The organism is Proteus faecis (genome assembly GCF_030286765.1).
Classification (GTDB): Bacteria; Pseudomonadota; Gammaproteobacteria; order Enterobacterales; family Enterobacteriaceae; genus Proteus; species Proteus faecis.
Map to the genome: position 1 here is coordinate 807,398 of NZ_JASVWV010000001.1, position 57,671 is coordinate 865,068.

54 protein-coding genes and 7 tRNA genes (1 of these 61 cut by a window edge) are annotated in these 57,671 nt (G+C 38.8%); 50 read left to right on the top strand and 11 right to left on the bottom strand.

The features are described 5' to 3' along the window. Positions 1 to 102 precede the first annotated feature (102 nt). Positions 103 to 1,770 carry a glutamine--tRNA ligase gene (gene glnS, locus QSH13_RS03800; protein ID WP_109398155.1) on the bottom strand — a complete coding sequence of 556 codons (1,668 nt, stop codon included), beginning with the start codon at positions 1,768 to 1,770 and terminating at the stop codon, positions 103 to 105. Between the two features lie 197 nt (positions 1,771 to 1,967). Further along, complete coding sequence (gene nagE, locus QSH13_RS03805) at positions 1,968 to 4,010, bottom strand: N-acetylglucosamine-specific PTS transporter subunit IIBC (RefSeq protein ID WP_109406506.1); 2,043 nt, start codon at positions 4,008 to 4,010, stop codon at positions 1,968 to 1,970. 354 nt (positions 4,011 to 4,364) lie between these two features. Between nagE and nagB the strand changes: the two genes are divergently transcribed. The 13 genes from nagB (at position 4,365) to fghA (ending at position 11,381) form a co-directional block, all read left to right on the top strand. After that, positions 4,365 to 5,171 carry a glucosamine-6-phosphate deaminase gene (gene nagB / locus QSH13_RS03810; RefSeq protein WP_075671607.1) on the top strand — a complete coding sequence of 269 codons (807 nt, stop codon included), beginning with the start codon at positions 4,365 to 4,367 and terminating at the stop codon, positions 5,169 to 5,171. Between the two features lie 125 nt (positions 5,172 to 5,296). Continuing rightward, positions 5,297 to 6,457: an N-acetylglucosamine-6-phosphate deacetylase gene (gene nagA / locus QSH13_RS03815; protein ID WP_109406507.1), complete on the top strand. Its 1,161-nt coding sequence runs from the start codon at positions 5,297 to 5,299 to the stop codon at positions 6,455 to 6,457. A 13-nt stretch (positions 6,458 to 6,470) separates the two neighbouring features. Next, on the top strand, positions 6,471 to 7,703 hold the full coding sequence (gene nagC, locus QSH13_RS03820; protein ID WP_109398158.1) for a DNA-binding transcriptional regulator NagC: 1,233 nt from the start codon (positions 6,471 to 6,473) through the stop codon (positions 7,701 to 7,703). 410 nt (positions 7,704 to 8,113) lie between these two features. After that, a tRNA-Met gene (locus QSH13_RS03825) sits at positions 8,114 to 8,190 on the top strand. Positions 8,191 to 8,197: 7 nt separating this feature from the next. Next, positions 8,198 to 8,282: transfer RNA gene (locus tag QSH13_RS03830), tRNA-Leu, on the top strand. 27 nt (positions 8,283 to 8,309) lie between these two features. Beyond that, positions 8,310 to 8,384 (top strand) — tRNA-Gln (locus QSH13_RS03835). A gap of 42 nt (positions 8,385 to 8,426) precedes the next feature. After that, positions 8,427 to 8,501: transfer RNA gene (locus QSH13_RS03840), tRNA-Gln, on the top strand. 32 nt (positions 8,502 to 8,533) lie between these two features. Beyond that, positions 8,534 to 8,610 (top strand) — tRNA-Met (locus QSH13_RS03845). A gap of 5 nt (positions 8,611 to 8,615) precedes the next feature. Next, a tRNA-Gln gene (locus tag QSH13_RS03850) sits at positions 8,616 to 8,690 on the top strand. Positions 8,691 to 8,740: 50 nt separating this feature from the next. After that, a tRNA-Leu gene (locus QSH13_RS03855) sits at positions 8,741 to 8,825 on the top strand. 264 nt (positions 8,826 to 9,089) lie between these two features. Further along, positions 9,090 to 9,365, top strand: a complete 276-nt coding sequence (locus QSH13_RS03860; protein WP_109398159.1) for a metal/formaldehyde-sensitive transcriptional repressor — start codon at positions 9,090 to 9,092, stop codon at positions 9,363 to 9,365. Between the two features lie 19 nt (positions 9,366 to 9,384). Next, positions 9,385 to 10,497 carry an S-(hydroxymethyl)glutathione dehydrogenase/class III alcohol dehydrogenase gene (locus QSH13_RS03865; protein ID WP_109398160.1) on the top strand — a complete coding sequence of 371 codons (1,113 nt, stop codon included), beginning with the start codon at positions 9,385 to 9,387 and terminating at the stop codon, positions 10,495 to 10,497. A 53-nt stretch (positions 10,498 to 10,550) separates the two neighbouring features. Further along, on the top strand, positions 10,551 to 11,381 hold the full coding sequence (gene fghA, locus QSH13_RS03870) for an S-formylglutathione hydrolase (protein ID WP_109406508.1): 831 nt from the start codon (positions 10,551 to 10,553) through the stop codon (positions 11,379 to 11,381). Positions 11,382 to 11,433: 52 nt separating this feature from the next. On the opposite strand, the gene ubiF is transcribed toward fghA, so the two are convergent. Then, a complete protein-coding gene (gene ubiF, locus QSH13_RS03875; RefSeq protein ID WP_109406509.1) occupies positions 11,434 to 12,621 on the bottom strand; it encodes a 3-demethoxyubiquinol 3-hydroxylase in 1,188 nt (395 codons plus the stop codon). Between the two features lie 205 nt (positions 12,622 to 12,826). On the opposite strand from ubiF, the gene miaB reads away from it, so the two are divergent. From miaB to lnt, 5 genes are all read left to right on the top strand, one after another. Then, positions 12,827 to 14,257, top strand: coding sequence for a tRNA (N6-isopentenyl adenosine(37)-C2)-methylthiotransferase MiaB (miaB, locus tag QSH13_RS03880; protein ID WP_109398163.1), 1,431 nt, complete (start codon positions 12,827 to 12,829; stop codon positions 14,255 to 14,257). Positions 14,258 to 14,285: 28 nt separating this feature from the next. Continuing rightward, a complete protein-coding gene (locus QSH13_RS03885) occupies positions 14,286 to 15,347 on the top strand; it encodes a PhoH family protein (protein ID WP_109398164.1) in 1,062 nt (353 codons plus the stop codon). Continuing rightward, positions 15,340 to 15,807 (top strand): rRNA maturation RNase YbeY, encoded by a 468-nt coding sequence (gene ybeY / locus QSH13_RS03890; RefSeq protein ID WP_109406510.1) that lies wholly within the window; start codon positions 15,340 to 15,342, stop codon positions 15,805 to 15,807. The genes QSH13_RS03885 and ybeY overlap by 8 nt, the downstream gene beginning before the upstream one ends. 71 nt (positions 15,808 to 15,878) lie before the next feature. After that, complete coding sequence (corC, locus tag QSH13_RS03895; RefSeq protein WP_109398166.1) at positions 15,879 to 16,760, top strand: CNNM family magnesium/cobalt transport protein CorC; 882 nt, start codon at positions 15,879 to 15,881, stop codon at positions 16,758 to 16,760. A gap of 7 nt (positions 16,761 to 16,767) precedes the next feature. Further along, entirely contained in the window at positions 16,768 to 18,294 is a 1,527-nt protein-coding gene (gene lnt / locus QSH13_RS03900) for an apolipoprotein N-acyltransferase (protein ID WP_109398167.1), read from the top strand. An 87-nt stretch (positions 18,295 to 18,381) separates the two neighbouring features. Here lnt and QSH13_RS03905 read toward each other — a convergent pair whose 3' ends face one another. The 4 genes from QSH13_RS03905 to QSH13_RS03920 form a co-directional block, all read right to left on the bottom strand. Further along, on the bottom strand, positions 18,382 to 18,885 hold the full coding sequence (locus tag QSH13_RS03905; RefSeq protein WP_109398168.1) for a protein disulfide oxidoreductase: 504 nt from the start codon (positions 18,883 to 18,885) through the stop codon (positions 18,382 to 18,384). Further along, a complete protein-coding gene (locus QSH13_RS03910; RefSeq protein ID WP_109398169.1) occupies positions 18,885 to 19,616 on the bottom strand; it encodes a DsbA family protein in 732 nt (243 codons plus the stop codon). The genes QSH13_RS03905 and QSH13_RS03910 overlap by 1 nt, the downstream gene beginning before the upstream one ends. Next, on the bottom strand, positions 19,616 to 21,655 hold the full coding sequence (locus QSH13_RS03915) for a protein-disulfide reductase DsbD family protein (protein WP_286038842.1): 2,040 nt from the start codon (positions 21,653 to 21,655) through the stop codon (positions 19,616 to 19,618). The genes QSH13_RS03910 and QSH13_RS03915 overlap by 1 nt, the downstream gene beginning before the upstream one ends. An 84-nt stretch (positions 21,656 to 21,739) precedes the next feature. Beyond that, the gene (locus QSH13_RS03920; RefSeq protein WP_196543937.1) at positions 21,740 to 22,129 is read right to left on the bottom strand and encodes a metal resistance protein; all 390 of its coding nucleotides are present in this window, start codon (positions 22,127 to 22,129) and stop codon (positions 21,740 to 21,742) included. Between the two features lie 365 nt (positions 22,130 to 22,494). On the opposite strand from QSH13_RS03920, the gene QSH13_RS03925 reads away from it, so the two are divergent. The 8 genes from QSH13_RS03925 to nadD all read left to right on the top strand — a co-directional run bounded on the left by QSH13_RS03925 (position 22,495) and on the right by nadD (position 30,810). Continuing rightward, positions 22,495 to 23,388 carry an amino acid ABC transporter substrate-binding protein gene (locus tag QSH13_RS03925; protein ID WP_286038843.1) on the top strand — a complete coding sequence of 298 codons (894 nt, stop codon included), beginning with the start codon at positions 22,495 to 22,497 and terminating at the stop codon, positions 23,386 to 23,388. 116 nt (positions 23,389 to 23,504) lie between these two features. Further along, entirely contained in the window at positions 23,505 to 24,245 is a 741-nt protein-coding gene (locus QSH13_RS03930) for an amino acid ABC transporter permease (protein ID WP_069370058.1), read from the top strand. Continuing rightward, a complete protein-coding gene (gene gltK, locus QSH13_RS03935; RefSeq protein WP_006537724.1) occupies positions 24,245 to 24,919 on the top strand; it encodes a glutamate/aspartate ABC transporter permease GltK in 675 nt (224 codons plus the stop codon). Before QSH13_RS03930 ends, gltK begins: the two co-directional genes overlap by 1 nt. Beyond that, on the top strand, positions 24,920 to 25,645 hold the full coding sequence (locus QSH13_RS03940) for an amino acid ABC transporter ATP-binding protein (RefSeq protein WP_109398173.1): 726 nt from the start codon (positions 24,920 to 24,922) through the stop codon (positions 25,643 to 25,645). It begins immediately after the preceding gene. Positions 25,646 to 25,971: 326 nt separating this feature from the next. Then, positions 25,972 to 28,554: a leucine--tRNA ligase gene (leuS, locus tag QSH13_RS03945; RefSeq protein WP_261191651.1), complete on the top strand. Its 2,583-nt coding sequence runs from the start codon at positions 25,972 to 25,974 to the stop codon at positions 28,552 to 28,554. Between the two features lie 12 nt (positions 28,555 to 28,566). Then, on the top strand, positions 28,567 to 29,115 hold the full coding sequence (gene lptE / locus QSH13_RS03950; protein ID WP_109398175.1) for an LPS assembly lipoprotein LptE: 549 nt from the start codon (positions 28,567 to 28,569) through the stop codon (positions 29,113 to 29,115). Further along, positions 29,112 to 30,146, top strand: a complete 1,035-nt coding sequence (gene holA, locus QSH13_RS03955) for a DNA polymerase III subunit delta (protein ID WP_109398176.1) — start codon at positions 29,112 to 29,114, stop codon at positions 30,144 to 30,146. Before lptE ends, holA begins: the two co-directional genes overlap by 4 nt. Further along, positions 30,139 to 30,810, top strand: coding sequence for a nicotinate-nucleotide adenylyltransferase (nadD, locus tag QSH13_RS03960; RefSeq protein WP_109398177.1), 672 nt, complete (start codon positions 30,139 to 30,141; stop codon positions 30,808 to 30,810). Before holA ends, nadD begins: the two co-directional genes overlap by 8 nt. Before the next feature lie 10 nt (positions 30,811 to 30,820). Here nadD and QSH13_RS03965 read toward each other — a convergent pair whose 3' ends face one another. Then, complete coding sequence (locus tag QSH13_RS03965) at positions 30,821 to 31,567, bottom strand: YbgA family protein (RefSeq protein ID WP_109406516.1); 747 nt, start codon at positions 31,565 to 31,567, stop codon at positions 30,821 to 30,823. Between the two features lie 516 nt (positions 31,568 to 32,083). On the opposite strand from QSH13_RS03965, the gene rsfS reads away from it, so the two are divergent. The 10 genes from rsfS (at position 32,084) to crcB (ending at position 40,995) form a co-directional block, all read left to right on the top strand. Continuing rightward, positions 32,084 to 32,410 carry a ribosome silencing factor gene (gene rsfS / locus QSH13_RS03970; RefSeq protein WP_006537732.1) on the top strand — a complete coding sequence of 109 codons (327 nt, stop codon included), beginning with the start codon at positions 32,084 to 32,086 and terminating at the stop codon, positions 32,408 to 32,410. Between the two features lie 2 nt (positions 32,411 to 32,412). Next, complete coding sequence (rlmH, locus tag QSH13_RS03975; RefSeq protein WP_004246050.1) at positions 32,413 to 32,883, top strand: 23S rRNA (pseudouridine(1915)-N(3))-methyltransferase RlmH; 471 nt, start codon at positions 32,413 to 32,415, stop codon at positions 32,881 to 32,883. A 38-nt stretch (positions 32,884 to 32,921) separates the two neighbouring features. Beyond that, positions 32,922 to 34,817, top strand: coding sequence for a peptidoglycan DD-transpeptidase MrdA (gene mrdA / locus QSH13_RS03980; protein WP_109398180.1), 1,896 nt, complete (start codon positions 32,922 to 32,924; stop codon positions 34,815 to 34,817). A gap of 5 nt (positions 34,818 to 34,822) precedes the next feature. Then, positions 34,823 to 35,935 (top strand): peptidoglycan glycosyltransferase MrdB, encoded by a 1,113-nt coding sequence (gene mrdB, locus QSH13_RS03985; RefSeq protein WP_099075876.1) that lies wholly within the window; start codon positions 34,823 to 34,825, stop codon positions 35,933 to 35,935. A gap of 10 nt (positions 35,936 to 35,945) precedes the next feature. Continuing rightward, positions 35,946 to 36,941, top strand: a complete 996-nt coding sequence (gene rlpA / locus QSH13_RS03990; protein WP_109398181.1) for an endolytic peptidoglycan transglycosylase RlpA — start codon at positions 35,946 to 35,948, stop codon at positions 36,939 to 36,941. A 121-nt stretch (positions 36,942 to 37,062) separates the two neighbouring features. Beyond that, positions 37,063 to 38,274, top strand: a complete 1,212-nt coding sequence (dacA, locus tag QSH13_RS03995; RefSeq protein WP_109398182.1) for a D-alanyl-D-alanine carboxypeptidase DacA — start codon at positions 37,063 to 37,065, stop codon at positions 38,272 to 38,274. A gap of 200 nt (positions 38,275 to 38,474) precedes the next feature. Then, entirely contained in the window at positions 38,475 to 38,738 is a 264-nt protein-coding gene (gene ybeD, locus QSH13_RS04000; RefSeq protein ID WP_109398216.1) for a DUF493 family protein YbeD, read from the top strand. 157 nt (positions 38,739 to 38,895) lie between these two features. Next, positions 38,896 to 39,540 (top strand): lipoyl(octanoyl) transferase LipB, encoded by a 645-nt coding sequence (gene lipB, locus QSH13_RS04005; RefSeq protein ID WP_109398183.1) that lies wholly within the window; start codon positions 38,896 to 38,898, stop codon positions 39,538 to 39,540. Positions 39,541 to 39,641: 101 nt separating this feature from the next. Continuing rightward, positions 39,642 to 40,607: a lipoyl synthase gene (gene lipA, locus QSH13_RS04010; RefSeq protein WP_075671558.1), complete on the top strand. Its 966-nt coding sequence runs from the start codon at positions 39,642 to 39,644 to the stop codon at positions 40,605 to 40,607. A gap of 13 nt (positions 40,608 to 40,620) precedes the next feature. Beyond that, the gene (gene crcB, locus QSH13_RS04015) at positions 40,621 to 40,995 is read left to right on the top strand and encodes a fluoride efflux transporter CrcB (protein ID WP_109398184.1); all 375 of its coding nucleotides are present in this window, start codon (positions 40,621 to 40,623) and stop codon (positions 40,993 to 40,995) included. Positions 40,996 to 41,055: 60 nt separating this feature from the next. Here crcB and cspE read toward each other — a convergent pair whose 3' ends face one another. Together cspE and QSH13_RS04025 are read right to left on the bottom strand one after the other, a co-directional pair. Next, complete coding sequence (cspE, locus tag QSH13_RS04020; protein WP_023581133.1) at positions 41,056 to 41,265, bottom strand: transcription antiterminator/RNA stability regulator CspE; 210 nt, start codon at positions 41,263 to 41,265, stop codon at positions 41,056 to 41,058. Between the two features lie 197 nt (positions 41,266 to 41,462). After that, on the bottom strand, positions 41,463 to 41,936 hold the full coding sequence (locus QSH13_RS04025; protein ID WP_109398185.1) for a methylated-DNA--[protein]-cysteine S-methyltransferase: 474 nt from the start codon (positions 41,934 to 41,936) through the stop codon (positions 41,463 to 41,465). Between the two features lie 283 nt (positions 41,937 to 42,219). Here QSH13_RS04025 and nrdH point away from each other — a divergent pair, with 283 nt between their 5' ends. From nrdH to QSH13_RS04065, 8 genes are all read left to right on the top strand, one after another. Beyond that, entirely contained in the window at positions 42,220 to 42,444 is a 225-nt protein-coding gene (gene nrdH / locus QSH13_RS04030; protein WP_109398186.1) for a glutaredoxin-like protein NrdH, read from the top strand. An 11-nt stretch (positions 42,445 to 42,455) separates the two neighbouring features. Beyond that, on the top strand, positions 42,456 to 42,875 hold the full coding sequence (gene nrdI / locus QSH13_RS04035; protein WP_286038844.1) for a class Ib ribonucleoside-diphosphate reductase assembly flavoprotein NrdI: 420 nt from the start codon (positions 42,456 to 42,458) through the stop codon (positions 42,873 to 42,875). Between the two features lie 5 nt (positions 42,876 to 42,880). Continuing rightward, positions 42,881 to 45,007, top strand: coding sequence for a class 1b ribonucleoside-diphosphate reductase subunit alpha (nrdE, locus tag QSH13_RS04040; protein ID WP_109406519.1), 2,127 nt, complete (start codon positions 42,881 to 42,883; stop codon positions 45,005 to 45,007). A 24-nt stretch (positions 45,008 to 45,031) separates the two neighbouring features. Beyond that, positions 45,032 to 46,000 (top strand): class 1b ribonucleoside-diphosphate reductase subunit beta, encoded by a 969-nt coding sequence (gene nrdF / locus QSH13_RS04045; RefSeq protein ID WP_109398189.1) that lies wholly within the window; start codon positions 45,032 to 45,034, stop codon positions 45,998 to 46,000. A gap of 622 nt (positions 46,001 to 46,622) precedes the next feature. After that, the gene (gene proV / locus QSH13_RS04050) at positions 46,623 to 47,822 is read left to right on the top strand and encodes a glycine betaine/L-proline ABC transporter ATP-binding protein ProV (RefSeq protein ID WP_109398190.1); all 1,200 of its coding nucleotides are present in this window, start codon (positions 46,623 to 46,625) and stop codon (positions 47,820 to 47,822) included. Beyond that, complete coding sequence (proW, locus tag QSH13_RS04055; protein WP_286038845.1) at positions 47,815 to 49,014, top strand: glycine betaine/L-proline ABC transporter permease ProW; 1,200 nt, start codon at positions 47,815 to 47,817, stop codon at positions 49,012 to 49,014. Before proV ends, proW begins: the two co-directional genes overlap by 8 nt. A gap of 123 nt (positions 49,015 to 49,137) precedes the next feature. After that, entirely contained in the window at positions 49,138 to 50,133 is a 996-nt protein-coding gene (gene proX, locus QSH13_RS04060; protein WP_109398192.1) for a glycine betaine/L-proline ABC transporter substrate-binding protein ProX, read from the top strand. A 276-nt stretch (positions 50,134 to 50,409) separates the two neighbouring features. Continuing rightward, the gene (locus QSH13_RS04065; protein ID WP_109398193.1) at positions 50,410 to 50,760 is read left to right on the top strand and encodes a ribonuclease G; all 351 of its coding nucleotides are present in this window, start codon (positions 50,410 to 50,412) and stop codon (positions 50,758 to 50,760) included. Between the two features lie 106 nt (positions 50,761 to 50,866). Here the strand turns inward: QSH13_RS04065 and QSH13_RS04070 are convergent, their stop codons facing one another. After that, complete coding sequence (locus tag QSH13_RS04070; RefSeq protein ID WP_196543943.1) at positions 50,867 to 51,022, bottom strand: hypothetical protein; 156 nt, start codon at positions 51,020 to 51,022, stop codon at positions 50,867 to 50,869. Between the two features lie 446 nt (positions 51,023 to 51,468). On the opposite strand from QSH13_RS04070, the gene QSH13_RS04075 reads away from it, so the two are divergent. The 6 genes from QSH13_RS04075 to mprA all read left to right on the top strand — a co-directional run. Beyond that, on the top strand, positions 51,469 to 52,104 hold the full coding sequence (locus QSH13_RS04075; protein WP_109398194.1) for a CDP-alcohol phosphatidyltransferase family protein: 636 nt from the start codon (positions 51,469 to 51,471) through the stop codon (positions 52,102 to 52,104). Further along, positions 52,101 to 53,870, top strand: coding sequence for a bifunctional alpha/beta hydrolase/class I SAM-dependent methyltransferase (locus QSH13_RS04080; RefSeq protein ID WP_196543944.1), 1,770 nt, complete (start codon positions 52,101 to 52,103; stop codon positions 53,868 to 53,870). The genes QSH13_RS04075 and QSH13_RS04080 overlap by 4 nt, the downstream gene beginning before the upstream one ends. Positions 53,871 to 53,973: 103 nt before the next feature. Beyond that, positions 53,974 to 55,329, top strand: a complete 1,356-nt coding sequence (locus QSH13_RS04085) for a phosphatase PAP2/dual specificity phosphatase family protein (protein ID WP_196543945.1) — start codon at positions 53,974 to 53,976, stop codon at positions 55,327 to 55,329. Further along, a complete protein-coding gene (locus QSH13_RS04090; RefSeq protein WP_109398197.1) occupies positions 55,310 to 55,717 on the top strand; it encodes a hypothetical protein in 408 nt (135 codons plus the stop codon). The genes QSH13_RS04085 and QSH13_RS04090 overlap by 20 nt, the downstream gene beginning before the upstream one ends. A 166-nt stretch (positions 55,718 to 55,883) precedes the next feature. Next, positions 55,884 to 57,092 carry an MFS transporter gene (locus QSH13_RS04095; protein WP_109398198.1) on the top strand — a complete coding sequence of 403 codons (1,209 nt, stop codon included), beginning with the start codon at positions 55,884 to 55,886 and terminating at the stop codon, positions 57,090 to 57,092. Between the two features lie 491 nt (positions 57,093 to 57,583). Next, positions 57,584 to 57,671: the 5' portion of a transcriptional repressor MprA gene (mprA, locus tag QSH13_RS04100; protein ID WP_023581117.1), read on the top strand. Its footprint extends 440 nt past the window's final position; 88 of the gene's 528 nt are visible here — the first part of the coding sequence; its start codon is at positions 57,584 to 57,586; the stop codon falls past the right edge of the window.

Below are 57,671 nucleotides of genomic sequence, written 5' to 3' on the forward strand. Positions count from 1 at the left end.
AAAATCATACAAACCAAGGTGTAAAACAACTAAAAAAATGCTCGATAAATAATTACCGAGCATTTTTCATTAAAATACTAATGTGACTTAAAGTGCGTTAGATTAACCTTGCTGAGAAATCTTCGCCCAAGTGTCGCGTAAGCCTACGGTGCGGTTAAACACAAGTTTATCTGCCGTTGAAAGCTTATCAACACAGAAGTAGCCTTCACGCTCAAATTGATACGCTTTTTCAATAGCTGCATCTTTTAAGCTACGTTCAACAAAACCTTCGCGAATAACTAATGATTCAGGGTTGATTGTTGATAAGAAATCATCTTCTGCTGCTGGGTTTGGTACGCTAAATAGACGATCATAAAGACGAATTTCAGCAGGAACAGCATGTGGAATACTTACCCAGTGAATAACGCCTTTTACTTTACGTCCATCAGCAGGATCTTTATTTAAAGTCTCTGCATCATAGGTACAGTAAATAGTCGTAATTTCACCTTGCTCATCTTTTTCAACACGTTCTGCTTTAATAACATAAGCATTACGTAAACGCACTTCTTTACCTAGCACCAAACGTTTATATTGACGGTTTGCTTCTTCTTTGAAGTCAGCGCGATCAATATAGATCTCACGGCTAAATGGTACTTCACGCGTTCCCATTTCTGGTTTATTCGGGTGATTTGGTGCAACAAGAATTTCTTCACCTTCAGGCATATTTTCAATCACTAAACGAACGGGATCGATAACCGCCATTGCACGTGGTGCATTTTCGTTTAAATCATCACGAATACAAGATTCCAACGCTGCCATTTCGACGTTGTTTTCTTGTTTCGTTACACCAATACGTAGACAAAACTCACGAATAGATTCTGCAGTATAACCACGACGACGTAAGCCTGAAATCGTTGGCATACGAGGATCATCCCAACCATTGACAATGTTTTCTGTCACAAGCTGATTCAGCTTACGTTTTGACATCACTGTGTATTCAAGATTAAGACGTGAGAATTCATATTGACGAGGATGACAAGGGATAGTGATATTATCCAATACCCAATCATATAAACGACGGTTATCTTGGAACTCTAAAGTACATAAAGAATGCGTGATATTTTCCAGTGCATCAGAGATACAGTGGGTAAAATCATACATAGGATAAATGCACCATTTATTTCCAGTTTGGTGATGTTCAGCAAATTTAATACGATAAAGCACAGGATCACGCATAACAATAAACGGTGATGCCATATCAATTTTTGCACGTAAACAGGCTTTACCTTCTTCAAAACCACCAGCACGCATTTTTTCAAATAACGCTAAGTTCTCTTCTACGCTACGTGAACGATAAGGGCTGTTTTTACCTGGCTCTTTTAATGTACCGCGGTATTCACGAATTTCTTCAGCGCTTAACTCATCAACATAAGCTAAGCCTTTATTAATCAGCTCAATCGCATATTGATAAAGCTGATCAAAATAATCTGAGGAGTAATGAATGCTACCTTCCCATTGGAAACCTAACCACTGAACATCTTTTTGAATTGAGTTGATGTACTCAATATCTTCTTTTACTGGATTGGTATCATCAAAACGTAGATTACATTTTCCCTGATAATCTTTAGCAATACCAAAATTCAGGCAAATTGATTTCGCATGGCCGATATGAAGATAGCCATTAGGTTCAGGTGGGAAACGCGTATGAACGCTATCATGTTTCCCAGTAGCCAGATCTTCATCAATAATTTGACGAATAAAGTTCGTTGGGCGGGCATCTGCCTCATTCATGGTCATTTTTTCCTCAAAGCAAAACGCATAATTAACCCACTATAATCCAATAAGCAGGTTTCATAAATACCTTAGCTAAATACACCCCTGAGATATTTATCAAAATAGAGATAAAAAAACGGGAAGTTCAAAAGACTCCCCGTTTTATCGTCTTATTTAACCATCTCTTTATAGAGGATTAAATATCTATATAGAATTTATTTTATCACATTGTAGATAATGGTTTTATTTCCGACCACAACACCGGCAACGGGGTTAGCAATCTTATCAAAATCATCGATATTACTAACAATCACAGGACTTATCATCGATTTAGCATTAGCATTCAGATATTCAAGATCTAATTCTAAGATAGGTTGACCAACTTTAACCTCTGCACCTTCCTCAACTAGACGCTTGAAGCCTTTGCCACCTAACGCAACGGTATCAATTCCCATATGCACGATGATTTCAACACCATTGTCAGTCTCAATACAAAATGCGTGGTTTGTATCAAAAATCTTAACCACCGTACCTGTTGCTGGAGCCATCACGATATTAGAGGTTGGTTTAATCGCTACACCATCACCAACAACACCACTAGAGAACGCTTCATCAGGCACATCTTTCAATGCCACGACTTCACCATCAAAAGGTGCAATCATTTCAAGTAACACTTTTGCAGTTGTGTTGGCTTGTTTTACTGCTGTTTTCTCCATAGATACTGTTGAACTAGCAGGCGCTTCATAAGCCGGCACAGGGCCTTGAGTTAATACTTCACGCATAGCGTTAGCAACTAATTCAGCACGCGTACCCACAATCACTTGAACGCTTTGTTTGTTTAAACGAATAACACCTGATGCACCTAAACGTTTTGCATAGGCATCATTAACAACTGTGGCATCTTTTACATTTAAACGTAAACGGGTAATACAAGCATCAATACCGGTTAAGTTATCTGAACCACCGATAGCCGCGATATATTGACGAGCTTCTTGCTGGATACCTTCTTTACTATTTGCTGGCGCTGTTTTGACATCTTCATCATAACCATCCGCCGTTTCATCACCAACCACTTCATCTTCACGACCTGGTGTTTTCAGGTTAAATTTAGTGATAGTGAAACGGAAAATACCGTAATAGATAAAGAAGAAAACAATACCCTGAACAATCAGCATGTACCAATGAACAGCTAGTGGGTTACGTGAAGATAAGAACATATCCACTAAGCCTGCACTAAAGCCGAATCCTGAAATCCACTCCATGCTTGCCGCGATATAAACAGAAATCGCCATTAAGAATGCGTGAATAACATAAAGCACTGGTGCCACGAACATAAAGGAGAATTCAAGCGGCTCAGTAATACCGGTGAAGAATGCGGCAAACGCACCCGCCATCATAATACCAGCCACTTTTGCTTTGTGCTCTTTACGTGCGCAGTGATAAATAGCAAGAGCTGCCCCCGGTAAACCAAACATCATTACTGGGAAGAAACCTGCTTGATAACGACCTGTAACCCCCACTGTTGCTAAGCCAGAATCAATAGCTTGCTGACCTGCTAGGAAGTTAGGAATATCATTAATACCAGCAACGTCAAACCAGAATACAGAGTTCAACGCATGGTGTAAGCCCACTGGAATTAATAAACGGTTAAAGAATGCGTAAATACCCGCACCTAATGCCCCCATATCTTTAATGCTTTCACCAAAGCTGACTAATCCGCCATAAATCACAGGCCAGATATACATCAGAATAAAGGCAACGATAATCATTAAAAATGAGGTTAAGATAGGAACTAAACGGCGACCGCTAAAGAATGACAATGCGCGAGGCAATTCAACGCTACTAAAGCGATTATAAAGCTCGGCAGAAAGGACACCAACCAAGATCCCAACAAACTGGTTATTTATTTTACCAAAAGCAACGGGAACCTCTTCTAAAGGTAGGCCTTTAATCATTGACACCGCTGCTGGAGAGCAAAGTGTTGTCACGACTAAGAACCCAACAAATCCTGTTAAAGCGGCAGCACCGTCTTTGTCTTTCGACATACCATAAGCAACACCAATGGCAAACAAGACTGACATATTATCGATGATGGCAGCACCAGATTTGATAAGTAAGGCAGCAAGCGCGTTATCGCTACCCCAGCCTACTGGATCAATCCAGTAGCCAATCCCCATCAGAATTGCTGCTGCAGGTAATGTAGCAACAGGCACCATCAGCGCCCGCCCTATCTTCTGCAGATAACTTAAAATATTCACAAACTCCCCCTTGGATAGCCCCTATGCGGGATCTTATTCATACTCATTCATATTTTGTAACAAAATTGATGAGCTAATTATTTAATTCCATTTTTAGTCTAAAAAAATTATTTCGTATCGCAAATTAATTAGTCATAATTTGTGATTTGAGTCACCAATGTCGTATATTTTTTAGCTTAAATGCTAGCTAAGTCAGAAAGCTTATTTTATGATTAAAAATATCTTTTGGCGGGACATTTCGATCATCAGCTAAAAATGAAAAGAAATTCGTGTTATAGATGAGCTACTGATAATCACATGATGAAATAACACGTTACTGAATTATCAGATTTGTCTTTTTTCTATGAGGTTACTATGAGGTTAATCCCCCTATCTACGGCAAAGCAAGTTGGTAAGTGGTCTGCAAATTACATCGTTGAGAAAATCAACGCATTTAATCCAACGGCAGAACGCCCTTTCGTACTTGGTTTACCGACTGGTGGCACGCCATTGGCGACATATAAAGAGTTAATTGAATTACATCGTGCAGGAAAAGTTAGCTTCCAACACGTTGTGACGTTCAATATGGATGAATATGTTGGTATTCCATCTGACCATTCACAAAGTTATCGTACTTTTATGTATGAAAACTTCTTTAATCATATTGATATTAAAGATGAAAATATCAATTTATTAAACGGCAATGCAGAAGATCCACAAGCTGAATGCGAACGTTATGAGGCTAAAATCAAGTCTTATGGCAAAATCAATTTATTTATGGGCGGTGTAGGTAACGACGGTCACATTGCATTTAATGAACCCGCGTCATCACTCTCTTCACGCACTCGTATGAAAACGCTAACTGAAGATACACGCTTAGCAAATTCACGTTTCTTCGATAATAATGTCAATCATGTTCCTAAATATGCACTGACAGTTGGTGTAGGCACATTATTAGATGCTGAAGAATTGATGATTTTGGCAACTGGTTTTAATAAAGCACAAGCCGTACATGCAGCAACAGAAGGCGCTGTTAACCATTTATGGACGATTTCCTGTGTTCAACTTCACCCTAAAGCAATTTTAGTGTGTGACGATCCAGCAACAATGGAATTACGAGTAAAAACATTGCGTTATTTCCAACAAATTGAAGCGCAAGAGTGTCAGAAATACCAAGACTAAGTTTAGTAAAATTAAGTACCTACTGATTAAGTAGCGGAAAAGGCTAAACTCTCTTACTTATCAGCCAGAATTTGCTGGCTGATATCGGCTTTTTAGATTGACTTCCCTTATCAGGAGACAAAGGTATGTTTGCCTTAACAAATGCTGTTATTTATACAGGTTACGACCGTTTAGAAAACCACGCCATTATTATTAACGGCGCCCATATTGAGCAGGTTTGCCCACAGGATCAACTGCCAAAAGATATTACTGTTCGTGATATGAAAGGGGCAATTGTCTCTCCCGGCTTTATCGATTTACAGGTTAATGGTTGTGGTGGTGTACAATTTAATGACACACCTGAAAATGTTACTGTTGAAACGTTAGAAATTATGCAAAAGGCGAATGAACGTTTAGGTTGCACTAGCTATTTGCCAACGCTAATTACCTGTTCTGATGAATTGATGAAAATAGGCATTGAAGCAACTCGTGCTTATATGAAGAAACATAAAAATAAAGTATTGGGATTACATTTAGAAGGTCCTTATATCAACGTGATTAAAAAAGGAACTCATGATCCACAATTCATTCGTCAACCAAGTGCTCAGATGATTAACTATTTGTGCGATAATGCTGATGTCATCGCCAAAATCACTCTTGCGCCAGAAATGGTTGATGAAAAGTATGTTCGTCAATTAATCAAAGCAGGTATCATTGTTTCTGCGGGTCATTCCAATTCAACTTATGAAGAAGCACGTAAAGGATTCCGTAATGGTATCTCATTATCGACTCACCTTTACAATGCAATGCCTTATATTACAGGCAGAGGCCCTGGGCTTGTTGGCGCCATTTATGATACACCAGAGGTTTATGCTGGTATCATTGCCGATGGTTTACATGTTTCATGGGCAAATATTCGTAACAGTAAGCGTTTAAAAGGTGAAAAATTACTTTTAGTCACAGACGCAACTGCGCCAGCAGGACTTGATCCTAATAAAAATGAGATGGATAGTTTCGATTTTGCCGGTAAAACCATATATTATCGTAATGGCCTTTGTGTCGATGCGGATGGCACATTAAGTGGATCATCACTGACCATGATTGATGCAATCAAAAATAGTGTAATCCACGTAGGTATTCCATTAGATGAAACATTGCGGATGGCAACACTTTATCCTGCTCGTGCAATTGGAATAGAAAAAGAATTGGGAACAATTGAAGCTGGAAAAATTGCTAATCTCGCTTCTTTTGACAACGATTTCAACCTTTGTACAACGTTTGTCAATGGTATCGAAATAACTGAATAACTAATGGATGTATATGCTGATGAGTCATAACAACACTGAAACGCAAATTGGCAATATCGATCTTGTTAAACAACTTAACAGTGCGATTGTGTATCGACTGATTGATCAACACGGGCCGATTTCCCGTATCCAAATAGCCGAACAAAGCCAACTAGCGCCAGCCAGTGTGACTAAAATTACTCGTCAGTTGCTTGAGCGAGGCTTAATCAAAGAAGTTGATCAACAAGCATCAACTGGTGGACGTCGTGCAATTTCTATTATTGTTGAACACCGCAATTTTAATACAGTCAGTGTACGATTGGGTCGTAATGATGCTACTGTCGCGCTTTACGACCTAAGCGGTAAAGTCATTATCGAGCAACACTACCCGTTAGAACAGAGCACTCAAAATGAAGTTGAAGCCCTGCTTATCAATGCAATTGATGATTTTATTAAGCAAAATCAACGCCGCATTCGTGAGCTTATTTCAATTTCCGTGATCTTACCCGGTCTTGTTGATCCCAATAAAGGCATTGTTCGTTATATGCCTCATATGAAAGTAGATAATTGGGCTCTGGTCAATAGCTTAGAAAAACGCTTTAATCTGCCTTGTTATGCTGGACATGATATTCGAAGCCTTGCACTAGCTGAAAATTATTTTGGTGCGACACGAGATTGTGAAGACTCGTTACTAGTCCGTATCCATCGTGGTGCTGGTGCTGGTGTTATTATTAATAATAAAATTCTACTCAACCAACGTGGTAATTTAGGGGAGATTGGTCATATTCAAATCGATCCTCTAGGTGAACGTTGCCATTGTGGCAATTTTGGTTGTTTAGAAACGATTGCATCCAATACTGCTATCGAAGCCAGAGTGCGCTATCAATTAGAGCAAGGCTATCCGAGCCAGTATTTATCGCCAACGCAGTGCCAAATCCAAGATATTTGTCGAGCTGCCGTTAAAAATGACCCTCTAGCAGTCGAAACCATCAAACAAGTGGGTTTACATTTAGGTAAAGCGATTGCGATCGCAATTAACCTATTTAACCCACAAAAAGTAGTTTTGGCGGGTGAATTAACTGAAGCGGCTGAAGTTTTACTTCCCTCAATTCAAAGTTGTATTAATACACAAGTATTAAAAGAATTCAGAGAAGATCTTCCTATTGTCATATCAGAGCTTGATCATCGTTCTGCCATAGGGGCTTTTGCTTTGGCTAAACGCGCAATGCTTAACGGAGAATTGCTTCAACAGCTATTAGAAAAGTAGTTTATTGTCGATAAATTATACTTTCTGAGTTGAATTTATACTTTTCTGATTTTAATTGTAAAATGAGTCTAAAATTCAATCAGTAATATTCAAAGAAAAAGAAATGTTGCGTGAATTTCGCGTTACATTTCTTTTTTTATCCCCATTGTTCTTCATCTTTTTCCTCTTTAACTTAATATCCTTTCTCTTACTGCTTTGTTTTTTCTTTTTATTCATACACTATTGCGCCTTATACTTTGAGATATTTTTCATCAATAAGGTTGTTTTTTGGATCTTTTTTCGACAAAATGATTAACCATCGAGCAAACGGACACGTTTCTCGAAAATTAATGCAAAAAGCAGTTGACGGATTTGTCTGTAATACGCATAATGCGCCCCGCAACGCCGACGAAGGTTATGCAAAAAAAGATGGCTATGTAGCTCAGCTGGTTAGAGCACAACACTCATAATGTTGGGGTCACAGGTTCGAATCCCGTCATAGCCACCATCTTTTTGCGGGAGTGGCGAAATTGGTAGACGCACCAGATTTAGGTTCTGGCGCCGCAAGGTGTGCGAGTTCAAGTCTCGCCTCCCGCACCATTTAAACTTCGTCAAGAATTTATCAGTTGGGATATCGCCAAGCGGTAAGGCACCAGGTTTTGATCCTGGCATTCCCAGGTTCGAATCCTGGTATCCCAGCCATTTTTCTGATAAATATAGTGTGTTGACAATTGAATTAGCGGATGGGGTATCGCCAAGCGGTAAGGCACCAGGTTTTGATCCTGGCATTCCCAGGTTCGAATCCTGGTACCCCAGCCATCTTTCAAAGGAAAGATAGCTAGATTCAATACGGCTATGTAGCTCAGCTGGTTAGAGCACAACACTCATAATGTTGGGGTCACAGGTTCGAATCCCGTCATAGCCACCATTTTTTGGGATATCGCCAAGCGGTAAGGCACCAGGTTTTGATCCTGGCATTCCCAGGTTCGAATCCTGGTATCCCAGCCATATTTTGAAAGAGAGACTCGCAGAGCGAGTCTTTTTTTCTCCAAGTTGTTGCGGGAGTGGCGAAATTGGTAGACGCACCAGATTTAGGTTCTGGCGCCGCAAGGTGTGCGAGTTCAAGTCTCGCCTCCCGCACCATTGATTACTAACGTGTTTATCACGAAATCAACAGATAAGACTCGCAATAGCGGGTCTTTTTTGTTTTTATCTCTTTAAATTTCCAATCTATTCTCTAAATATCATTTCTCTTCCCTTCTTTTCTTATTCCTCAGCACCCAAGAACTAGGCTCTTCCACATCATTATTTTTTTACTTATTCTCATCTCGACACACTTTATTTATCTCTCTGTACATATATCCCTCTAAATACTATACTCCCCCATAGTATATTTAAGGACTCTGTATGCCACACTCACCAGCAGAAAAAAAAGCCGCGTTGACTCGCGTAAGAAAAATTAAAGGACAGCTTCTTGCATTGGAAACTGCACTTGAAAAAGAAAATGAATGCAGTCAGGTATTACAACAAATTGCCGCCATCAGAGGTGCGATAAACGGTCTGATGGCCGGTGTACTCGAAAGTCATTTACGTGAAGGTCTTATGGATGCCGTCGCTTCTCCTGAAGATCAAAAAAATTCCGTTGATGATGCCATTTCACTTATCCGCACTTACCTGCGTTAATAACAAAAAAGGATACACCATGAAATCTCGTGCCGCGGTCGCATTTGGGCCAGGAGAACCTTTAAAAATCGTTGAAGTTGATGTCATGCCACCTCAAGCGGGTGAAGTGCTCATTAAAATTAGTCACACAGGTGTATGCCATACAGACGCATTCACACTTTCTGGTGATGATCCTGAAGGTGTATTCCCTGCTATTCTTGGCCATGAAGGTGCAGGAGTAGTTGTCGAAGTCGGTGAAGGTGTCACTAGTGTTAAACCAGGCGATCACGTTATTCCTCTGTATACCGCTGAATGTGGCGAATGTCTATTCTGTAAATCAGGCAAAACAAACTTATGTGTTGCAGTCAGAGCAACGCAAGGTAAAGGTTTAATGCCAGATGGAACAACTCGTTTTTCTTATAACGGACAGCCCATTTATCACTATATGGGATGCTCTACTTTTAGCGAATACACAGTGGTGGCTGAAGTTTCTCTGGCAAAAATTAATCCAGAAGCCAATCACGAAGAAGTTTGTTTATTAGGTTGTGGCGTAACAACAGGTATTGGCGCGGTTCACAATACAGCAAAAGTGCAAGAAGGTGATTCTGTTGCTGTATTTGGTTTAGGAGGCATTGGTCTTGCCGTTCTTCAAGGCGCAAGACAAGCTAAAGCGGGTCGTATTTTTGCTATCGATACCAATCCTGAAAAATTTGCATTAGCACGCCAATTTGGTGCAACAGATTGCTTAAATCCTAATGACTACGACAAGCCCATTCAGCAAGTACTTATTGAAATGACACAATGGGGTGTTGATCATACTTTTGAATGCATTGGTAACGTTAATGTCATGAGAGCAGCATTAGAAAGTGCACATCGTGGCTGGGGGCAATCCATTATTATTGGTGTTGCAGGTGCAGGACAAGAGATCTCAACCCGTCCATTCCAATTAGTGACTGGACGTTCGTGGAAAGGTACAGCTTTTGGTGGTGTTAAAGGTCGTAGCCAATTACCTGATATGGTTGAGGATGCGATGAAAGGCAATATCGAACTTAAGCCTTTTGTTACTCATAAACTGCCGTTAGAAAAAATTAATGAAGCTTTTGATTTAATGCACGAAGGTAAATCAATCCGAACCGTTATTCATTTCGATTAATCATCATCAAACCTATGTCTCATAGGTTTGTCTTTGCTTTTAAAGGAGTCAAAATGGAAAGGATTGAACGTCATGCCTGTTTTGGTGGTTGGCAAGAAGTCTATCAACATACATCAACGACGTTAAATTGTGAGATGAAATTTGCTATCTATCTTCCTCCTATGGAAGAAGAGCAAAAATACCCTGTTTTATATTGGTTATCAGGCTTAACCTGTAACGAGCAAAATTTTATTACTAAATCAGGCGCTCAGCAATTTGCCGCGCAACATGGCATTATTTTAGTTGTACCCGATACTAGCCCTCGCGGTGAAAATGTCGCTGATGATAGTGCTTATGATTTAGGGCAAGGCGCAGGGTTTTACCTCAATGCGACTCAATCGCCATGGAATACTCATTACAATATGTATGATTACATTGTAGATGAACTTCCTGCACTAATAGAAACGCATTTTCCAGTGACTTATGAACGTGCCATTAGTGGGCATTCGATGGGGGGACATGGCGCATTAATGATTGGACTGCGAAATTCAGAGCGCTATCGCAGTGTATCAGCGTTTTCTCCGATCGTAGCACCATCAGTTGTTCCTTGGGGTAAAAAAGCGTTTAGCGCTTATTTAGGCGATGATACAGCACAATGGCAACAATATGATACGGTGGCATTGATTAACCAAGCAGAAAGTGTGTTACCTATACGCATTGATGTCGGACTCGATGATCCTTTCTATCAAGAGCAACTGAAACCTGAATTATTTGCACAAGCTTGTGATAGAAAACAATTCTCTTATCAATTGAATTTACATCAAGGGTACGATCACAGTTACTATTTTGTGGCGAGTTTTATTGGTGAGCATATTGCTTTTCATGCCAAGCAGTTAAAAGCGTAATAATAATGCGATGATCTTATTGCTGATATTCCCCAGATCATCGCATTTCTAGTTACTTAATACCTAACGCATAACGTAGAGCAGCTTCTTTCACTTTTCCTGCATGTTGAGCAGCTAAAAGGCCGATATTTCTTACGACTTTTAAACCCGGTAATTGGTGGCTAAAAGCGTGATAAAATACGTCCATACCCGCTTGCATGACTAAATTATCAGGCATACGACGACGCTGATATTTCTTCAATACCGCCATTGAATCCCAAGGCTCAAAATGTTTTTTGGCATCAGCCACTAAGTCTAAGAAACAATCCACATCACGGTAACCTAAATTAACGCCCTGTCCTGCTAACGGATTGATGGTGTGAGCCGCATCGCCCAACAAAATAACACCTTTATCAACATAACGGCTTGCATGTTGACGCGTTAATGGGAATGAGCCTGCAGCAATAGGCGTTACCTTACCCAATCGCTCAGGAAAAGCATGTTGAATTTCTTTTTCTAACTGCGTCATCGACATATTTTGCAGTTTTCTAATTCTGTCAGGCGAGTCATACCAAACCAAACAGGCCCAATTATCAAAAAGGGGTAAATAAGCACGGGGCCCTGAGGGGTAAAAACGTTGCCATGTTCCCTTTTCAGGAGGTAACTCTGTTTTCACCGTGATCAGCATACAAGATTGACGATATTGCCAACCATTGCTACCAATACCCGCAAATTGGCGAACTTGAGAGTTCGCACCATCTGCACCTACCACTAAATTTGTAGTCACTTCATTGCCATCAGAAAGTGTTACTTTCCATTTATTATCTAAATACGTCATTTTACTTAGACTATTTGGACATAATAAAGTGATATTGCTATAACGTTCAGCCTCTTGCCAAAGGGCTAATTGCAAAATTCGGTTTTCAACCATATAGCCTAATTCAGGTAAACCTAAGCTTTTAGCATCAAAAACCACATGGGCATTCTCTTCTTCCCATGTTTCTAAGGTAAGATAAGGTGCAGAACGCATAGCTAAAACATGTTGCCATGCACCTAATTGTTTTAATAGACTAACGGACGCGCAACTAATCGCAGAAATACGGATATCAGGATGAGATGACGCATCAAAAGGTGCAGGAGACTGTCGTTCAATCATTGCAACACGCAATCCTTCTTGCGCCAGCCCAATTGCAACAGCAGCGCCAATCATCCCGCCACCCGCGATGATTGCATCAAAATCGTTTTTTACATTACTCATCATTGTTATGCCATAACTCATTACTTTAAATAATAGGTAAGCGCTGTTTCAATTTATTTCTATTAAACTAAACGCCATAGATAATTAGCGCCGACTTGCTCTAGTCACTGACCACACAAATGACTACAATAACCACCTTATTGGCTTATTACACGCAACGTTTTCCAATGATTAGCTATTGTCTCACTGAAAATACCGGATTTACACAATGTCGACGATAAAAAAACTGTACATTAAAACTTGGGGCTGTCAGATGAATGAGTACGATTCATCCAAAATGGCAGACCTACTCGAAAGCACCCACGGTTATCAGTTAACCGATGTCGCCGAAGATGCGGACATTCTACTGCTAAATACCTGTTCTATCCGTGAGAAAGCACAAGAAAAAGTCTTTCATCAGTTAGGACGTTGGAAATATTTCAAAGATAATAAACCCGATATTATCATTGGCGTCGGCGGTTGTGTTGCATCTCAAGAAGGTGAATACATCCGTCAACGCGCGCAGTGTGTCGATATTATCTTCGGGCCACAAACCTTACACCGTTTGCCTGAAATGATTAATCAGGTTAAAGGGACTAAAAGCCCTGTTGTCGATATCAGCTTCCCTGAAATCGAAAAATTTGACCGTTTACCAGAACCACGTGCTGAAGGCCCTTCTGCTTTCGTTTCCATCATGGAAGGCTGTAACAAATACTGCTCTTTCTGCGTAGTGCCTTACACACGTGGTGAAGAAGTTAGCCGTCCTTGTGATGATGTACTATTTGAAATTGCTCAATTAGCTGCACAAGGTGTACGAGAAGTAAACTTGTTAGGTCAAAACGTTAACGCCTATCGTGGTGCTACTTTTGATGGTCAGATCTGTAGCTTTGCTGAATTAATTCGCTTAGTCGCTGCAATTGACGGTATTGACCGCATTCGCTTTACTACCAGTCACCCTATCGAATTTACTGACGATATTGTTGCGGTTTATGAAGATACACCAGAATTAGTCAGCTATTTACACTTGCCTGTGCAAAGTGGTTCTGACCGCATTCTAACATTAATGAAGCGTAACCATACTGCACTTGAATATAAGAGCATCATTCGCAAATTACGCAAAGCTCGTCCTGATATTCTGATAAGTTCAGACTTTATCATTGGTTTTCCGGGTGAAACTCAAGACGACTTTGAAAAAACCATGCAATTAATTGCGGATGTTAATTTTGATATGAGCTTTAGTTTCATCTATTCAGCACGTCCAGGTACACCAGCCGCTGATTTACCTGATGACGTCACTGAAGATGAGAAGAAACAACGTTTATATCTACTACAACAGCGCATCAATCAACAAGCGATGAACTTTAGCCGTGCAATGTTAAACACCGTACAGCGTATTCTAGTAGAAGGGCCTTCACGTAAAAATGTGATGGAGCTTTCTGGCCGTACTGAAAATAACCGAGTGGTTAATTTTGAAGGCACACCAGATATGATTGGTAAGTTCGTTGATGTTGAGATTGTTGACGTTTATGCCAATTCACTACGTGGTAAAGTCGTTAGAACGGAAGATCAAATGGATTTACGTATTCACGAATCTCCAGAATCCGTCATTGCACGTACACGTAAAGAAGATGAATTAGGAGTCGGTGTTTACCAACCTTAATTGATCAGATTTAACAAAAGGATAATCAGTGACAGTAATAGCACATGCACAGGTAGCGACCCAAGAAATCTTCTTAGAGCCAGCTGACAATGCCCGTTTAATGAGCCTATGTGGTCCATTTGACGATAATATTAAGCAACTTGAGCGCCGTTTAGGTATCGAGATTAATCATCGTGATAACCGTTTTAAACTCACGGGAAAATCATTGTGTGTCAATGCGGCTGCAGGAATTTTACGTCGCCTGTATGTGGAAACCTCGCCAATTAAAGGCGTGATCCCCGATATCGACCCTGAACAAATTCACCTTGCAATCAAAGAAAGCCGTGTGCTTGAGCAAAGTGATGAGCATGTTCCTGAATTTGGGAAATCAACCAATATTCGGACTAAACGAGGTGTAATAAAACCTCGTACACCCAATCAGGCGCAGTATATTGCCAATATCCAAACCCATGATATTACGTTTGGTATTGGACCTGCAGGTACAGGTAAAACCTATCTAGCTGTTGCTGCTGCTGTGGATGCCCTTGAGCGCCAAGAAGTACGTCGTATTCTGTTAACACGTCCAGCCGTTGAAGCAGGTGAGAAACTAGGCTTTTTACCGGGTGACCTCAGTCAAAAAGTCGATCCTTATTTGCGACCACTTTATGATGCGTTATTTGAGATGTTGGGTTTTGAAAAAGTTGAGAAACTAATAGAGCGTAATGTTATCGAAGTCGCCCCTCTCGCTTATATGCGTGGGCGTACACTTAATGATGCTTTTATTATTCTCGATGAAAGTCAAAACACCACTATTGAACAGATGAAAATGTTCTTAACGCGTATTGGTTTTAACTCTAAAGCAGTTATCACTGGGGATATTACCCAGATTGACCTGCCAAGAGGCAATAAATCAGGCTTACGTCATGCCATTGAAGTGTTATCTGATGTAAATGACTTAAGTTTTAACTTTTTCCACAGTGAAGACGTTGTTCGCCATCCAGTGGTTGCCAAAATTGTTATCGCCTATGAAGCTTGGGAAACGGAAGATCAAAAACGCCGCCAAGCTATCAAAGCAGAAAAAGAGAAGCTTCAGAGAGATAATCATGAGTGAAGTTATCCTTGATTTACAAGTAGCAAGTGAAAATGCACAAGGGCTTCCTACCGAAGCCCAATTTATGACATGGTTAGAAGCGGTATTACCGCAATTTCAACCGGTAAGTGAAGTGACTATTCGTATTGTTGATGAAGCAGAAAGTCACGAACTAAATCTCACTTATCGAGGAAAAGATAAACCAACTAATGTGCTTTCTTTTCCCTTTGAGGCTCCACCTGAAGTTGAATTGCCTCTCTTGGGAGATTTGATTATTTGCCGTCAAGTGGTAGAAAAAGAGGCGGCTGAACAGAGTAAGACTGTTGAAGAACACTGGGCACACATGGTTATTCATGGATGTCTGCATCTTTTAGGTTATGATCATATTGAAGATGATGAAGCCGAAGAAATGGAAGGTTTAGAGACAGAAATCTTACAAAATTTAGGTTATGCAGATCCCTATTTAATTGAAAAAGAGTAACAGTTCTCTTATTTTTATGATAAATACTATATCTAATTAACCATTCAATGAGGAAAAATAGTTAAAACGCCATGAGCGACGACCAATCTTCGAGTAACGATAACCCTGGTCCTAAGAAAGGGTTTCTCACACTGCTTAATCAGTGGTTCCACGGTGAACCTAAAAACCGTGATGATCTGATGGAGCTTATCCGCGATTCTGAACAGAAAGAATTAATTGATCCTGACACCCGCGACATGCTTGAAGGGGTAATGGATATTGCTGAACAACGCGTTCGGGACATCATGATCCCTCGCTCGCAAATTGTCACACTAAAACGCAATCAAACCCTTGATGAATGTTTGGATGTGATTATTGACTCAGCACACTCCCGTTTCCCTGTTATTAGCGAGGACAAAGATCATATTGAAGGCTTATTAATGGCAAAAGATTTACTGCCATTTATGCGTACTGACGCAGAGCCATTTAGTATGGATAAAGTCTTACGCTCTGCTGTTGTTGTGCCTGAAAGCAAACGAGTTGATCGCCTATTAAAAGAGTTCCGCTCTCAACGCTATCATATGGCGATTGTGATCGATGAATTTGGAGGCGTATCTGGTCTCGTCACAATTGAGGATATTCTTGAACTTATCGTAGGCGAAATTGAAGATGAGTATGACGATGAGGATGATATTGATATTCGTCCACTGAGTCGTCACGCTTACTCAGTTCGAGCTTTAACCCAGATAGAAGATTTCAATGAAGCGTTCGGGACACATTTCAGCGATGAAGAAGTTGATACTATTGGCGGTTTAGTTATGCAAGCCTTTGGTCACCTTCCTGCTCGTGGTGAAACTATTGCCATTGATAATTACCAATTTAAAGTTGTTATGGCTGATAGCCGTAAGATCATTCAGGTTTATGTGCATATTCCCGATGATGCGCCAATTCCTGAACTAGGTAATGATGCATAGGATATCAATGAATAAGATCTCTTTCTTAAACCGCCAGTGGGTTCGCGCCCTTCTGGCGGTTTTTTTCGGTGCCATTGGCACATTAGCATTTTCACCATTTGATTTTTGGCCTGCGGCGTTAATTTCATTACTTGGCTTATTACTGATAATCACGCATCGTACAACTCGTCAAGGTGCATTCCTTGGTTTTGCTTGGGGATTTGGGTTATTTGGTAGCGGTGTAAATTGGGTTTACGTCAGTATTGCTGATTTTGGTGGTATGCCGTTTGCGATAAATATCTTTTTAGTCATTTTATTAGCACTCTACTTATCACTCTATACACTGTTATTTGCAGGATTGCTGAATAAGTTTTTTCCAAAGCCAACCCTGTGGCGTTTTGTATTTGCCGCCCCTGCACTATGGCAAATCACTGAATTTTTAAGAGGCTGGGTATTATCAGGTTTCCCTTGGTTACAATTTGGCTATAGCCAAATCGATGGCCCATTAAAAGGTATTGCACCTATTTTCGGTGTCACGATGATAACGTTGCTCTTAACCGTTATTAGTGGATTAATTGCATTTACAATCTATCGTAAATCAATTTACAGCCTCGTGGTTGCACTGCTTTTATTAGTATTACCTATCAGCTTTAAATCCTATCAGTGGTATCAACCTTTGCCTGATGAAACGCAAGAAATCGCATTAGTTCAAGGCAATATTGCACAATCTTTAAAATGGGAACCGGGTACATTAGAGAGTACATTAAAAACCTATCTCACTTTAAGTCGCCCTTTTATTGGTAATGCGAATCTCATTATTTGGCCTGAATCTGCGATCCCTGATGTTGAAATTCAGCAACAACGTTTTTTAGCTGAATTGGATAAGCAGTTAAGAGAGCAAGATACCCATTTAATGACAGGAATTATTGATGCTCGGCCAACATTAGAAGGTTATCGTTTCTACAATAGTGTCATCACATTAGGTGAGCACTATGCTTATCAATATCCAGCAACCGATCGCTATAACAAACATCACCTTGTTCCTTTTGGTGAATATGTACCATTAGAATCACTATTACGTCCACTTGCGCCTTTCTTTAATTTACCGATGTCATCATTAAGCCAAGGTGAATATGTACAGCCTCAACTTACAGTCAATGATGCCAAAATAACCGCAGCGATTTGCTACGAAATTATTTTAGGTGAACAAGTCCGCGCTAATTTTAAACCTGATACACGCTTCTTATTAACGATTTCTAATGATGCGTGGTTTGGTAACTCCATTGGACCATGGCAACACTTCCAAATGGCGAGAATGCGTTCTCTTGAACTAGGAAGACCATTATTACGCTCGACAAATAACGGTATTACCGCATTCATTGCTGCCAATGGTGATGTAATCTCTCAACTGCCTCAGTTTGAAGAAGGTGCTTTAGCGGAAAAAATCACCCCAACAACAGGGTTAACCCCTTATTATAAATGGGGAAATACACCATTGTGGATAATCGTTGGATTATTTTTTATCATCGCCTTTATTAAACGCCGAGTTGAATAAAGCAAAATAAAATAACGGAATTCAATATAATCATGAATTCCGTTATTTTTAATCGATTAAAGCTTAAAATGATTGCTTGTATACCGTTCAAAAACCAGCCCACCATAAACGCAGTTTTAATCCCCACGAAGATGACCAACCGCTAGTAAACCCTACCATTTCCCCTTTATAAACAATAACAAATGAGGGTGTTGCACTAATTTCCCACTGTTGAGAAATATCCCCTCGACTATCATTTATTACCGGAAAGAGTAGTCCTTTAGAGTGAATACCGCGTTCTAACTTTGCGTTATCACCCGAACGGATCGCAACAGATGTCACATTATAGCCATCTTGCGCTAACGAATTGACTGTCGGCGTTGTGAGTTTACAAACACCACACCAAGTTGCCCAAAAATAGATTAATAAGGGCTTTTCAGCACTCAATTCAGCTAAAGAAACAACCTTATTATCAATAGTATAAAGCTCAGGTAAATTGGTTAGAGAGGGTGGCGTAGGTTGTCGCCACCAATCCATAGCAAAAGAAGCTACAACGAAAATGACAACCAGAACAAGCAGTTCTTTACTCCACTTTCGCAAGCGACTACACATTATTTTTTCACTTTAGCCAGTTGCTCTTTCACAATCACTTCTAGTTGAGCGTAATCAACAGCGCCAGGGATAACCATATCGCCAACAACCGTTGCAGGTGTACCTTGGATACCTAACTTACGAGAAAGCTCTAAATTGTTTTGTAACGCTTTTAAACTTTCATCCGTTAATTTTACTTTGCTTGTATTGGTTGTTTTCATTGCATCGTCAATACTTGCATTATCTAGCATTGTTTTCTTCTGCATTAAACGTTGGTGTAATGCTAAAAATGCTTTTGGATCTTCCTTCCAGACAGAAAGCACAGCTTGAGAGGCTTTTGCTGAACTTTCACCTTTAAATGGCAGTGGTTTAATCACCACAGCAACTTCAGGATAATCTTTTGTGATTTGTTCTAACAGTGGGTCAAAGCGTTTGCAATAAGGACAGTTATAATCAGTAAAAGAAACCAACACTAACTTAGCGTCTTTTGCACCAATACGAGGGCTTGCTGCATCGTTATATAATGCATCGTGTTCTGCATTTAATGCAGTACGGAATTGAGCTTGTTGCTCATCTGCTTTTTGCGCTTGTAATGCAGTGATAGCTTCTTCCAAAATCTCTGGATTTTTAATTAACGTATCACGAACCAGCGCGCGAACTTCTTTTTCCTGATCAGCACTTAATGCTGCAGCTTGCACATTTGCACCAAAAAGTAGCGAAGAAATAACCAGTGCCGAAAGTGTTTTTTTCATTATTGGGCTCCTTTAGCCTCTGAAAGAACTGTCAATGTTGAATCTTTATTTAAAATAGGGGGTAAAACCACGCCATCTTTATGGCAAGGCCCATAAACTTGGTTAAAAGGTACTGCAACTTGACCACGTTGTTTTAAAAACTGAGTGATCTTATCAGAGGGTTTAGTCCAATCCCCTCTTAATGCAACAACATCTGGTGCTGAAAGTGCTTCTTGGATCTCGTCTCGCAATAATACATTGTATTTGTTTGCTTTGCAGGTTACGCACCAATCTGCAGTTACATCAATAAACACACGTTTATTGTCTGCTAATGCTTGGTGTATTGCTTCTTCTGATAAAGGCTGCCAATTTATCGTATCTTGACCGGCGAGTGTTTGGCTTTCTGGTTGCTCCACAAACAAATAAGTACTTCCACCTAAAAAGAGAGCAATAATAGCCGAAATAAATACGTTTTTTTTGCCATAATGCCGTGCAATCGCTAACAATAAAAGTAAAGCAATGGCAATAAAAATAGCCATAACGATTGGCATTCCTAAGTGTGGAATAAGTAATGTAATTAGCCAAATACTGGACAACAACATCATAAAGCCTAAAACCACTCTTAGGCGATTCATCCATTTACCTGGTTTTGGTAACACTTTGGCGATAGATGGGAATATTGCCACTAAGATCCAAGGCAAACTCATTCCAATCCCGAGCGCGGTAAAAATAAGCCATAGCTCATTTAAAGGCGCAATAAGTGCATAGGCGACGGCGGTTCCTAAAAATGGCGCTGAACAAGGTGTCGCAAGTAAAGTCGCAAATGCACCTTCCCAAAAGTGCCGACTATATCCTTCGCCCCCCGCGGTTGCCATTTTGGTATTCATATCACTACTTAAACGCAGTTCAAATAATCCAAATAGATTTGCAGTAAAAATAGCAGTAACTAATACCATAAAGCCAATAAACCAAGGACTTTGGAATTGAATGCCCCAACCTAAGGCTTCTTGGCTATAACGTAAGCCCGTCATAAACAGAGCTAGCACCCAAAATGAAACTAAAATCCCTAAAACAGAAACAGAAAATTGCTTGCGAATAACCCCTTTATCCCGATTTTCAAGATGTAAAATTGATCCCATTTTCATCGCAAGTACAGGTAATACACAAGGCATCAAATTCAGAATTAAGCCGCCCAATAGTGCAAAAGCAAGAATGCTCCAAAGCCCAATACCGGAACTAGATGGTGGAACAATCTCCTCTTTTCCATGCCCTATTGTGTCATTAACTTGACGAGAAAAATCTTGGTCAGTAATAACAAAGGAAAGCGCCTTACCTGAGATATCACCAGCAGCATCCCCCCAATCATCTGTCACATCAACGGTGACAAATAGGTTTTTATCTTGATGATTTAATTTTGGAATGCCATAAAGCATACCTTCGGGGGGATCGAGATAAATATTAGGCTGACCCCAAGCACCTTGCTCTCTTTGCAAAGAAATAGTGAGTTGGCTATTGTTATAACTAGAAGAAACTGATGATATTAATCCCGTTCCAACAGGAATTTTGGCCATTGCCTGATTATATTGCCATTCAAAATCAGCAGGCACAGGTTCAGTAAGATCTAAATCTAAAGTGTAATCAGTCAGAATACAGACATTACTGCATGTTGATAAAGTTAAAACCCCTGTTAAACGATCAACATGAACAGGAGATAATTCAATGGGAAAAATAACCTGTTTATCATAACCTTGAGTGTGAATACCAGCGACATCAAAAGCTGAAGGCGAAGGCCAATGCCAATTCATAGCCCCCACATCTTGAGACCAGTTAATTTCAGGGGCAACACCACCTTCTCCAGGAGAACGCCAATACGTTTTCCACCCAGACTCAAGTTGTACTTCAAGTAACATTTTCACTTCACCTGTTGGGGACTTTTGTGCTGTCGCCCTAACTTGTGCATGAGAATTATCAGGTGTAGTTAACCAGCCTGTATCTGCAGCTTGAGAAGTAGATAAAGTAAATAGCGTGAATATAAACGCCATCATAAAAGAACGAAACATAACAACTCCCTAAAAATTCCTACAACGCTACACATAGAGCCACGTCCAAAATAGACGTGTAATCTTTTAGCTAAAAGGAAATTTCTAATCCCTCAAAATACAATAATGAAGGTGAAGTCTGATTGGAGGAGGTGGATGGTGATGTTTTTTCTGATTACGCTGACGCGATACATAGATGCCAGCCATGCTTAACAATAGCAATACAGCCCATGAATGAAAAAATGGCTCTACTGTTAATGGAGGAACAGATAATAATGATTTGGCGCTTAACTCACAGGTGGATAGTGAATAAGTGTGTTCTGTTGCGCTATTTTCATCGGCAATTGGTGTTGATAGTGGGTATTGTGTTTGAGCAACAGCCGTTACTAAGCGCTCACTAATAATGTGGGCACCTAATGAACGCTGAACAATACAACACAAAATCAGCAAAACTGTTATCACCACTAGCCAGCGACCTGACCGCCAATTACTCATAGATGTTCCTCATCAAGATGACTCGCTATCTTAGCGGTAATCTACAGACAAACAACTCCTTAAGACAAACTTTACAAATCCCTACTTAGTTTATTTTTCGCATTATCTCAAATTTCCATCTTTACCCTTTATTTCTATAAGGTTTCTACTACAATAATTTAAAATATTGAAAACAACTTCCAAAAAAATAATCAACTATATTTGATTTCATTCTTTTATTGAGAGATACCTCTCGTATTTCACAAATTGCACTTCCCAACAATATGTTATTTGTTCTATCTATTAACATTACCAAAACAAATTAAAACAAAAAAGTAACACAAAGCAAAACACAAATATCACTTATCACCACGACAGGAGTTATTATGCGCATGCGTAAACTAGCATTATCGTTAATGATCTTAGGGGCTGCAGGAGCTGTGCAGGCAGAAGAACTCACTGGAACCTTAAAGAAAATCAATGATAACGATATTATTATCGTTGGACACAGAGAATCCTCTGTTCCTTTCTCTTATTATGACAATCAACAGAAAGTGGTTGGCTATTCTCAAGACTATTCCAACCTTATTGTGCAAGCAGTCAAAGACAAAATAGGCAAACCAAACTTACAAGTTCGCCTTATTCCTATTACCTCCCAGAATCGTATTCCATTATTACAAAATGGCACATTTGATTTTGAGTGTGGCTCAACAACCAACAATGAAGCTCGTCAGCAACAAGCTAGCTTCTCTAATACTATTTTCATCGTAGGTACTCGTTTACTGACGAAAAAAGACAGTGGAATTAAAGATTTTACAGATTTGTCAGGTAAAAACGTTGTCGTAACATCAGGAACAACGTCCGAAATGTTACTTAACAAATTAAATGATGAGAAAAAGATGAATATGCGCATTATCAGCGCAAAAGATCATGGAGACTCATTCCGTACACTTGAATCAGGTCGTGCAGTTGCCTTTATGATGGATGACGCATTACTCGCTGGCGAACGTGCAAAAGCGAAAAAACCGGGTGAGTGGGAAATTGTAGGAACCCCACAATCTGAAGAAGCCTATGGCTGTATGTTGCGTAAAGATGACACTCAATTCAAAGCGTTAATTGATGAAACTATCGCTAAAGCACAACAATCAGGTGAAGCAGAAAAATCGTTCAATCGCTGGTTTAATGCACCGATCCCACCTAAAAATCTTAACTTAGAATTCACCATCTCTGATGAAATGAAAGCATTATTTGCATCACCAAATGATAAAGCTCTGAATTAAAAACATATAAGCAGTTGATGCAAAATACATAATTATAAAGTATCTGTTGGACAGACAGATCAGTGAAGTTTGGGGCAGCCGTTCCCTGCCCCTCTTTTTTCACCGGAGGTGAAATCATGTCGATTGATTGGGATTGGGGGATATTCTTCCAAGAAGCCCCTTTCGGAAACACCACATACTTAGGATGGCTGATTTCTGGCTTCCAAGTCACTATTGCCTTATCTCTATGCGCTTGGGTTATTGCCTTTCTTGTTGGTTCTTTATTCGGAATTTTACGCACTGTCCCTAATCGCTGGCTTTCAAGTTTAGGCACTGTTTATGTCGAATTATTCCGTAACGTACCACTTATTGTTCAATTCTTTACGTGGTATCTCGTCATTCCTGAGCTATTACCTCAATCTATTGGCGACTGGTTTAAAATGGACTTAGCGCCAAATGTGCAATTTTTTGTCTCATCAGCACTCTGCTTAGGTTTATTTACCGCAGCGCGTATGTGTGAACAAGTGAGAGCTGCAATAAACTCATTACCCCGAGGTCAAAAAGCCGCAGGATTAGCATTGGGTTTAACTTTACCTCAAACTTATCGCTATGTTTTATTACCCAATGCATACCGAGTCATTATCCCACCAATGACATCCGAAATGCTCAATCTCGTGAAAAACTCAGCTATTGCCTCTACTATCGGACTGATTGATATGGCAGCACAAGCAAATAAACTCCTCGATTATTCAGCAAAAGCGTATGAGTCATTCACAGCAATCACACTGGCCTATGTATTTATCAATGTCATCATAATGCTAATAATGCATTGGCTTGAAAAACGCGTTCGCTTACCCGGCACAACAGGAGGTCAATAATGTACGAATTTGACTGGAGTTCTGTTGTTCCAAGCCTACCATTTTTAGTTGATGGAATGGCTATTACACTAAAAATCACCATCACCGCTATTGTGGTCGGTATTTTATGGGGAACGGTGCTTGCTGTTATGCGACTATCGACCTTTAAGCCTATTAGCTGGTTTGCAGCCGCTTACGTTAATACCTTCCGTTCTATTCCATTAGTCATGGTATTACTGTGGTTTTATTTAATTGTGCCTAACATATTACAAAATGTTCTAGGGCTTTCACCGAAAAGTGATATCCGTTTAATTTCAGCAATGATAGCGTTCTCTTTATTTGAAGCAGCTTATTACTCTGAAATTATAAGAGCAGGTATTCAAAGTGTTAGCAAAGGACAATTTTCAGCCTCACTTGCGTTAGGTATGACCAAATCGCAAACAATGCGTTTAGTGATCCTACCTCAAGCCTTTCGAGCCATGATCCCGCTTTTACTGACTCAAGGAATTGTATTATTCCAAGATACTTCCTTAGTTTACGTTTTAAGTCTTACTGACTTTTTCAGAACAGCGGCAAATATTGGAGAACGAGATGGTACACAAGTTGAAATGATCCTTTTTGCTGGTTTTGTTTATTTCGTCATTAGCTTTGCTGCTTCAATGTTAGTGAACTTTCTTAAAAAAAGGACTACCTAGATGATTTCCCTAAAAGACGTATCTAAATGGTATGGTCAGTTTCAAGTACTGACTGAATGTTCCACTGAAGTTAAAAAGGGGGAAGTTGTTGTTGTCTGTGGACCTTCTGGCTCAGGTAAATCAACACTGATCAAGACAGTAAATGGTTTAGAGCCTATACAACAAGGCGAAATCCTTGTTAATGAAATCAAAGTCAATGACAAGCATACCGATCTTGCTAAATTACGAGCAAAAGTGGGGATGGTATTCCAACATTTTGAACTCTTCCCTCACCTCTCTATTATTGAAAATCTTACACTAGCACAAGTTAAAGTGCTTAATAGAGAAAAAGAGGCTGCAAGAGAGAAAGGGTTAAAGTTATTAGAGCGAGTGGGATTAGCAAGTCATGCTAACAAATATCCCGCGCAACTTTCTGGTGGTCAGCAACAACGTGTCGCCATCGCTCGTGCATTATGTATGGATCCTATTGCAATGTTATTTGATGAACCGACCTCAGCACTTGATCCTGAAATGATTAATGAAGTCCTTGATGTAATGGTAGAGCTTGCAAATGAAGGTATGACGATGATGGTAGTGACCCATGAAATGGGTTTTGCTAAAAAGGTTGCTGACCGTATTATTTTTATGGATGAAGGTCGAATAGTAGAAGATAGACCTAAAAACGACTTTTTTGATAATCCAAAATCAGCACGAGCAAAAGATTTCCTCGCTAAAATTCTGCACTAATTGCCACTTTCCCTCTGCTGGCGTGCTTTTTTAGCACGTCAGCCCCAAATAATAATTTCGATTAACCTCGCAACTAAATATCAAAAAACCTTATTTTTTTGCAATATCACTATTGTTTTTTCAGAAAATACGCATTTATTGTCTTTTTGTTTTAACTCTTTCCAAGATATCTCGCAATTGTCTTGAAAAAGTTATGCAAACAGTGACTTTCATTAAGATCAATAGTTGTGGCTATTAGACAAAATCAGCTATGCTATGCAAGTCTTAATTTCATAATAGCGGTTACCCTCCGGTAGCCATTAATTCACCATAGGATTATCGGTGCCATGCAAGAACAATATCGTCCCGAAGATATAGAGCAAACTATCCAGGAACACTGGGAAAAGAACAACACATTTAAAGTGACAGAAGATAATAACAAAGAAAAATATTACTGCCTGTCAATGCTACCTTATCCTTCTGGCCGACTACACATGGGACACGTCCGTAACTACACCATTGGTGACGTGATTTCCCGTTATCAACGTATGCAAGGTAAAAACGTCTTACAACCTATTGGTTGGGATGCATTTGGCTTACCTGCAGAAGGTGCCGCTGTAAAAAATAATACCGCTCCAGCGCCGTGGACTTACGAAAATATCAATTATATGAAAAACCAGTTAAAGAAACTGGGTTTTGGTTATGATTGGGATCGTGAAGTCACAACCTGTACCCCCGAATATTATCGTTGGGAACAGTGGTTCTTTACTAAGTTATATGAAAAAGGTTTAGTTTATAAAAAGACCTCTGCTGTTAACTGGTGTCCACACGATTTAACTGTTTTAGCCAATGAACAAGTTATCGATGGCTGTTGCTGGCGCTGTGATACCCCTGTTGAGCGTAAAGAAATTCCACAGTGGTTTATCAAAATTACTCAATATGCAGAAGAGCTGTTAAACGATTTAGATACGTTAGATGAGTGGCCTGAACAAGTTAAGACCATGCAACGTAACTGGATAGGTCGTTCCGAAGGTGTCGAAATTAAATTTGATGTTGCTGATAGTGACGACACAATGACCGTATATACAACGCGTCCAGATACATTTATGGGCGTTACTTATGTTGCAGTTGCAGCAGGTCACCCATTAGCGCAAAAAGCTGCTCAAAATAATCCTGAAGTTCAACACTTCATTGATGAATGCCGTAACATGAAAATGGCTGAAGCCGATATGGCAACAATGGAGAAAAAAGGGATTGCTACGGGTCTTTATGCAATTCATCCATTAACTAAAGAGAAAGTAGCTATTTGGGTTGCTAACTTTGTATTAATGGAATACGGCACAGGTGCTGTCATGGCAGTTCCAGGCCATGATGAACGTGACTGGGAATTTGCAACTAAATACAACTTGCCAATTAAAGCTGTTATTGCAGATGCTGAAGGTAATCAACCTGACTTATCTGAAGGCGCATTAACCGAGAAAAATAGCCTGATTAATTCGGGTGAATTCTCTGGATTAGACAACCAAGCTGGCTTTAATGCAATTGCAGATAAACTAGCACAAATGGGTGTTGGCGAGCGCAAAGTTAACTACCGTTTACGTGACTGGGGGGTTTCTCGTCAACGTTACTGGGGAGCGCCAATTCCAATGGCTACCTTAGAAGACGGTACTGTTGTTCCTGTTCCTGAAGATCAACTGCCAGTTATTCTGCCAGAAGATGTTAAAATGGACGGGATCACCAGCCCAATTAAAGCAGATCCAGAGTGGGCAAAAACCACAATCAATGGTCAGCCAGCGTTACGTGAAACTGATACTTTTGACACCTTTATGGAGTCGTCTTGGTATTATGCTCGCTATACCTGCCCTGATTACGATAAAGGCATGTTAGATCCAAAAGCCGCTAACTATTGGTTACCTGTTGACTGGTATATTGGTGGTATTGAACACGCTATCATGCACTTAATGTATTTCCGCTTCTTCCATAAACTGATGCGTGATGCTGGTTTAGTGAACTCAGATGAACCTGCAAAACGCTTACTGTGTCAAGGCATGGTATTAGCTGATGCATTCTATTACACAGGTGAAGATGGTGCTCGTCATTGGGTATCTCCTGCTGAAGCTATAGTTGAACGTGATGAGAAAAACCGCATCATAAAAGCGACTGACAGTGAAGGTCATGAACTGACTTATGCTGGCATGAGCAAAATGTCTAAATCTAAAAATAACGGTATCGATCCACAAACTATGGTTGAACGTTATGGTGCCGATACTGTTCGTTTATTTATGATGTTTGCTGCTCCACCAGAATTAACACTGGAATGGCAGGAGTCTAGTGTTGAAGGCGCAAACCGTTTCTTACGTCGTTTATGGCGTTTAGTTCACGAGCACACTCAAAAAGGAGCGACACAGTCTCTTGATCTTTCTGCATTAACAGAAGAACAAAAAGATTTACGTCGCGACTTACATAAAACGATTGCAAAAGTATCTGATGACGTAGGTCGTCGCTTAGCCTTTAACACCGCGATTGCCGCCATTATGGAGTTAATGAATAAATTAACTCGTGCAACACAAGAAACAGAACAAGATCGTGCTTTAATGCAAGAAGCATTAGAAGCGATTGTTCGTATGCTTTCTCCAATTATCCCTCATGCTTGTTTTGTTATGTGGCAGGCATTAGGTGGAAAAGAGGACGTTGATGTTGCACCATGGCCGGTTGCTGATGAAGAAGCAATGATCGATGACACCAAGCTAATTATCGTTCAAGTGAATGGTAAAGTGCGTGGTCGAGTCACTGTTCCGGCTAATTCAGAAAAAGAATATGTTCAGGAAATGGCGACAAAAGAGTACAGTGTTGCTAAATATTTGGAAAATGTGACTGTTCGTAAAGTCATCTATGTTCCAGGAAAATTACTGAACATCGTTGTTGGCTGATAAGGAGGCCTAGTGCGATATCTACTTTCGCTATTTTTCGGTTTAGCGGTGTTAATCACCGCTGGCTGTGGTTTTCACCTTCAGGGTAAAACTCAGGTTCCAGCAGAATTAAAAACGCTTTATCTTAGCTCTGGTGACCCTTATGGCCCATTATCTCGTATAATGCGTCAACAACTTAGACTTAATGATGTTCAGCTTGTTGAAAACCCAACAGCGAATATCCCTATTCTTAAAATTGTCGGTTCATCAGAAAGTAAAGAGACCGTTTCTGTGTATCAAGACGGTAAATCAGCAGAACGTCAGTTAACATTTGTGCTTGATGCGCAAGTGATTATGCCTGATGGTACGATTTACCCAATTTCATCACAGGTTTCACGCCCATTCTTCGATAACCCATTAGAAGCATTAGCGAAAGATGCTGAAAATGAGATTATCAAGCAAGAGATGCGTGAACAAGCGACAGCAATATTAGTGCGTAAATTATTGGTTGTTCACAATGCTGAACGCCAAAAAGCCGCACAAACTGAGCAGGCAAAACAGATAATCTCACCAGCCAAATGATCCGCTTATATCCAGAACAACTGAATGCGCAGCTCCAAGAGGGGCTGCGTCAAAGTTATCTACTTTGGGGTAATGAACCTCTGTTACTCCAAGAGTCTCAAGATGCTATTCAATCCGTCGCTAAATCCCAAGGATTTAGTGAACATTATCAATTTACCCTTGATAATAATACGGACTGGAATGAAATTTACTCACTTTGTCAATCACTCAGTCTTTTTTCTCAAAGGCAATCTCTTTTGCTGCATTTACCTGAAAATGGCCCTAATGCAGTAATGTCGGAGAAACTCACTCGCCTATCTCAAGAATTACATCAAGATTTATTGTTGATTTTACGTGGCAATAAACTCACAAAAGCCCAAGAAAACAGTGAATGGTTTAAAACATTAAGCCAACATGGAACCTATGTGTCTTGTCTGACACCTGAGCTTGATAAATTACCTAATTGGGTTGCACGTCGAGCAAAACAAAAAGGATTAGCGCTAGATGAACAAGGTAATCAATTACTTTGCTACTGTTATGAAGGAAATTTACTGGCACTAGCACAAGCCATCGAGCGCCTTTCTCTATTGTACCCTGATGGTAAGCTAACACTTCCAAGAGTAGAAGCAGCGGTCAATGACGCGTCACATTTTACCCCTTATCACTGGGTTGATGCATTACTGACAGGAAAAACACAACGTGCATGGCATATCTTGCAACAACTCAAAAGAGAAGATAGCGAACCTGTTATTTTACTCAGAACATTACAACGTGAGTTAATGCAATTGATTACGCTACATCGTGAATCTAAAACGGCTTCGTTAAAAACAATTTTTGATAAACATCGAATTTGGCAAAACCGGCGCCCAATTTTCACAGCGGCATTACAGCGTTTATCCGAGCATCAACTACTAACCGCAATACGCTTATTAGCCAATATAGAAATGACCATTAAACAAGATTATGGTCAGACCGTTTGGCCATCACTTAGTGCATTAGGTTTATTACTCTGTGGAAAAGCATTACCAGAAGGATTTGTAAGTCATGCCTAAAACTAATCAAGCCACACCTTTAATTAATCAAGCTATCGCCTTATACGGGGGCACATTTGATCCGATTCACTATGGGCATCTACGCCCTGTAGAAGCACTTTCAGGGTTGATTGGTTTAAAGGAGGTGATTTGGCTACCTAACAACATTCCTCCTCATCGCCCTCAACCAGAGGCATCTTCTCAACAACGTCTTGATATGGTGCGGCTTGCTCTTGAACCCTATTCCTCATTTAAAGTGGACACCCGTGAGCTTGAGAAACCAACTCCATCTTATACTATTGAGACATTAAGAGATTTCAGGCTAGAAATTGGCGATAAACAACCTTTAGCCTTTATTATTGGTCAAGATTCATTGCTTTCAATTAACACATGGCATCAGTGGGATGAACTATTGGATGTATGCCATTTGCTTGTTTGCGCGCGTCCCGGTTATCAAACGCATTTCGAAAACACACAAATGCAAACTTGGTTAATCCAGCATCAAACAAAACAGCAAGAAGATATTCATTGCTTACCTTCAGGAAAAATTTTTCTGGCTGATACTCCTCTTTATAATATTTCAGCAACAGATATTCGAGCCCGCCATAAAGCGGGATTAGATTGCCACGATTTACTACCAAATGCTGTTGAAAACTATATCCGCCAACACCAACTCTATAAATAAATTATTATTTCTAAAGTTGTTCTCTTAGATAATCAAAAGCTTGCGGATAAGGTGAGAAGTAGCGTTGATGAATCAAATAATCATCAGGGTAAACACTTAACCAATATTGAAGTAAGTTATAAGGCTTGGAAAAAGGTATAACACATTGACGATATAACAAAATTGTCTGTGACATTTCTTGTTTCTGTTGCGAACTCAAATCTCGTTTAAAATACCCAGCCATATGCATTAATGCATTCGTTTGCCCTTCTCGATTTGGCGCAACGCTTAATGCTCTCATTAGCTTTTGTTGATATTTCGATGCTATTTCATCGAGAGAAATTTCATCAGAAAGATTAGCGATATAACGCCCTAATTCTCGATAAGCTACTTGAGAATAAGCCATAATTAAATATTTATACCGACTATGAAACTTAATCAAAGCCCCTTTACTTAATGATTGGCTAACCTGTTGTTGGTAATCGAATAGTGTAAAGAACTGAGTAAGAAAATGGTCAAGAATAATAGGCTGTAAAAGTTGCTCAAGACTTAATTGAGGTAAAATAAAATTTGATGGTGAAACAATACTGTCTCCCGCTTTGCCGATATAACCATAAATCGGCAACAGATAATCTCTGTTTTGGGGATCTATCTGCATAATGTCTATTTTTTCATCTTTAATGGTGTGACAAAGTAACGCTAACTTTTCTTGTAATTGGTGATCGCTGTTACTCATAATTTCTGAAGATATCCCGAGATAATTCACTTTTCTTTCCATTCTTTTTCTCTCCAATTAAAAAGTCTGAGCATTACACGGTATAATCTGAACCTAACAAAGTAAAAACACACCTAATTAGGTGTTTGATGAGCATTGACAGACGAGGTTTAGCTGTTATTCTCACCCACTGTTCCCTTAAGGGAACTGTAAGGTAAAACTGTCGTCTAAATGGAAAAGTTCTTATCTGCCTTCTTTTTGTTATTTATTATGACGCAGTTAATGGACATATATGAATTTTTCTAAATCAAACGTCGAAAAACAAGAAAATGAGATTTATGTTCTTGTTATTGCTAACTGGAATTAATCATCCAGTAAAATAGATTTATTGGTATAAATTCCTTTAAAATAGCATTCATATTCTAAATAATTTGAGGCGCAGTTAGACAACCATTGGAGTAAGTCGCTAGAAGTATACCCAAGTATATAACTAGTGCGAATAAATGTAGTCAACAACGCTGCAGCTTAAAGTATCACGAGTATGTTATTTTTCGGTTGAATTAACTCATTAGATTAAAGGTGATCCTTTTGCAAGGTTCTGAATTACAGCAATTTATTATTGATAAACTTGAAGACTCTAAAGCTCAAGACATTATTGCATTAGATGTCCGCGGAAAATCAAGTGTAACGGATTACATGATTATTTGTACAGGTACATCAAGCAGACATCTTATGTCTGTTGCAGATAATCTCGTTGATGATTGCCGCGAAGCGGGATTACAACCTTTAGGTGTTGAAGGACAAGGCGTTTCTGATTGGATAGTCGTTGATCTTGGTGAAGCCATGGTACACGTCATGCAAGAAGATAGTCGCCGTATGTACGAACTTGAAAAACTCTGGAGCTGAGTTTGAAATTACAGCTCATTGCCGTTGGTACAAAAATGCCGGACTGGATACAGACCGGCTTTATGGATTATCTTAATCGATTCCCTAAAGACATGCCTTTAGAACTTATCGAGATCCCCGCAGGCAAGCGTGGAAAGAATGCGGATATCAAACGTATTCTCGAAAAAGAAGGTGAACAAATGTTAGCTGCAGTAGGTAAAGGAAATCGTATCGTCACTCTCGATATTCCTGGCGCTCGCTGGGATACGCCAAAACTTGCAGAACAACTCGATCGATGGAAACTTGATGGTAGAAATGTCAGCTTACTCATTGGAGGCCCTGAAGGATTAGCACCTGCGTGTAAAGCTGCGGCTGAACAAAGCTGGTCTTTATCTCCTTTAACAATGCCACATCCCCTTGTTCGTGTCGTGGTTGCAGAAAGCCTTTATCGAGCATGGAGCATTACCACAAACCATCCTTATCATCGTGAATAATCAATAAATTGGCGGGTCAGTAAGTGAAGTCAAATGGGATGAAAAGAAAAAAACGTACCCCGTTTCGAGATTATACTGCGGAATCAAAGTTATTTATCCGTCGTGTGATTGTCGCATTTTCAGTAATTATTATATTGAGTGGTATTTTGGTTTTTAACCTCAATCACTTACAGATCACTCGCCATGATGATTATCAAACACGTTCAAATGATAACCGAATTAAATTAGTACCAATTGCGCCGAGCAGAGGCATTATTTACGACCGCAAAGGTATCCCTCTTGCACTCAATCGTACTATCTATCAATTAGAAGTTGTGCCTGAAAAGGTAGAAAACTTACAAGAAACACTTGAAAGTTTGAGAGATGTTATTGACTTAACTGATGAAGATATTGCTGCATTCGAAAAAGAGCGCAAGCGCTCGCGCCGATTTAGCTCTATTGCCTTAAAAACAACTTTAAGCCAAGTACAAGTCGCCCGTTTCGCTATCAACCAATACCGCTATCCTGGCTTAGAAATTAAAGGTTATCAACGTCGTTATTATCCTTATGGCTCAGCATTAACGCATGTGATTGGTTATGTTGCGAAAATTAACGATAAAGATGTTGAACGCCTTGATAAAGAAGGTTTATCACCTAACTATGCAGCGACTCACGATATCGGTAAGTTAGGCATCGAACGTTATTATGAGTCTGTTTTACATGGCACTACGGGCTATGAAGAAGTTGAAGTTAATAGCCGTGGTCGAGTTATTCGCCAATTACACGAACAGCCGCCACAGGCCGGTAAAGATATCTATCTTACCATCGACCTTGAACTGCAAACCTATATTGAAGAACTACTCACCACAAGTCGAGCTGCAGTTGTAGTAACCGATCCTCGTAATGGTGAAATTTTAGCGCTTGTATCAAACCCTAGTTATGATCCTAACTTATTTGTCGGCGGAATATCGAACACCGATTATCAAGGGTTACTAAATAACCCAGATAGACCACTGATCAACCGTACAACCCAAGGTCTTTATCCGCCGGCATCAACTGTGAAACCGTTTATGTCTGTTGCGGCATTAAGTGAAGGTGTCATTACAGCCAATACAACAATTCATGATCCCGGTTGGTGGCAACTTCCGGGATCTGAAAAACGTTATCGAGATTGGAAACGTTGGGGACATGGAAAACTTAATGTTACAAAGTCTATCGTAGAATCTGCCGATACCTTCTTCTACCAAGTTGCTTATGATATGGGGATTGATCGCATATCAACTTGGATGAGTCGCTTTGGTTATGGTGAATATACAGGTATTGATTTATCTGAAGAGCGTAATGGGATCATGCCAACACGTGAATGGAAACAGCAACGTTATAAAAAACCTTGGTATCAAGGTGACACAATCCCTGTAGGAATTGGGCAAGGCTATTGGACAGCAACCCCCATTCAAATGGCGAAAGCGTTAATGACATTGATTAATGACGGCCAAGTTAAAACCCCTCACCTGCTTTACGGTACAAAACTTGGCAATGAAATGGTGCCTTATGTTGATAAGGAAACACGCCAAATTGGTGATATCAACTCCGGTTATTGGGAATTAGCAAAACACGGTATGTATGGTGTGGCTAACTTCCCAAATGGTACAGGTCGCCGAAGTTTTGCTGATGCGCCTTATAAAGTCGCTGCAAAATCGGGGACTGCGCAGGTGTTCAGTTACGAAACCTACAACGCGAGCCAATTGGCTGAACATCTTCGTGACCACAAATTGATGATTGCCTTTGCACCTTATGATAACCCAACCATAGCCATCTCTATTATTCTAGAAAATGGCGGTGCCGGCCCTTCTGTTGGTGATATTACAAGACAAATTCTTGACCATATTCTCCTTGGTGATAACAACACGGTATTGCCAGCGTCTCCACCAGCACCGCGTGGTTCAGAGGAATAATACTTATGACTGAAAATAACAAGAAAAAATCCTTCTGGACACGGATCCATATCGATCCTCTATTCTTACTTTGTATTATTGCTTTATTAGGATACAGCGCATTTATTATGTGGAGTGCCAGTGGGCAAGATCCAGAAATGATGCAACGTAAGTTAGGACAGATTGCAATGGGTTTTATGATCATGATAGTCATGGCACAAATCCCGCCGAGAGTCTATGAAAGCTGGGCTCCGCATCTCTATTTCTTTTGTGTTATTTTACTTATTCTTGTTGATGTCTTTGGTCAAATCAGTAAAGGGGCTCAACGTTGGCTAGATTTAGGCATTGTGCGTTTTCAACCGTCAGAAATCGCTAAAATAGCCGTGCCTTTAATGGTCGCTCGATTTATGAATCGCGATGTGTGCCCTCCGACATTACGTAATACAGCCATTGCTCTGGTACTTATTTTTGTGCCAACTTTATTAGTCGCAGCGCAGCCTGACTTAGGAACCTCTATTCTTGTTGCTGCCTCAGGATTATTTGTCCTTTTCCTAGCCGGAATGAGTTGGCGTCTTATTACTGTGGCTATAATTCTTGTTGCTGCCTTTATCCCCATACTTTGGTTTTTCCTCATGCATGATTACCAACAAGCACGGGTAATGATGCTTCTTGATCCCGAATCAGACCCACTTGGCGCAGGATATCATATCATCCAATCTAAAATTGCCATTGGTTCTGGTGGATTACATGGAAAAGGATGGTTACAAGGCACTCAATCTCAATTAGAATTCTTACCAGAGCGCCATACAGACTTTATTTTTGCTGTATTAGCTGAAGAACTTGGATTAATTGGTGTTTTGATACTACTGACTCTTTATATACTCTTAATCGCGCGAGGTCTTTACCTTGCAACGAAAGCACAAAACACATTTGGTAGAGTCATGATTGGTGGATTAATGCTAATTTTCTTTGTCTATGTCTTTGTTAACATAGGAATGGTGAGTGGCATCCTTCCTGTTGTGGGTGTTCCGTTACCGCTGATGAGTTATGGAGGCTCGGCTCTTATTGTGTTAATGGCTGGGTTTGGTATCGTGATGTCGATTCACACACACCGAAAACTACTATCAAAAAGTTTATAACGAGGTTTTTATGCGTCTGCAATGGGTTTTGATTGGTATCAGTGCATTGCTACTGTCAGGGTGTGTTATTGATAAGCCAAATACCAATAAACAACCAGCACCATTACCGAATGTGCCAGCTCAACGTGTTCTCGGTGCAGAGCCACGTTACGAGCCTTATCATCCTACGGCAAATCAAGATTACCGAAAAAATGGAGTGATTTACCGTATCGTGACGGATCCAGCAAATTTCAGTGAGCGAGGAGAAGCGATTGTCTATGATAGTTTAGCGATGAGCCGTTTAACTACCATTGGTGAGCGCGTTAATCCCTATGAGTTTGCCGTTGCGCATCCTACATTACCGATCCCAAGCTATGCGAAAATCACAAACTTGATCAATGGACGCACAATGGTTGTACGCATTAACGACCGTGGCCCTTATGTTAATGGAAAACAAATCCAAGTCACTCCTGCGGTTTCTGATAGCTTACGTTTAATGCCGACAACCCCATTACTTATTGAAGGGATTGTTGTTGATCAAACTGGCCATATGAGCGGTATTGGTACACATGGTGCGCAAATAGAAAAGAAAACAACGGCATTACCTGAGCGCCCTAATTTTAATGCTCAACCCGCTGCACCTGCGCCATTAACAACATCAACGCCTACCAACAACAATATGCCAGTTGAGCCATCTGCCCCAACTCCAGTTCTAGCAAAAACGTCAACTCCAGTGCCAGTTCCAACGCCAGTAGAGACGGAAACAAAAACATCAAAACCAGCATTATCGGCAAATTCCATAGCACAAGGTTTTTATGTCCAAGTCAGCGCTCTCAGTAACGAAAATAATGCACAGTTTTTGCTCAATGATTTATCGTCATTATTTAACACACAAGGTGTGATCAATAAAACAGATGGATTATATAAAGTACAACTCGGCCCTTATTCATCTAAAGAGCAAGCCGAAACGATAAAAAACAAGCTAAAACAAGTTAAAAATGTCACTGGGTTTATTATTACCCAATAAAAGATAATGTTACGTAAAATTCTTTTTATATCAGCAAATTCAAGCGTAGAATCATCCGGATTTGCTGATATTTTATTTATCGGTTCCTATTTTTCCCTGAATTTTGGATAAAACAAACAGAATGAAACAGATACTCCCAGCAAAATTACTAAGAACAAGCTTATTAAGTGCCACTTTTGCCTTACTCGCAGTAAGTCATCAAGGTATTGCAGAAGATTCCCTAAAAACAATGATACCCGCTGTTCCTAGTATCGAAGCCGAATCTTATATTCTGATTGATTATAATTCTGGGAAAGTACTGGCTGAAATGAATGCTGATGTTCGCCGTGATCCTGCTAGTTTAACCAAGATGATGACCAGCTATGTTATTGGTCAATCTATTCGGGCTGGTAAAATATCTAATAGCGATATTGTACCTATTGGTGAAGAAGCATGGGCAACGGGTAATCCTATTTTTCGTGGCTCTTCTTTAATGTTCTTAAAACCAGGTGATCAAGTTACTGTTGCACAGTTAACACGTGGTATTAACTTACAATCAGGTAATGATGCTTGTGTCGCAATGGCCTCTTATGTTGCAGGCAGCCAAGATACATTTGTAACTATGATGAACGATTACGTTAAACGTCTAGGTTTACAAAATACACAATTCCAAACCGTTCATGGTCTTGATGCCCCGGGACAATACAGCTCGGCTCGTGATATGGCACTAATCGGTGCTGCATTAATTCGCGACGTACCGGATGAATATGCCATCTATAAAGAAAAAGAGTACACTTACAACAATATCCGCCAAACTAACCGAAATGGCTTGTTGTGGGATACCAGTTTAAACGTTGATGGTATTAAAACAGGTCATACTGCATCCGCTGGCTATAATCTTGTCGCCTCTGCAACTGAAGGCAATATGCGTTTAATTTCTGCCGTTATGGGCGGTCACTCACCTAAAGGCCGTGATGCCGAAAGTAAAAAACTGCTTACTTGGGGTTTTCGTTTCTTTGAAACCGTAAAACCATTGCAAGTGGGTAAAGAATTTGCGGCAGAGCCTATCTGGTATGGTGAAACAGATAAAGTACAATTAGGGGTAGATAAAGATGTTTATTTAACTATTCCTCGTGGCCGTTTAAAAGATTTAAAAGCAAGCTATGTTCTTGATAATGTAGAATTACATGCACCAGTAACTAAAAACCAAGTTGTAGGAACAATTAATTTCCAACTTGATGGACAAGTTATTGAACAGCGCCCGCTTGTTGTGATGAATGAAGTAAAAGAAGGTGGTTTCTTTAGCCGTATTATCGACTATATCAAATTATTATTCTCACACTGGTTTGGCTAAGACTTGAAAAAGGTAAATGTGGCCACATATAACTTTTATACAGATATTGGCAAAGACACATTTACCACTCTTATATTTACCCTAATTACCAGTATCGCATTCCTTATTATATAAGGAATGCGCTTTTTATTTGCTAAGATTAGGTGTAGAAATAAATTATTAAAACAACAGCACCTGTTGTCTTAAGGAATTACATTATGATGAAAACAAAATTAAACGAGTTGTTAGAGTTCCCATGTTCTTTCACTTATAAAGTGATGGGTCATGCAAAACCTGAATTAGTCGAGCAAGTTGTTGAAGTCATTCAACGCCATGCTCCTGGTGATTACACACCTTCAGTGAAACCAAGTAGCAAAGGTAATTACCACTCTGTTTCTATTACCATCAACGCAACTCATATCGACCAAGTAGAAACGTTATATAAAGAATTAGGTGAACTTGAATTAGTCCGTATGGTTCTATAACCTTTTCTTTTAATCGATGACTTTTTAAAAGCGCCTTTCATTAAGGCGCTTTTTCTTCTACATCTCCTCATTTTTATCTCAACCTTGGAAAAAAAACATCTCAATCTGGTAGTTCATTTGCTGGGGCGTTATACTGCCCTTCACAATTACGCTACAAATGAAGATTTTCACGGTGCAAGACAAGACAATCATTATTCGCCAATTAGGTGTGAAACCCTATTTACCGGTTTCTGATTCTATGCATCAGTTTACGGAAAAACGGGAAAGTCATACTCCTGATGAAATATGGCTCGTTCAACATGAACAGGTTTTTACCCAAGGCCAAGCAGGTAAAGCAGAACACTTATTAAATACAGGGACTATCCCTGTTATTCAGTCTGATCGTGGAGGTCAAGTGACTTATCATGGTCCTGGTCAGCAAGTGATGTATGTTTTAATTGATTTAAAACGCAATCATATAGGTGTTCGTCAATTAGTCACTGCTCTTGAAAACACTGTTATTGATACACTGGCAGAGTTTAATGTAGAGGCTTATGCTCGTGCTGATGCGCCCGGTGTTTATGTGAAGGGTGATAAAATTTGCTCTTTAGGATTACGTATTCGTAAAGGTTGCTCCTTTCATGGACTTGCGCTCAATATCGATATGGATTTATCCCCTTTTGCACGAATAAATCCTTGTGGTTATTCTGATCTCAAAATGACGCAGTTAATTGATTTTGCACCGAATACGACAACGACACAGGTAGCACCGTTATTAGTTAAGCATTTTTGTACACATCTAGGATTTCAACCACAGCAATAAAAATGCTATAATTTTTTTAACATTTATCATATTTTTTTAAAACCCTGATTACCTCAGTCACATCGTGTTAATCACTCTAGATAACTGGAACTGGCACAATTATGAGTAAACCTATTCAGATGGAACGCGGAGTTAAATATCGCGACGCCGATAAAATGGCACTTATTCCTGTTAAAACAGTCGCTACAGAACGAGAACAACTGCTACGCAAACCTGATTGGATGAAAATAAAGCTACCCGCTGACTCAAGTAAAATACAGGGTATCAAAGCAGCGATGCGTAAAAATGGTCTTCATTCAGTCTGTGAAGAAGCCTCTTGCCCTAACCTTGCAGAATGCTTTAACCATGGAACGGCAACCTTTATGATTTTAGGGGCAATCTGTACACGCCGTTGCCCATTCTGCGATGTCGCTCATGGCCGACCAAATGCGCCCGATCCACAAGAGCCTGAGAAACTCGCTCAAACAATCAAAGATATGGGATTACGCTACGTCGTAATTACTTCCGTAGACCGTGACGATTTACGTGATGGCGGTGCTCAGCATTTTGCGGATTGTATTGCAGCAATTCGAGCAAAAAATCCAACCATCCGTATTGAAACATTAGTTCCTGATTTCCGTGGTCGTATGGATAAAGCACTTGAGATCCTCACGGACACACCACCTGATGTCTTTAATCATAACTTAGAGAACGTTCCTCGTGTTTACCGTCAAGTACGTCCAGGTGCTAACTATCAATGGTCATTGACTTTGTTAGAGCGCTTTAAGCAAGCTCACCCAGATATTCCCACTAAGTCGGGTTTAATGGTCGGTCTTGGGGAAACCAACGAAGAAATTATTGACGTTATGCGTGATCTGCGTAAACATGGGGTAACGATGCTGACTTTAGGGCAATATTTACAGCCAAGTCGTCACCATCTTCCTGTTCAACGCTACGTCAGTCCTGACGAGTTTGAATATATGAAAGAGCAAGCACTCGCGATGGGCTTTACCCATGCTGCTTGTGGGCCGTTTGTTCGCTCCTCTTATCATGCAGATCTTCAAGCTCAGGGGATTGAGGTTAAATAACAATTAATTTCTCATGCTTAATATTGCAATTGCTGTATTTATAGGTGGTGGTTTAGGTAGCGTATTACGCTGGCTAATTAGCTACCGCCTAAATTCTATTTTTCCTCATTTTGCCACAGGCACCTTTATTGCTAACTGTATTGGTGCTTTTATTATTGCCTTTGGTATCGCTTGGTTTAGCAAAGCCCCAAATATTGATCCTATTTGGAAAATTATGCTAACTACGGGCTTTTGTGGCGGTCTGACAACATTTTCAACCTTTTCTGTCGAAGTTGTCGCACTCTTAACTGAAGGGAAGATAGGATGGGCGCTAAGTACGATGGGTGCTAACTTAGCGGGTTCATTTTTAATGACCGCATTTGCGTTTTGGTTATTACGAGAAATGTAATACTCAGAATATAAAAACCCGTTAAACAACGGGTTTTTACTGTCTCAAAGAAGTCGTTAATTAGATAGCGACAACGTTTGCAGCAGATGGCCCTTTCGCGCCGTCAGTAACTTCAAACTCTACTTTTTGACCTTCAGCAAGGGTTTTAAAGCCTTCTGATGTAATAGCGGAAAAGTGTACAAATACATCTTTGCTGCCATCTTCTGGAGTGATAAAACCAAAACCTTTAGTTTCGTTAAACCACTTAACGTTACCTTTTAATTTAGACATCAAGTTTACCTTTAAAATAGAAAATAAACGCAAGCGTTTTGCGTTAGCTATAGTAAAACAAAAATGATGATTCCCTGTCCACAGTCTAGATCACGAAACTCACATTTTTTTTCTGCCAAATGATTAATATTCAGACAAATCCCATGCCTTAACGCATAGTTCACTTAAGAAACAATACTTAATACTTACAATCAGAACTATTCATCAAATTCTACTTTTTCATATTGAAGTAGCCAACGCTTAATATCTAATCCGCCAGTATAGCCGACTAACTTGCCGTTATGACCAATAACTCGGTGGCAAGGAATAATTAAAGAAATTGGATTGCGTGAATTAGCCATTCCTACCGCTCTGCAATAATTTATCGAACCTAATGTAAGCGCCAATTTTTTATAACTCCAAATTTCGCCATAAGGGATTGTCTGTAATGTTTTCCAAACACGGCTTTGAAATTCAGTTCCTTCTGGTGCTAATGGTAGAGAGAACGTTGTGCGCTTCCCTGTAAAATACTCTTTTAATTGTTGTATACATTGATTAATCACGGGGCTTGAATTTACAGCAACCTCTTTGTCATTCACAAAATATAGGCTCGTGATCCCTTTTTCATTTGCAGTAATAGAGATATAGGGTTTTGGAAAGCTTTTAGGAGCATTGAGATAGTCTTGATACATAATGTTTTCTCTGCTGATTTGTCTTTAGCCACAAGATTAAATCATGCTCGATTGATAAAGCAATCATCTAATTACTCGTATATCTAATAAAAATTGATCAATCGAACGATCTAAAAATAAAATTAGCGCACTAACTACTTAATTTTAATGATAATCATTATCAAAAATAAAAACCACCATATATTGTGTGGTTGATAAAAAATAACTCCATATATAGTATTTAAACACTTCTCATTATGGATGTGAAAACAGACGCATCCATATTTTTATAAGGGTTATTTTTATGTCTGTTATCCTCTATACCAAACCGAATTGCGTTCAATGCAGTGCCACAGAGCGTGCTTTAAAACAGAAAAACATTCCGTTTGTTGCCATTGATCTCACCAAAGATACACAAGCCCTCGCTCACATTGTTTCAATGGGATATCGCCAAGTACCTGTTGTGGTTCACGGTGAACAACATTGGTCGGGTTTCTGCCCTGATAAAATCAGACAGATCACGCTCTAAAGGAGCATTTCATGCAAACTGCACCTTTGATCTATTTTTCAAGTCGCTCTGAAAACAGCCATCGTTTTGTACAAAAGCTCAATTTAGAGGCGACCAGAATTAGTGAAGATGAAACATTGCTTGCAACGCAGCCTTTTGTATTGCTTTGCCCAACTTATGGTGGCGGTGGTGCTAAAGGTGCAGTGCCTAAAGCGGTTATTCAGTTCTTAAATATTCCTGAAAACCGCCAATTAATACGTGGAGTCATTGCGTCTGGAAATACTAACTTTGGTACAGCTTACGGATTAGCGGGCGATATTATTGCACAAAAATGCCACATCCCTTTTATGTATCGATTTGAATTATTAGGTACGCAAGAAGATGTCAAGCGCGTAAAAACAGGTTTAAGCACATTTTGGTCAAGCCTGACTGACCAATGCGCCATGAGATAATTAACATGACACAATCAACAGAACAACTGGATTACCATGCACTGAATGCCATGCTAAATCTTTATGATGAGCAAGGTAATATTCAATTTGATAAAGACAAATTGGCGACACACCATTTTTTTCGTCAACATGTAAATCAAAACACGGTATTTTTTCATGATCTAAGAGAAAAATTAGAGTTCTTAGTCCAACAACACTATTACGAAGCTCAAGTGTTAGAACAGTATGAATTTGCCTTTATCAAACAACTATTCAAACAGGCTTATAGCAAAAAGTTTCGCTTTCAATCTTTCCTTGGCGCTTTTAAGTATTACACCAGTTACACCTTAAAAACGTTTGATGGAGAGCGCTATCTTGAACGCTATGAAGATCGCGTTTGTATGGTGGCTCTCACGCTTGCACAAGGTGATACTGACCTTGCTATTCATCTTGTTGATGAAATCATTAGTGGTCGTTTTCAACCCGCAACACCGACTTTTTTAAATTGCGGAAAACAACAACGCGGTGAATTAGTTTCCTGCTTTCTATTACGTATAGAAGATAATATGGAGTCTATCGGCCGATCAGTAAATTCCGCATTACAGCTTTCTAAACGTGGCGGTGGCGTTGCATTTTTGCTCACTAATTTACGTGAAGCAGGCGCTCCCATTAAACGTATAGAGAATCAATCTTCTGGTGTTGTTCCTATTATGAAAATGCTTGAAGATGCTTTTTCCTATGCTAATCAATTAGGTGCAAGGCAAGGCGCTGGTGCTGTTTATCTTCATGCTCATCATCCGGATATTTACCATTTTCTTGATACAAAAAGAGAAAACGCGGATGAAAAAGTCCGAATAAAAACACTCTCATTAGGTGTTGTTATCCCTGATATCACTTTTGAATTAGCAAAACGTAATGAAGATATGTATCTCTTCTCTCCTTATGATGTAGAGCGTGTTTATGGCGTACCTATGTCAGAGATCAGTATTAGTGAAAAATACAGTGAAATGGTAAATAACGCACAAATTCGTAAGAAGAAAATTAAAGCGAGAGAGTTTTTCCAAACACTTGCCGAAATTCAATTTGAATCAGGCTATCCTTATATCATGTTTGAAGATACAGTGAATCGCGCCAATCCTATCGCTGGTAGAATTAACATGAGTAATCTTTGCTCTGAAATTTTACAAGTCAACAGTGCTAGTGAATATCATCCTGACTTAAGTTATCGCCATATAGGTCATGATATCAGTTGTAACTTAGGTTCTATGAATATTGCTATGGCAATGGACTCGCCTAACTTTGCACATACCATCAGCACCGCAATTAAGGCATTAAGTAATGTCTCTGAAATGACAAAAATTGAGTCTGTTCCTTCTATTGAAAAAGGTAATCTCGCTTCTCATGCCATTGGTTTAGGACAAATGAATCTACATGGCTACTTAGCACGTGAAAGGATCTATTACGGCTCTGAAGAAGCGTTAGATTTTACTAACATCTATTTTTATACTGTCACTTACTATGCGTTATTAGCGTCAAATCAATTAGCTATTGAAAAAAAACAGCACTTTAAAGGTTTTGAAAATTCAAAATACGCAACGGGTGAATATTTTAATAAATATCTATCACAACAATGGTTACCTAAAACTCAAAAAGTCCACCAGCTATTTAGCCAATCTAATATTCATATTCCAACTCAAGATGATTGGCAGACTCTCAAGCAATCAATTATGAAGCATGGGATCTATAACCAAAATTTACAAGCGATACCGCCGACAGGATCTATTTCCTATATCAACCACTCTACATCAAGCATTCATCCTATTGCTGCACCAATAGAAATTAGAAAAGAAGGTAAAATTGGGCGTGTTTATTACCCAGCCCCCTTTATGACCAATGAAAATCGTCAATATTATCAAGATGCATATGAAATTGGGGCTGAAAAAATAATCGATACCTATGCTGAAGCTTCTCAACATATCGACCAAGGTTTATCGCTCACATTATTCTTTTCTGATGAAGCAACAACCCGAGATATTAACAAAGCACAAATATATGCATGGCGTAAAGGTATTAAAACCTTGTATTACATTCGTATCCGACAATCTGCATTAGCAGGTACTGAAATCAAAGGCTGTGTTTCGTGTGCACTTTAATAATAACAATAAGGAGAACATAGCATGTCATCACCTTTATTAAGCCAAGTTAATGCGATTAATTGGAATCGCATTGAAGATGAAAAAGATCTAGAAGTTTGGAATCGTTTAACCATGAATTTTTGGTTACCTGAAAAAATTCCACTCTCTAATGATATTCCCTCATGGAACACGCTGACACCGGCTGAAAAACAACTGACAATCCGTGTTTTCACCGGACTCACTTTACTTGATACCATCCAAAACACCGTAGGCGCACCAACTTTAATGCCTGATGCACTCACGCCTCATGAAGAAGCCGTGTTATCTAATATCTGTTTTATGGAAGCGGTTCACGCTCGCTCTTACAGTTCCATATTCTCTACACTCTGCTTAACAACTGATGTCGATGAAGCATATCGTTGGAGTGAGGAAAATCCTTACTTACAAAAGAAAGCAGAAATTATTTTGCGTTATTATCAAGATGAAGATCCTTTAAAGAAAAAAATTGCCAGCGTCTTTTTAGAATCCTTTTTATTTTATTCAGGATTCTATTTACCAATGTATTGGTCAAGTCGAGGAAAATTAACCAATACAGCTGATTTAATTCGCCTTATTATTAGAGATGAAGCCGTTCATGGTTATTATATTGGCTATAAATTTCAAAATCAGTTATTAAATAAATCGGAAACAGAGAAACAAGATATTAAAGATTTTGCTTTTTCATTATTATTAGATTTATATGATAATGAGGTGAAATATACTGAAGATCTTTACGACATTGTCGGTTGGACTGAAGATGTTAAAAAATTTCTTCATTATAATGCAAATAAAGCATTAATGAATTTAGGGTATGAAGCTTTATTTCCTGATGAGATAACTGATGTAAGTCCTGCAATTCTTTCTTCATTGTCACCAGATGCAAATGAAAATCACGATTTCTTCTCTGGATCAGGTTCATCTTATGTTATTGGAAAAACCATTAACACTGAAGATGATGATTGGGATTTTTAAGATTTACTAGCCTCATTAAAGATAAGAGAAATAGCCAAATACATTCAATTTAATTATGTATTGGATATAAAACATAATACACTGAAAAATATAGATTATTTTTTGGTGTATTTTTATTTGTCTATTAAATAATCTAATCAATTAATTTTTGCCGTTCAATGTTGTCAAAAAATCAATTTTTTTCGAATGATTTTAGCTTAACGCCCATAGATAAACCTTATTGTTACACACAAAACATTAAATAACCTAATGTATTTGGATTTTTTTTCATTTATTTTTCATCTTTTTTTTCTCTCTATTTTGATATTAAACATTCCTTTTATTGAGTTCCTAATAAAAATAACAATATTTCTAAAAATAAAGTTATTTCAGTTGGTTAGAGTAAAATTCATCTTTTAATAAATTTTCTTTTTTTCACTTTATTTAATTATTAATCATATTTGAAATAAAGAAAATATAGCTAAATTATTTAATTAATTATAATTAACATAGGGTTGCCAGACTCAATCATTGTGGTAGGGTATTTTCCTTACTAAAAATCTTATTTAGGAAAAACAACAACACTTATTAATTAATATTTAATTTATTCCTTTCAATATTTAAATAGGAAACTATATATTGCATGGCAATTAAACTCGAAGTAAAAAACCTCTACAAGGTATTTGGTGAACACCCTAAACGCGCATTTGAATTATTAGAATCTGGTATGAATAAAGATCAGATTTTTGATAAAACGGGGCTTACGGTGGGTGTTCAAAATGCAAATCTGGCAATTGAAGAAGGCGAAATATTTGTCATTATGGGATTATCCGGTTCAGGTAAATCCACTCTAGTCCGCCTTCTCAATCGTCTGATCTCTCCAACAAAAGGAGAAGTGCTTATTGATGGTGAAAATATTGCTACCATGTCGGATAAAGAATTACGACAAGTACGTCGTAAAAAAATCAGTATGGTGTTTCAGTCATTTGCATTAATGCCCCATATGAACGTGCTTGATAACACAGCATTTGGCATGGATCTCGCTGGCTTAAGCAAAGACGAGCGTTATAAAAAAGCCATGGATGCCTTAGAGCAAGTCAATTTAGGCAGTTACGCAAATTCTTGGCCTGATGAGCTTTCTGGGGGGATGCGTCAACGTATCGGTCTTGCCCGGGCGCTTGCTAATGATCCTGATATATTGTTAATGGATGAAGCCTTTTCAGCACTTGATCCACTAATTCGTACAGAAATGCAAGATGAGTTATTAAGCTTACAAGGCGATAAACAACGCACCATTGTGTTTATCTCCCATGATCTGGATGAAGCTATGCGTATTGGCGACCGAATTGCCATTATGCAAGGTGGCGTTGTTGTCCAAACGGGAACACCGGATGAAATACTCAACAATCCAGCAAATGATTATGTGCGTACGTTTTTCCGTGGCGTTGATATTAGCCACGTATTTAGCGCAAAAGATATTGCCAAACGTCGCCCAGAAACCTTACTGCATATAGCTCCTGGTTTTGGCCCACGCTCCGCCTTGAAAGTACTCGAAGATGAAGATAGAAACTTTGGCTATCTCATTGAACGGGGAAGAAAATTTGTTGGCATCGTTTCCATTACGTCTCTTGAAGAGGCACTTAAAAATAAACAACCTATTGAGTCAGCTATTTTACCTGAGCCTTGCGCCATTAATGGTGATACACCATTAAACGAGCTGATTTCAACTGTTGCACAATCTCCCTGTGCTATTCCTGTTATTGATGAAAAAAATCGTTATATCGGCTTAATTTCTAAAGGAATGTTACTACAAGCACTGGATAAGGAGACGCCAAATGAGTAATACAACAGATCAAAATACGACTTTGGATGCAGATATCCAAGAAACCATAACAAGTGAGACAACACAAGGGACAACCAATAACGCCAGTGATAATCCTTGGACAACAACTGATACAATCACAACAGAAAGCGATCCTTGGAACAGTACTGACAGTACATCAACAGATGCCGATCCATGGGGCGCTGGTGGTAGTACTGAAAATATCGATACCTCATCCACAGGCAGTGATTGGCTAGATGCAGCACCAACAGATGTTACACCAGATTCATTCAATCTAATGGATCCGTTTCACAATACGCTGATCCCATTAGATTCATGGGTTACCGATGCGATTGACTGGATTGTGTTGCACTTTCGTCCCGTTTTCCAAGGTATTCGTGTACCTGTTGATTTGGTATTAAGCGGTTTTGAAAATTTCTTAACCTCAATGCCTGCACCTATCGCCATTATTCTGTTTTCTCTGATTGCATGGCAACTTTCAGGTAAAGCCATGGGTATCGCATCTTTTATCTCATTAATACTCATTGGTGCGATTGGTGCTTGGTCCGAAGCCATGGTGACCCTCGCATTAGTACTCACTTCATTACTGTTTTGTCTTATTATCGGGCTTCCATTAGGAATATGGCTAGCTAACAGTGATAGAGCATCCAAAATTGTTCGGCCTTTACTGGATGCAATGCAGACAACACCTGCGTTTGTTTACTTAGTTCCTATCGTCATGTTATTTGGTATTGGTAACGTGCCCGGCGTTGTGGTCACCATTATTTTTGCTTTACCTCCCATTGTGAGATTGACCATTTTGGGGATCAAACAAGTCCCTGAAGATTTAATTGAAGCAGCACAATCATTTGGTGCGAATCCTCGCCAAATGTTATTTAAAGTGCAATTACCGCTTGCCATGCCAACGATTATGGCGGGTGTAAACCAAACACTGATGTTAGCACTTTCAATGGTTGTTATTGCATCAATGATCGCCGTTGGTGGATTAGGTCAAATGGTATTACGTGGCATAGGTCGTCTTGATATGGGTCTTGCTGCCGTAGGAGGCGCAGGTATTGTTATCCTCGCCATTATCCTTGACCGATTAACACAATCTTTAGGCCAAAACAGCCGTCATAAAGGTAATCGATGCTGGTATATGACAGGGCCTATCGGCTTAATTTGCCGACTCTTTGGCAAAAAAGCATCGTAATAAACATTTACACTATTAATTAAAAAATCAATAAAGAACATCACGTTCAATCAATATAAGAAATAGAAGTGGCAGCTCTGCTGTCACTATTTATCTCTTACCATAACAACAGAAGGAAAAACTATGCGTAATCCAGTTCTCTGGGCAACCGTATTGTCCGCCACACTGATAAGCACCCAGTTATCCGCTGCTGATTTACCTGGAAAAGGGATTTCGGTTCAACCTGTGCAAAGTACGATTTCTGAAGAAACCTTTCAAACTTTAATCGTTAACAAAGCACTAGAACAATTAGGTTACACTGTTCAGCCAATAAAAGAAGTTGACTATAACGTTGCTTACTCCTCTATCGCCAATGGTGATGCAACTTTTATGGCCGTCAGTTGGGTTCCTCTTCATAACTCACAATATGCCGCGGCGGGAGGTGATAATACTTTTTATCGTAAAGGGAATTATGTCGTTAATGCGGCTCAAGGTTACTTGATTGATAAAAAAACAGCAGAAAAATATAACATTACAAATATTGAGCAATTAAAAGATCCTAAAATTGCTAAATTATTTGATGCCAATGGTGATGGCAAAGCCGATTTAACCGGGTGTAATCCGGGATGGGGTTGTGAAGAAGCTATCAACAATCACTTAAAAGCCTATGGATTGGAAAAATCGGTTACACACAACCAAGGTAATTACGCGGCAATGATGGCTGATACCATCACTCGCTATAAAGAAGGCAAACCCATTTTTTATTACACTTGGACACCTTACTGGATAAGTGATGTATTAAAACCGGGTAAAGATGTTGTTTGGCTACAAGTACCGTTTTCTTCATTACCAGGTGATGATAAAACTGATACCACATTAGCAAATGGTAAAAACTATGGCTTCCCGCCAAGTACCATGCACATCGCAGCAAATAAAAAATGGGCTGAAGAAAACCCTGCTGCGGCAAAACTCTTTGAAGTCATGAAAGTGTCTGTTGCCGATATTAATGCGCAAAACTTACGTATGCATAATGGTCAAAAATCACAAGCAGATATTGAGCGCCATGCTAATGCTTGGATCAAAGCACATCAAAAAACCTTTGATGGTTGGATTGAGCAAGCCCAAGCAGCTGCAAAATAATCAATAAATAATCTTAATTTAAGATTATCACAAAACAGGTCACACTATTGTGGCCTGTTTTTATTGATAAAGACTAAAATGAAATATTATTAGGCCGAACGAAACTTATATAATAATTAAAAGATATTAATACCACTTTATTATTAAGATTATTCTTTTTATTAATGGCTGAGATAGGCCTATCTTTCATTCTCTCATTTCTTCAATTATGATTATCCTTTTCTCCAGTTGCCATTTTGGCACTCTCGTTTTTATATTTTAGATAAGGAATAAACTGTGTCTTACACTAATAAACCCGTACCAGAAGAAATTAAACGTTGGAACTGGGGTGCTTTCATGTTCAATATTATTTGGGGATTTGGTAATAAATCCTATCTTCCATTATTAGCGCTTGTTCCTTTACTTAATCTCGTTTGGATCTTTGTCTGTGGTATTAAAGGGAATGAATGGGCTTGGAAAAATGGTGATTATGATTCTGTTGAAACCTTTATGAAAGTGCAAGAAACATGGAATAGAGCGGGCTTTGTTTACTTTATTATTAGTATCGTTATGGCTGTTCTTTTCTTTATTTTCTTCTTCACTACCATGATGGCAATGATTGCAACTTCTGCCTCACACGGTTATTAATTCAATATATTGGGTATAAACTCTTAATGACAATAAATCCCATAATATCCATGGGGTTTATCTGTTTTTACTTGCAATAATATTCGAAACATTTTGCTACTATAAATCACTGATGACGAAAATAAAAATATTCCAATCCACTGATAGTAAGCATCATTTTTTTACTAAGGAATGAACCATAATAATATGTTTTTATATGGTTATTAGCTTGATAGATAGAGGTGACCCCAACTTCATCAATAGTGATAATAATTATCATCATCTTTTTTCACTTAACACTAAATACAGATAACTACACTATTGATCCCCCATTATATTTAAATATCATATAAAACAATATATTAAATAAATCAAACTACTTTATTGGTTGTTATAAAGTGTTTAATATCCCTTATTTTCATTCCCTCCCTTTAATTCTCTAATTATAATTGCGCACACATTTCTAAAGAAAAATTAATAATTTTCAAAGTAAAATAATAAATACAAACACAGAACACTCTGATAATTACAATTATATACATTTGATTTTTCTTTTATTTTTAGAGCTAAACATTTATTAATTCAGGTAAATTTCAGAAAATAGTTTTATGACCAAATCGTAAATAAATTAAACATTTGAAATAAATATATTCAATAAGATAAAAATAAGCTAATAATAAAACAATAATTTTGAGATAGTATACGCACTTTTGAACACAAGGATGCGTCATGACAATTTATGACTTAAAACCCAAATTTCAATCTCTCTTGCGCCCTTATGTAAAACAATTATTTACAAAAGGGATCACCGCTAATCAAGTTACACTGTCTGCCTTACTGTTATCCATTGCCGTTGGTGGATTACTTTTGCTTTATCCTTCTCCTCGTTTATTTTTATTACTCCCTTTTGTCCTCTTTTTTCGGATGGCGCTTAATGCCATTGATGGCATGCTTGCCCGAGAACATAATCAAAAAAGTGCGCTTGGAGCGATATTAAACGAAGCTAGCGATGTTATTTCAGACATTGCACTCTATTTACCTTTTGTTTTTATTTTTCCACAGGCCTACTGGTGGATCATGCTGGCACTTTTTTTAATGATAATGACTGAGTTTTTAGGTGTTCTTGCCCAAACTATTCATGCGTCTCGTCGTTATGATGGCCCCATGGGAAAAAGTGATAGAGCCTTTATTTTCGGTGCTATTGCGTTTTTTATCGGAATATTCCCCTCACTGACATTATCAGAAAACACGCATTATCTTTTTATTATTATTAATTTATTACTTTTGTTGACTTGTTATCACCGAATTCATCGCGCACTAAAAGAAGCAACGATGACAGATAAAGATAAGGATACATCGTTATGAATCAACAACCGCAATATCAAACTCAAAGGAATATGATTGAGTCTGAATTTACCACCAGCGATAAGACACCACTGTATTATCGCCACTGGCCTGCTCAAATTACCACTGAGCCAAAAGCAATTATTTTATTTCACCGAGGTCATGAACACTCAGGGCGTGTTTCTCATCTAGTTGATGAGTTAGATCTTCCTGATTTTTCAATGTTTGCTTGGGATGCTCGTGGACATGGTAAAAATGAAGGTGCTCGCGGTTATAGCCCATCAATGGGAACATCAATAAAAGATATCGACGAATTCGTTCATTACGTTTCATCCAACTATAATATTCCAATGGAGAATATTCTGGTTGTTGGTCAAAGTGTCGGTGCTGTTTTAGTAACTGGTTGGGTACACGATTATGCCCCAAAAATCCGTGGTATGGTGTTAGCCTCGCCAGCATTTAAAGTGAAGTTATATGTTCCTTTTGCACGTACCGGCCTCGCCTTAATGCAAAAAGTTCGTGGCCTTTTTTACGTCAATTCGTATGTGAAAGCCAAATACTTAACCCATGACCAAAGTCGTATAGACTCTTTTAATCAAGACTCTCTGATCACTCGCCCTATTGCCGTCAATATTTTATTAGAACTTTATAAAACGGCAGATCGTGTTGTTGAAGATGCAAGTGCGATTACTTTACCAACACAATTATTTATTTCAGGTAATGATCATGTGGTTCACGCCAAGCCTCAACACCTTTTCTATGAACGTTTAAATACCCCTATCAAAGAAAAGCACGTCTTACCCGGCTTTTACCACGATACATTAGGTGAAAAAGACAGGGTTATCCCTATTAATAAAATGCGTAGTTTTATCGAAACCTTATTTGCACAACCACTTTATCAACATGATTACCAGCATGAAGATACTTGGAGCCATAGCGCTGATGTGTATCGTGCATTACAAACCCCTCTTCCTAAATATTGTCTAAAAAAACTTTATTATAAAGTACTTAGTCGTTCTATGAGCACTTTAGGTAAAGCATCTGAAGGGGTTGCGCTGGGTTACGATAAAGGTTTTGATTCTGGATCGACTCTAGATTATGTCTACCGTAATCAGCCTCAAGGGAAAGGATTATTTGGGCGAGTTGTTGATAGGCAGTATCTAAATAGTATTGGTTGGCAAGGGATCCGCCAACGTAAAATCAATATTGAAAATACGATCCGCTACGCAATTCGCCAATTAATACAAAATAATATGCCTGTGCATATTATGGATATCGCAGCAGGACAAGGGCGCTATCTTTTTGATGCTGTTAATGATTATAGCAAGATTGATTCAATTTTAATGCGTGATTATAGCACCATTAATGTCGAACAAGGCAGAATGGCGATTAAAGAGCGTCACTTAGAAGATAAAGTACGCTTTGAAGAAGGTAACGCTTTTGATGCAGAAAGTTTGAGTTCAGTTTCACCTTCACCAACGTTAGGCATTGTCAGTGGACTCTATGAATTATTCCCTGAAAATCATCTGCTAAAAGAGTCTTTAAAAGGACTATCGCAAGCCATACCTAGTGGCGGTTTATTGATTTATACCTGTCAACCTTGGCACCCTCAGCTTGAAATGATTGCGCGTGTATTACCAAGTCACCAAAATGGACAACCTTGGATCATGCGTTGCCGTAGTCAAGGGGAAATGGATGCTTTAGTCAATGAAGCGGGATTTGAAAAGTTAGATCAACAAATTGATCATTGGGGGATTTTCAGTGTATCGATAGCAAAACGTCGCTAACAGAATATACCATCAATCACTGGGCTATCGCTATATGGCAACATATAGCGATAGCTTTAAGACGTTGTAAAACAGAAATATAAACAAATAAAGGAATTTTAGTATGGGTGGAACCCAACATTCTCAAATAACATCATCAAGAAAAAGTATCTGGCTCGCTGGTATTGTATGGCTGTTATTTCTGGCTCCATTTTTCTATTTAACTTATATGCAAGTTAACACTTATACTTCCACTTTATCTGATGTTCCTTCTTTTGTTTATTCATGGGAAAAAGCGATCCCCTTTTTACCCTGGACAATCATTCCTTATTGGAGTGTAAATATTGCCTACGGTATTTCACTGATTATTTGTACAACGCTAAGAGAGCAATTTATACATGGATTACGTTTAATTGTGGCCTCACTTATTGCTTGTGCTGGTTTTTTATTATTTCCATTAAAATTTAGTTTTACTCGCCCAACAACAGAAGGGGTTTCTGGCTGGTTATTTACCCAATTAGAAGGTTTCGATTTACCCTATAATCAAGCCCCTTCTTTGCACATTATTTTATTGTGGATAATTTGGTTACGTTTTCGCGCACATACGCCCAAATCATGGCAATGGTTTTTGAATTTATGGTCATTGCTTATTGCTATTTCTGTGCTGACAACATGGCAACATCACTTTATTGATATTATTACAGGCTTTGGTGTTGGTGTGTTTATTTGTTATTTATTACCAATAAACTCTCGTTGGAAATGGCATTTTACCGGCAGCAAACGCAGTTTACGTATTGGTAAAAATTATGCGTTATCAGCAATGGTGTTTTATCTGTTATCTTTTGGCCTGCAAGGTTTCTTTTGGATCTTTCTCTGGCCAGCAATCACATTAACTTTTGTAACTTTGGGTTATTTAGGGGCTGGAGCTTCTATTTTTCAAAAAAATACACAGGGTGAAATTCCCCTTTCTGCACAGATAATCCTATTACCTTATCGCTTTTTTGCTTGGTGTACTTATCGCTATTATTTAACTCGTTGCCAAACTCCCAGTTTAGTGGCGGAAGGTGTTTTACTAGGTGGACGCCCTCTCTATAAATTAAACGCTAACGCAGTGTTTGATTTAACCTGTGAATGGCCAAGAAACAAATTTAGCCAAAATCAGCTTTATTTAGCCCAACCTCAAATCGATTTATTACCATTATCTCCTGATGATATCAGCAAAGCCATGTTGTCTATGGAACGTCTTAGCCAAGTAGGCACTGTTTATATTCATTGCAAATTAGGTTATTCGCGCAGTGCTACTATTGCAGTCGCATGGCTAGTTTATAATGGCACAGTTGATACCTTGGAGGACGCAATAAAACAGGTGTATCAAACACGCCCTCAAGTGATTTTAAATCCAGAAACACAAGAGGCATTACAAATTTGGTATTCACATTTCCAACAAAATAGAGGCAACAATGCTGACAACAAAAACTAGCGGTAAAGTCATTGTATCTTTAACTCAAAGTTGGCGTTATTTACTGCTGTTATCACTGTTACCTTATATAAACACATGGCCTGTTTTTAGCCTTCACGTTCACAATAAATTAGCATTCTTTGGTGCTTCTCTTTTATTTTTATTTACGCAATATCACCTTTTTCGTTTATGGCTTGATAGTCATTTTTTTCAAGCCCTTTATCGCTATCAAGACCATGTTAGCTTTGATGAAAGTCTCTCTACATTATTTCCTAAACGCCCCAAAAAACAGACGATGGAAGCCCGCTGGTTAGGGACTAAACGTCTATTTTCTTTTGCAGTTATTGGTATTTCAGTTCAATGGATATGGTGTTTGGCTATACTTTTTCTTACGTCTTTTAGTTATTAATAAGCTAGGTTCAATATTTATTCATTATACAAAACAATATGTTATAAAAATAAATTCTAAGGAGTAATATCAAATTAATTGAACATCTCTATCACAGTAATTCTTTTCTCAAAAAAATGACTCATGTTACTATCATTTACCTTACAAATGATTAGTTATGAGTATTATGGAAAACAGCGCACCAAAAACCTCGCTAAGCAAAGGTCTTATTTTACTTATGGCAGTTGCCACTGGCATGGTTGTTGCCAGTAATTACTATGCACAGCCACTACTTGATTCAATCGCAAACTATTTCCACATATCGGCTACTATGGCCGGATTTATTGTCACCACAGCACAATTAAGTTATGCCATCGGATTAATGTTATTAGTGCCTCTTGGCGATATTTTTGAACGTCGCTCACTCATTATTACCATGACATTAATTTCAGCGAGTGGTCTATTAATTACTGCTATGGCTTCTAATATTTGGGTAATGTTAATAGGAACTGCACTCTCAGGCATGTTCTCCGTTGTGGCTCAAATTCTTGTTCCTTTTGCTGCAACGCTTGCCGCGCCACATCAACGAGGAAAAGCTGTCGGAACGATTATGAGTGGTCTTTTACTCGGGATCTTACTGGCGAGAACGGCATCTGGGTTAATGGCGTCATTTACTAATTGGCAGGGTATTTTCTGGGTAGCAAGTATTTTTCTGGCAATTTTGGCTATCACTTTATGGCGCTGTTTACCCACTTATAAAAGTGAAACTAACTTAAATTATTTCCAATTGCTAGGCTCTATTTTCAAATTATTTGCAACAACTCCCGTATTAAGAACGCGCTCATTAGTTGGTGCACTTATTTTTGCTCACTTTGGTTTATTATGGACTTCAATGGCTTTTTTATTGGCTTCTGATCCTTTTAATTACTCAGATGCCGTGATTGGTTTATTTGGTCTTGTTGGTGCTGCAGGTGCATTAATGGCCGGTAAAGCAGGTGTATTAGTTGATAAAGGAAAAGGTAAAAAAACCACTACCGTGGGATTAGCCATCCTTTTTCTTTCTTGGGGTTTTATCGTTATTGCACCTTATTACCACTGGATAGGGCTCATCAGCTTTATTATTGGTGTTGTCTTGCTAGACTTAGCTGTTCAAGGTGTTCACGTTACCAATCAGAGCACCATATACCGTATTTTACCGGATGCTAGAAACCGCCTAACTGCCGCTTATATGACAAGCTATTTTATCGGTGGTGCATTAGGATCTTTACTATCAGGCTATGCTTATCATCAATATGGATGGACAGGGGTTTCCATCGCTGGATTAGTCATTGGTGTTATTGGACTTATTGTTTGGTTTTTAGGTTATAAAAATGATCCAATAATCCACGCTGAATAATTTTCAAACCCAAGGATGGGTTATATTATTTCTTCAATCCTACTGTAATCAGAATAAAATGTTAATGTTTTAACAGCGTGATTACTATTAATGTATATCATCATCCTATTCTTTATTAAGAAAATTATATCAATCCCCCCAATAAAGCACTATATAAATAATTTCATTTCGATATCATCAACATAACAACCATTGGTAGTTATAATAAAATTATTACGTGTTTTATCGTAAAAAATGATCCCTTTTTTCGCAAATAGACTACTATTCATTGTCAGATAAGTGATAAATTAATTTTATTAACTTATTGCAAAGAGATAAGTACCTATCTTTTTTTTGTGTTATCATTCAGAAAATTTATGAATCAGGTAACATAATCAAAAAAACATAGTGACTATAAATAATAAAAATTGCTAAATTGTGTGTTTAATATACCATTTAACATGTTGATAACAGCATTATCCTAATTTTCGAAACTAACAAGGTGTCTAAAAATGGAAAGCTCATTTACGCCAACAGAAGAATTACTAAACACTCGCGCTACACAACAGAAATCGCTTAACAAAGATATTCCTTATCAAG

Excerpts from the sequence above, each read along its gene's own strand:
- glnS (WP_109398155.1), bottom strand. The coding sequence starts at position 1,770 with ATGAATGAGGCAGATGCCCGCCCAACGAACTTTATTCGTCAAATTATT.
- nagB (WP_075671607.1), top strand. The coding sequence starts at position 4,365 with ATGAGGTTAATCCCCCTATCTACGGCAAAGCAAGTTGGTAAGTGGTCT.
- nagA (WP_109406507.1), top strand. The coding sequence starts at position 5,297 with ATGTTTGCCTTAACAAATGCTGTTATTTATACAGGTTACGACCGTTTA.
- nagC (WP_109398158.1), top strand. The coding sequence starts at position 6,471 with ATGCTGATGAGTCATAACAACACTGAAACGCAAATTGGCAATATCGAT.
- QSH13_RS03860 (WP_109398159.1), top strand. The coding sequence starts at position 9,090 with ATGCCACACTCACCAGCAGAAAAAAAAGCCGCGTTGACTCGCGTAAGA.
- QSH13_RS03865 (WP_109398160.1), top strand. The coding sequence starts at position 9,385 with ATGAAATCTCGTGCCGCGGTCGCATTTGGGCCAGGAGAACCTTTAAAA.
- fghA (WP_109406508.1), top strand. The coding sequence starts at position 10,551 with ATGGAAAGGATTGAACGTCATGCCTGTTTTGGTGGTTGGCAAGAAGTC.
- ubiF (WP_109406509.1), bottom strand. The coding sequence starts at position 12,621 with ATGATGAGTAATGTAAAAAACGATTTTGATGCAATCATCGCGGGTGGC.
- miaB (WP_109398163.1), top strand. The coding sequence starts at position 12,827 with ATGTCGACGATAAAAAAACTGTACATTAAAACTTGGGGCTGTCAGATG.
- ybeY (WP_109406510.1), top strand. The coding sequence starts at position 15,340 with ATGAGTGAAGTTATCCTTGATTTACAAGTAGCAAGTGAAAATGCACAA.
- corC (WP_109398166.1), top strand. The coding sequence starts at position 15,879 with ATGAGCGACGACCAATCTTCGAGTAACGATAACCCTGGTCCTAAGAAA.
- lnt (WP_109398167.1), top strand. The coding sequence starts at position 16,768 with ATGAATAAGATCTCTTTCTTAAACCGCCAGTGGGTTCGCGCCCTTCTG.
- QSH13_RS03905 (WP_109398168.1), bottom strand. The coding sequence starts at position 18,885 with ATGTGTAGTCGCTTGCGAAAGTGGAGTAAAGAACTGCTTGTTCTGGTT.
- QSH13_RS03910 (WP_109398169.1), bottom strand. The coding sequence starts at position 19,616 with ATGAAAAAAACACTTTCGGCACTGGTTATTTCTTCGCTACTTTTTGGT.
- QSH13_RS03915 (WP_286038842.1), bottom strand. The coding sequence starts at position 21,655 with ATGTTTCGTTCTTTTATGATGGCGTTTATATTCACGCTATTTACTTTA.
- QSH13_RS03920 (WP_196543937.1), bottom strand. The coding sequence starts at position 22,129 with ATGAGTAATTGGCGGTCAGGTCGCTGGCTAGTGGTGATAACAGTTTTG.
- QSH13_RS03925 (WP_286038843.1), top strand. The coding sequence starts at position 22,495 with ATGCGCATGCGTAAACTAGCATTATCGTTAATGATCTTAGGGGCTGCA.
- QSH13_RS03930 (WP_069370058.1), top strand. The coding sequence starts at position 23,505 with ATGTCGATTGATTGGGATTGGGGGATATTCTTCCAAGAAGCCCCTTTC.
- gltK (WP_006537724.1), top strand. The coding sequence starts at position 24,245 with ATGTACGAATTTGACTGGAGTTCTGTTGTTCCAAGCCTACCATTTTTA.
- QSH13_RS03940 (WP_109398173.1), top strand. The coding sequence starts at position 24,920 with ATGATTTCCCTAAAAGACGTATCTAAATGGTATGGTCAGTTTCAAGTA.
- leuS (WP_261191651.1), top strand. The coding sequence starts at position 25,972 with ATGCAAGAACAATATCGTCCCGAAGATATAGAGCAAACTATCCAGGAA.
- holA (WP_109398176.1), top strand. The coding sequence starts at position 29,112 with ATGATCCGCTTATATCCAGAACAACTGAATGCGCAGCTCCAAGAGGGG.
- nadD (WP_109398177.1), top strand. The coding sequence starts at position 30,139 with ATGCCTAAAACTAATCAAGCCACACCTTTAATTAATCAAGCTATCGCC.
- QSH13_RS03965 (WP_109406516.1), bottom strand. The coding sequence starts at position 31,567 with ATGGAAAGAAAAGTGAATTATCTCGGGATATCTTCAGAAATTATGAGT.
- mrdA (WP_109398180.1), top strand. The coding sequence starts at position 32,922 with ATGAAAAGAAAAAAACGTACCCCGTTTCGAGATTATACTGCGGAATCA.
- mrdB (WP_099075876.1), top strand. The coding sequence starts at position 34,823 with ATGACTGAAAATAACAAGAAAAAATCCTTCTGGACACGGATCCATATC.
- rlpA (WP_109398181.1), top strand. The coding sequence starts at position 35,946 with ATGCGTCTGCAATGGGTTTTGATTGGTATCAGTGCATTGCTACTGTCA.
- dacA (WP_109398182.1), top strand. The coding sequence starts at position 37,063 with ATGAAACAGATACTCCCAGCAAAATTACTAAGAACAAGCTTATTAAGT.
- ybeD (WP_109398216.1), top strand. The coding sequence starts at position 38,475 with ATGAAAACAAAATTAAACGAGTTGTTAGAGTTCCCATGTTCTTTCACT.
- lipB (WP_109398183.1), top strand. The coding sequence starts at position 38,896 with ATGAAGATTTTCACGGTGCAAGACAAGACAATCATTATTCGCCAATTA.
- lipA (WP_075671558.1), top strand. The coding sequence starts at position 39,642 with ATGAGTAAACCTATTCAGATGGAACGCGGAGTTAAATATCGCGACGCC.
- crcB (WP_109398184.1), top strand. The coding sequence starts at position 40,621 with ATGCTTAATATTGCAATTGCTGTATTTATAGGTGGTGGTTTAGGTAGC.
- cspE (WP_023581133.1), bottom strand. The coding sequence starts at position 41,265 with ATGTCTAAATTAAAAGGTAACGTTAAGTGGTTTAACGAAACTAAAGGT.
- QSH13_RS04025 (WP_109398185.1), bottom strand. The coding sequence starts at position 41,936 with ATGTATCAAGACTATCTCAATGCTCCTAAAAGCTTTCCAAAACCCTAT.
- nrdH (WP_109398186.1), top strand. The coding sequence starts at position 42,220 with ATGTCTGTTATCCTCTATACCAAACCGAATTGCGTTCAATGCAGTGCC.
- nrdI (WP_286038844.1), top strand. The coding sequence starts at position 42,456 with ATGCAAACTGCACCTTTGATCTATTTTTCAAGTCGCTCTGAAAACAGC.
- nrdE (WP_109406519.1), top strand. The coding sequence starts at position 42,881 with ATGACACAATCAACAGAACAACTGGATTACCATGCACTGAATGCCATG.
- nrdF (WP_109398189.1), top strand. The coding sequence starts at position 45,032 with ATGTCATCACCTTTATTAAGCCAAGTTAATGCGATTAATTGGAATCGC.
- proV (WP_109398190.1), top strand. The coding sequence starts at position 46,623 with ATGGCAATTAAACTCGAAGTAAAAAACCTCTACAAGGTATTTGGTGAA.
- proW (WP_286038845.1), top strand. The coding sequence starts at position 47,815 with ATGAGTAATACAACAGATCAAAATACGACTTTGGATGCAGATATCCAA.
- proX (WP_109398192.1), top strand. The coding sequence starts at position 49,138 with ATGCGTAATCCAGTTCTCTGGGCAACCGTATTGTCCGCCACACTGATA.
- QSH13_RS04070 (WP_196543943.1), bottom strand. The coding sequence starts at position 51,022 with ATGATGATAATTATTATCACTATTGATGAAGTTGGGGTCACCTCTATC.
- QSH13_RS04075 (WP_109398194.1), top strand. The coding sequence starts at position 51,469 with ATGACAATTTATGACTTAAAACCCAAATTTCAATCTCTCTTGCGCCCT.
- QSH13_RS04080 (WP_196543944.1), top strand. The coding sequence starts at position 52,101 with ATGAATCAACAACCGCAATATCAAACTCAAAGGAATATGATTGAGTCT.
- QSH13_RS04085 (WP_196543945.1), top strand. The coding sequence starts at position 53,974 with ATGGGTGGAACCCAACATTCTCAAATAACATCATCAAGAAAAAGTATC.
- QSH13_RS04090 (WP_109398197.1), top strand. The coding sequence starts at position 55,310 with ATGCTGACAACAAAAACTAGCGGTAAAGTCATTGTATCTTTAACTCAA.
- QSH13_RS04095 (WP_109398198.1), top strand. The coding sequence starts at position 55,884 with ATGGAAAACAGCGCACCAAAAACCTCGCTAAGCAAAGGTCTTATTTTA.